Origin of the sequence: Rossellomorea sp. y25, from assembly GCF_038049935.1 — a bacterium.
GTDB lineage: Bacteria > Bacillota > Bacilli > Bacillales > Bacillaceae_B > Rossellomorea.
The window spans coordinates 2,178,794-2,236,464 of record NZ_CP145886.1 but is presented as its reverse complement, the minus strand read 5'-3'; the positions used below and the strand labels follow the sequence as shown (position 1 = coordinate 2,236,464).

The window sequence follows — 57,671 nt, the reverse complement described above, 5'->3', positions numbered from 1 at the left end:
TGAACAGGAAGCTGACATGATTTTGATTCACTTCAAGATTGCTCACGCCTTCAAGCTCGAAGTATGATTGATCTACATCACTTTTTAATTCAAGTTTGAATTTTTTATGGTTGTTTTCTTTTAACGTACTGATCTTTTCGACTTGAACGATTTTTCCTTCTTTAATGATCGCTACTCGATCGCATAGTCGCTGAACTTCACTTAATATATGAGAAGAAAATAGAATGGTGACTCCCTTCTTATTTTCAGCTTGAAGCAGTTCGAAGAATTTTTGCTGCATTAATGGATCCAGTCCTGATGTTGGCTCATCGAGGATAATGAGTTTAGGTTCATGAAGCAACCCTTGAATGATTCCCACTTTCTTTTTGTTTCCAAGTGAGAGATCATCAATCTTCTTCGTTAAATCTAAGTTCAGCACTTCGGCCAATTCTTTAATCCTCTTCGTGCAGTCTTTCTTGTAGAAACTGGCAGAATACTTGAGGAGGTCCATCACCTTCATATTGTCGTAATAGAATACTTCAGATGGTAGATATCCAACTTCCTTCGCAATCTCTGGAGCGAACTCAACACAATCTTTTCCAAATATTTTCGCACTGCCGCTCGTCGGATGAATCAGCGAAAGGAGGGTTCGAATCGTCGTAGATTTCCCTGCCCCGTTAGGACCGATAAAGCCAAAGATTTCCCCTTCTTTTACTTGGAAACTGATATCCGTAATCCCTCTCGACTTTCCATACGTTTTCGTTAATTCATTAATTTCAATCACATTCATGAATCTCATCCTCACTTTCCAACTGTCTATTTGTAAAATGATGCCTTCAATAATTCGATGTAGGAATCAACTTCAGCCAGCACTTCTTCTTGTTTAATTTCTTCTACGGATAGTGTCTTAGCTTTTTGCTGTTGTTGATTGGCAATTCCTTCAAACGTCCAATAAATAATTTGAATCGCTTTTTTCACATCGACGCCTTCTTTGAATTTAGTTGTATCTATGTTCGAAAATAATTTTGCAAAGCTGTTCTCCACCATTTTGGCTTTAATCTGTTCGATATCATCTTTTACTTCCGGTGCTTCTTCGATAAATGCACTAGTAAGAAAATTTATCAGATGTGGGTAAACGGCAAAAAGCTCAAACTTTATCAACGTTACTGCGCGAATCGTAACGAAAATATCGCGCTCGTTCCAGTCAATACGCTCATAAATCTTCTCAGTGAATAAGTCAGCTAGATGTTCATACAGTGAGACATACAAATCCTTTTTGCTATTAAAATAATGAAATAAAATTCCCTTTGATATCTTTGCTTCCTTGACGATCTCGTTTGTTGAGGCATTTTGGTAACTATTCTTCGCAAAAACTTGAGTTGCTGCATTAATGATCCTTTCTTCTTTCTCAGGATCTAAGTTCAATGTTTTAAACAATACTTTCTCATCCTCCTATAAAGGGACAGGCGTTTGACCATATTGGTCAATTTCATTATAGCCATTTTTGACCAATTTGGTCAATGTTATTTTTGTATAATAGTAGCATTTTCAAAAAAGGTCATTTGAAGAATTAGAGAAGCTATTCCTTATTAGTCTCCTCAAATAAAAAAAAAGCTCATGATTTAAGAGCTTTTTGTAATCGTTACGTGCTAATTCTTGATGATTCTCAACTATTTGAGAAAACTTACATTAATCTCGTAATAAACATGGTAGCAATCCCAAAATAGATCATAAGAGACAAGATATCGTTGATTGTTGTAATTAAAGGACCGGAAGCTACAGCAGGGTCAACATTAAACTTGTATAGAATCAGTGGAATAATTGTACCTGCCAACGTTCCAATAACTAGTGTGATGAGTAAGGAGCTCCCTACTACTGCACCCAATATGACATTTCCTTGCCAAACAAATGCAATGATGGATATCATCACCGCGCATGTCACTCCAATGATGATGCCAACCGATAGCTCACGGATGATCAGCTTCAGCACTTGCCCGAAATCTAAGTCATTTGAAACCAGGCCCCTTACGACTACAGCAAGTGATTGAGTTCCGGTATTGCCCGTCATACCAGCAATCATGGGCATAAAGAAAGCGAGTGCCACGACTTGCTCTAGTGTTGCGGAAAACATATTTATAATGCTTCCTGAAACGAGTCCAATGAATAATAACAGAATCAACCAGGGTAATCGACGATAGGCAGCTACTAATGGTTTGGTATTGAAGTCAATTGATTTTCCTGAAGCTGATAACTTTTCTATGTCTTCATTTGCTTCTTGAATGACCACATCGATAATATCGTCAACGGTAATGACACCAGCCAATTTCCCATCTTCCTCAATGACCGGGATCGTAATGAAATCATATCGACTAATCATTTTTGCTACTTCTTCCTGGTCAGTATAGACATCTACTTTTACCACTCTGCTGTACATAATCGTTTCAATTTTATCCTGCAGTTCCCCTAGTAACAAATCTTTGTAAGAAATAACGCCGATTAGTTTCTTTTCTTCATCGATCACATACAGGTAGTTAAGGTATTCAGCCAATTCGGCGAAATCCTTCAGTTTATCAACCGCCTCACGGACTGTATAGTCCTTTGGAATCCATACATAGCGGTTGTTCATTATTCTACCAGCCGTTTCTGGGGGGTAATTCATTAAATTCATAACGACTTGAGATTCCTCTTGATTCATCTCTGACAAGAGTTCTTCAATCTTCTCAGGTTCAAGGTCTGTTAATAAAGTAGCCAGATTATCGTTTTCCATTAAGTCCAGGACTTTGGTTGATTTTTCAATTCCCAGCTTTTGTAACACCACTAATTGATTTTCTTTATCGATTTCCTGAATGAATTCAGTTAATTGCTCTAATGTTAAAAATAATAGGAATTTGTTTTGGTGTTTAGAAGGTACATTTGAGTATTGCTGAGCTATGTCATAAGGCTGCAATTCTTCTATTATTTCGAGAAACGCATTTTTTTTACCGTCTTTGAGGCTTTGGATAATGGCAAGTGTGATTTCATTTTCAGTCATCGACAACGTCATATGTTTACTCCTTGCTATAGAGTTTATTGCTGCTCACCTTAACACCTTTTCATGTTTTTGATTTGGATTAACTTACATTGACCTATTGCAATGAACGACTCCTTTGTTTGTATGCTCTTTTCACTACCAAAATTAGAAATAATAATAATGGAATATATACCTGAAATGGCATATGTACATATAACGGAACAACTTTCAGTCCTATTTGTAGATGCTGTGTAAACCCTTCAGCCATAAAAACCGAGCTTGAAAGAAGGGCTGTACCGGTTAGCACTAAAAAGAATTTTTGCTTCTTGATTCGAAACAATCTCTCAAACCCGTACATTCCTGCAAAAAAGAAAAGGGTGATTTTAAAATAGACACCTATAATGAAAATCCCCAGGGCGATAGGATCTAAACGTTGGATTATTTGGGCAATATTCACTTTTTCTATTGCTTCCATAAGGGGGAATTCTGTGTTTTTTCCTATAGTTGGCCCGAGTACACCTAAGATGACACTCATGGTTACGATGAGTACTGTACCACTAAATATTACTGCAAAAAGCCCTGTCTTCAATACCTTTTCCTTTCGATTTAAGAATGGGAAAATCATTGTAAACACGATTATTTCGCCGAAAGGGAATGTTAAAGTTAAGGGAAATGCTGTTTTTAAAACGGGAATCCAGCCTTGCTCAAGTACAGGCTGAAGATGCTCCAATTGCGGGAGGCGATCGATAAATACGAATATAAAAAACAATGAAGCGAGGATCGTTAAGATAATGAAAAATATATTGCCTGTTCTCGCAATAACCTCGATTCCTAAGTAGTAAGCGTATACCACCAAAAGTACCATGAGTAAATTGATCACCATTAATGGTGTTTGACTAAGTGTGGTTGTGATGAGGAGGTCTCCGAAATCCCGCAATACCCTTCCCGCAATGTAGAAAAAATAAAGAATATACATAAAAGCAATAACTTTTCCAGGGTATTTCCCTACTATCTTTTCCACATATTCGGTTAGTGGAAGATTGGGATACTGTTTAAAAAGGTATTCATACAAAAGGAAAAGAATGATTCCCCCTATCATCGCCAATAGAATCACCAACCATGCATCCTGATTTGCATCAAATCCTAGTCCGACGATGATTGAACTTCCCAATTCAAACAAGAAAATCAATACGAATAACTGGGTTGAATTTATTTTGTATGTTGTGATATGACATCCCTCCCTTACACCCACACAGTAAAAAGATTACAACTACTCAATAACTAAACGTTTCTTTCGCCTTGTTCAATGATGTGTATTACTCTTCTCTTAGTTATAACCTATCTTTTCATGTTTTTTTCTTAAGAATGCAACAATCAATAGAAGCAAAGGTAATAATACGCTAAATGTACTGTCATAAAAAGGCCAGTATTTTGAAATCGTATCATTAAAATAGGCTGCATTTGGAGAAATGACGATTGAAAGTACAGTGATAATCATACCCATAGGATAGAGGAGTACCTTGTATTCCTTTATTCTTACAATTTGGGCTAATGCTACGTTCAAAATATAAAAATAGAACGTAATCTTATAATAAGTGGTTAAAATCCACATGACGGCTAATATCACTTCTATCCTTTCCAAAAAATCACCAATCCTGATTATTTTGGCTAAAGCAAATGTAGGATAAAAAGACCTTTGTGTAAGATCGTATCCCAGAATTAGAATCGTAAAAGCAATGATAATGACTAATACAAGCCCCCCACATAAAGAACCTATGAGAAAGCTTTTTCTGATCTTTTTTTGATGATTTACATAGGGTAATACCATTAAAAACACTACTAACTCCATAAAAGGGAAGGCCACCACTGTAAAGGCACCGTTAATGACGGGTTTTATCCCGCCCTCAAGAATAGGCTGCACATTCTTCAAATCAATTAATGGAACAAGTGCTATAACAAATACTACAAATAGGAGCGTAAAGAAAAAGAAAAAAATTTCTCCTGATCTCGCAATCACTTCGATACCCAGTCGTGCCCCCATGACGATAATGACTACAAATAACAGGTTAACCATTAACACAGGTGTATTAGTCATGATATGTGTTGTTGTAAAATCCCCGATTTCTCTTACATGTGCTGCAACAGAAAGGAGCGGGTAAAAAATAAATAGAATCGAAACAACAATTCCAGGCCACTTTCCAAGGATTTTTTCGTTATATTCCACTAATGTTAAATGAGGATATAGTTTCCCTACCGTACCCAATAAATAGACGACAAGTAAACCAATTAGTAATCCGAGAATCGCTGATATCCAGGCGTCTTGTTTAGCTAATGCAGCTGGTATTGCAGGTAATACCAGAATAGAATCTCCAATGGTAATGAGTGTTACAAGTATAGTAAACTGAGGAAGATCTATTTTTTTGTTATCCAAAAGAATTTACACCTCATTTACTATGAATTTAACATCGACGTGAGCAAATCACTGAAAGGTTTATATACAATGCTGAGTACGTCCAAGGGATTTGGGATACTGATATTTAAACATCTTGCTATGCTTAATCCAACTCCTATAACGAGTAGAACAGAAAATACCCATAGCTCTCTTTTAGCTTTATTTTTTAAAAGGGAAGGTACTTCAGCCATAATAATGAGGATAGCTACAATAACAATTCCCAGCGTTGACCACATTATGGTCACTCCTTCATTTCAGGTAAAAATGAGTTTCCTATCTTACCTAAACGGCGAATTTTTATATCAGCTTTCACATTCACTTCAAGGTCTGTGAAGTGTTTTTCATTCCAATCCTTTTTAAGCTTTTTCCATAATTCAGGGTCAGAACGATGAATGATATCCCCGAATCCGAAAATATCCACTCCGAAATCTTCCTGAACCGTTTTGATTGTTCCTTTAGTAAGTTTTATAAAACTTTCCTCTGCTAGCTTCTCTAACTCATAAATAGTTTTAGGTTTTGTTAAATCAATGGCACATTTCACTTCCCCTATATTTCCTTCTGCCTCGATCGAAACATCAATCTTGGGTATTCCATTTTCTACGTCTCCTTTCACTTTCGTTTTTGACTGTATAACTTCGAAATTCAATTCCCCTTCACTCGGACACTGGACATTAGCCACCGTGTTTTTTACATTATCCATTATGATGTTATACCCTCTGCTCTGTTCCTCGTTTAACCATCCCAACATTCGATCTCTCTTGAATACCGCTATTCCGGAATATTTTAAATAGGCTGCAGGATCAATTTGTTCAATGTTCTGAACATTATCTCCAATAGAAGGATCACCAATAATTTCAATACCTGTCAGTATAGGACTCTTTCCTTCTGTCACCAAGCTCCGGATAAGTTCATGTAAGGTAACGGAAGTTGTTGGTGCCCATGTCTTCTCTGAAGTTTCCAGAGAAGACAGCATATTATTTGAGGGTATTTTCTCAATTGTAGTTAACATAGATAATATATTCTCAGCAGTCGTGTCCTTGGCAATGACGATATAGAAATCCGTCCGATATTCATGGTCCCTTGCATAAAAATCCAACACTTTCCCTATTCCTTCTTTGGCCAGTTCTTCCCCGATGACAAGGATTCGGAGATGAGAATGATAAATCTTTCTCGGACTGACGGTCGTTATTTCCCGCATTGCTTCAAATACGGTTTCTTCTGTCCCTGTAAAGAGGGTTACGGGTATTCCAGAAGTCGCACCTGCTTTTAAAGCAACTTCACTTGGAATAACAATTTGTGTAGATACTTTGTATTTATCATCCTCTTTATCGATTCCTTGTCCTACACTTATGGCCAGTTCATTTAACTCAACCCGGTTCCAACAACCTGTAGTAAAAAGAATCAAAAGACAAATGCAAAGGAGAGTTATTGTTTTCCCAATCATCTAACAACCTCCATCTATCATTTATTGATTATCTGGCGGGGTTGGAGCCGGACTATCTTCGCGATTCACATTTTGCTGATTCATTAAATGTGGACGTGAAACCAATCCCCAGTGAGGGAATCTGAATAGGGAATCCTTTTGATCTTCAACATTGAACGGCCCAAAAGGACTCATATAAGGAACGCCGAACGAACGTAAACTGCATAAATGGAGTATCATTGCTATAAATGCAGCGGTAATCCCGAAAATACCAAATGACGCAGCCAGCCCCATAAATATAAAACGAATCATCCTGATGGAGATACCCATATTGTTAGATGGTACAACGAAACTCGCGATTGCTGTAATAGATACTACAATGACCATTGCAGCGGATACGATTCCCGCTTCTACCGCTGCTGTTCCAATGACCAATGTGCCAACAATCGAGACGGCTTGCCCGATGGCTCTCGGCATTCTTATACCGCCTTCCCGTAATATTTCAAACGTCACTTCCATCATTAGTGCTTCCACAAAAGCAGGAAATGGAACACCTTCACGCTGAGATGCGAGACTAATAAGGAGTGGGGTGGGTATCATTTCATGATGATACGTAGTAACAGCAATAAAAATTGAAGGAGCTAATAAAGCAATAAAAAAGCTAATTAAACGAAGAAAACGTATGAGGGTACTAAAATCCCACCTTTGATAATAGTCTTCAGCAGCTTGGAAAAACTGTGTGAATAATGAAGGCACCACTAAAACAAAGGGAGTACCATTTACCAAGATGGCTACACGTCCTTCTAATAGGCAAGCGGCAACTACGTCTGGGCGTTCTGTGTTATATATTGTAGGGAATGGAGAGAATGTCTTATCTTCAATCAATTCTTCAATATAGCCGCTTTCTAAAATCCCATCGATCTCTATTCGATCAAGACGTTCTCTTACCTCTTCCAGCACTTTGTCATTGACGATCCCTTTAATGTACATAACAGATACCTGCGTTTTTGTGACTTTACCAATCCTTTTAGACTCTACCCAAAGATTATAATCATTGATTTTTCGTCTTATCAAAGCTGTATTCGTCCGTAAAGACTCCGTGAACGCTTCCCTCGGACCTCTAACAACAGTTTCCTGAGTGGCTTCTGATACCTCCCTGTCCTTTCCTCCACTTAAATCAATCGTGACTCCTCTCTTAAATCCATTCATTAATACGATGACGTGCCCAGAAAAGAGTGAAGAATATAATGTCTCAAAGTCATTTAAATCTTGAATATTTCCAACAGCAACAACAGAATCTCTCAAACGATCCACCAAATCCATCTCAGAATGATCATTTATTTCATAATCAAAATCGATCATAAGAGATTCTAAGATAAAATCATTGATTGATTTTGTGTCAACAATTCCATCTGTATAAATGATTCCTGCATCCATACATCTTTCTTTTCCTATTTTAATTTTCCTTATGACTACATCATCACTATTTCCAATTGCTTTTGAGATGGAATGTAGATTTTCTTCTAGGTTTGCATGTAATTGATTCACTTTTGAGGAATCCTCGTTTATTGTGGAGGTCGAATCTATCTTTTCTTCCTTATTAGTTTTTGAACTGCGTCGCATGAATTACACCTGACTTTATGTACAAATTTTCAACATGTTTCGGCAAGAAAAATCTTACATCATTTCTCTTAATAAATCACAAGCACTTTGAAAAAAACAACCATATCTTCATCGCATGAAACTTTCTATTCTTTCCCATTTATCATGCTTATTTATTTCTAATTTATTCGTATGCTCGTACCCTCATTGTAAAATTCAGCATGAGTATAAATATAAAAGGTGGGGCTTCATTATAGAAGCCCCACCTTTATCATCCAACGTTTTAAACTGATAATATTCCTCTAAGCTCATCTTCCGTGATGGAAGAAACGATTTTTTTATCAGGATCGATCACCTCTTGAATGAGGTGTCTCTTTTTTTCTTGCAGCTCATTCATTTTTTCTTCAATGGTGCCGCGGGCGATGAGCTTGATGACTTGCACCTCATTTTTTTGACCCATGCGGTGGGCTCTATCGGCTGCTTGCTCTTCGACAGCAGGATTCCACCATGTATCATAGAGGATGACGGTATCGGCACTTGTTAAGTTAAGTCCCGTACCTCCCGCTTTCAACGAAATAAGGAACAGGTCGCGCTCGCCTTCATTAAATCTGTTGCACATGCCTACCCGCTCTTCAGAAGGAGTTGATCCATTAAGGTAAAAGAAGGTCTGTCCCTTCTCCGAAAGCTCTCTACCGATGAACTCAAGCATTTTAGTAAACTGTGAAAAAATCAATACCCTTCTGCCTGAAAGCCTTGATTCTTCCAAAATCTCCATGAGCTGAATAAATTTAGCCGATGTTCCCTCGTAGCCCTCGACAAATAAACCTGGATGACAGCATATTTGTCGAAGCCGCGTAATACCAGCCAGAATTTTGATTCTGTTTTTCCTCAAAGTATTTTTATCCAAATGCTTAAGTGTATCGTGACGTAGCTTGGCTAAATAAGCAGCGTACAATTCCTTTTGAGGAGGCAGCAGTTCCGCCGATTCCATGATCTCCTGTTTTTCCGGAAGTTCTGACAAGACATCCTCCTTCATCCTGCGCAGGACAAACGGGCGTGTTCTTTTGGCGATATCTTTTTTTGTAAGACGACTATAATCTTTAAGCCCTCGAAATAATCCCGGAAATACTACGTGAAAGATTGACCACAACTCTTCGAGTGAATTCTCAACAGGGGTGCCGGTTAATGCAAAACGGTGATTGGCTATAATCTTCTTTACACTTCTTGCAGTTTGCGTTATTGGATTTTTGAACGCCTGAGCCTCATCATAAAACACCGTGTGAAATTTCTGTTGCTCGTACCACTTGATGTCACTTCGAAGTAACGGATAGGAAGTGATGATCACATCGACATCCTTTAACCCTTTCTGCTTCTTCCTTCGTTCTGATTGATTTCCATCCAGAATCACTGCTTGTATTTCAGGAGCAAACTTCATAAATTCACTTTGCCAGTTATACGTGAGGGACGAAGGACAAACAATCAGAACCGGAAGTTTCAGCGTCCTAATCTCTTCTAACTCCGAAACGATATAAGAAATGCTTTGAATGGTTTTCCCTAACCCCATATCGTCGGCTAATATCCCCCCCAAACCATAAAAGGCCAGCGTTTTCATCCATAGATAGCCGGTTTTTTGATAATCCCTCAAAAGTGTGTTCAAGTTTGGTGGAACGGAAAACTCCATACTGCCGGGGTTCATGATATGTTGTAGGAACTCTTTATATGATTCCCCTAATTTGAACGTGTGGCTCACATCAACTGAATCCAGTAGTTGAAGACTTTGATGCAATGGCAGCTCAAGTCCCTTGATTAAATCATTTTTTTCCGCTTGTGACGTATGAAGAAATCGCTGGATGTCTTGAAACTCATTGGATTCCAGTGACAGAAGAGACCCGTTTCGCATCCGGTAATATTTACGTTTTTCTTCTAATGCCTCAAGGATCTCCATGATCTGTCGGTCAGGAATCCCATCCATTTCAAACTTGAATTCCAGCCAGTTCATTCGTTCTTTCTTCACCTTGACCTGGATTTTCGGACCTTTATTTCCTTTAAAGACACGGTTTCTCACTGCTGTAGTTGCATAGATTTGGACAAGCTTCTGAACCTTCGCCACACCATAGGTTAAAAACTCATATTCTAAATCTTCATTGTGTAAAAAGTAACCGCCTTCTGTTTTTCCAAAAGAGAACTCTTCCATTAATTCAAGGATGGCATCTTCTTTTTCAACATCCCTGATTAACACAGAACTTGAAGGGGGTTCCCTATTTTCCAACGGGTAAATCACTACATTTTCGTAATGAAATTCAAGTCCGGCGAGCAAGCGATTCTTCACCCGGTCAAGATACAGCTTTGCAACAAGCGGTGCACTTTCCAACTTTCTGGAAATGTCGTCCGAGATTGTTACCTCTCCCAATTTCTTTAATCCAATCGCTACTTTCTCTAGAAAGACGCCTATTTGGGTTTGAGGAATGGGAATCGAGTCTGTTCCTGATTCGGTGAGAAGTCGCTTTAATTCGGATAGACGCTTGCAATCCCTGGTGTCCAGTTGGGTCAATGTTCCTTTATGAAGAACGGCTTGATATTCATCCAGGACGACCATATTGTTTAACCCGGTTATGTGTAATCGATAGCTTCCATTCTCAATTTGACCAAATTGGAACTTTAATGGAAGCGGGGTCCTCAATAGTTTGATCCCCTCAACTGTGTCCTGGCTTTGCTCTACTTTGACCCCTGGCGCCTTTATAAGTAATGGTAAAAGCCGCTCCCATGATGATGGTGGTATAAGTAATTGTTCACTATTGTTCATTTCAGACGAAGAGTATATTGTTTCTTCCTGGGACACTTTTATAAGCTGTTGAATCACATCATCGGTTTCGATTGCAAAGCAATGAAGTTGTTGATTGAAAATAAATGATTCTGAAAGATGAAAGGGAACTCCTTCTTTAATGCTCTGAAGAAACTCTCTAACCTGTTGAACCATGATAGAGTGTATCGTTAATTCAATCCCGATCATAGCTCCACCTGTTATTAAGGTTACAGGCTTAATCATTATTTCACATTGCAAAACTTGTCTGTTTTCAAAATGCCTCTGGTGACCAGTGGATCGTATGGGTTCATCGTGAAACAAGGTGAAAAATTCTTCTGTTACTGCCCGTTCTTGGCTATTTCCACTACGTTGCTTATATTGAATGGCGAGTAGGACAGCTGCGATATGTTGACAATCTTTATCGAAAGATGCCAGTTTGGGGCAGCTGCACTTTGCTTGGATTTCTCCATTAGCTCCCCCTGTAACGGTTACGTGGAAATCTTCCTCTCCCATAACGGTCGCTCCACAATAATTTGAACTGAACTCGACTATCTTGACTTTATTAGAACGGTAATAGCCCACTCCCCTTTTGAAAGAAACGGTACCGCATCGTTCTTTTATGAGTTTTTGTTGTATGACCTTCAATTGTCTGGTTCCTTCCTGGAAATGTTTATATGTATGTTCCCTGATTGGATTTCTTCAATATTCTTATGATAACAACAATAGGCAAATTTAGAAACAGTACATCATCGATTGCTATTTTAATAGAAACGTATATTCCCGAGGTGATCTACATAGACTATAAGGGAAGCGATCCGACAGAAAAAAAAACCGAACTATGAGGCCAGTCATAGTCCGGAAAAACTTATAAGGAGCCCTCTACTTTTCAATATGATTCAACAACGAAATGATGAAACTTCCTGCTTGAAATATGAGCATGAAAATAAAGTAGTTCTCCACCGTCCTCACCCCCTTCTAGAGGAACGCTCGAGTAAAATATTTGTCCCCTGTTGATATGTATGTAGGATAGACTCAATTCATGCGTTTTTTTGTTGTGAATTGGGTATACGGTCAGAAGGAGGAACTCCCGGATTATCTTTTTACGGATAATCCGGGATTTTTTTCATTAGTTAGGAGGTTTTTGATGAATTTTTATTGGATGAGTCGTAATCTTGTTGAAATCGACTCTTTTGATGAAGTTTTGTTAGCTGGATTAGTGAATGAGAAAATTTTATCAGCGAAATTTTCATTTTATCAGCGAAATCCAAAATATATCAGCGGAATCTTCATTTTATCAGCGAAACCCAATTTTATACCTAAACCACACCCAAAATACCATCTTTTTAATGAAAGTTATGCTTACATAATATTTTCTATTGCATATGGAGACTTTTTTATGTAAATTAGTCAAGTATGTTTAATAGGAGGTATCATCATGAATCAAATACAAAATACTCAGCGAGTTCAAATAGCATCAGCCGATCCATCTGCTATTGGACTTTTTGGACTAGCTATGGTTACTCTTGTCGCTTCTTCAGCGAAACTTGGATGGACGGATGGAGTTTCATTTGTATTACCATGGGCAATTTTCCTTGGTGGAATTGCACAGCTGATTGCATGCTTTGGAGATGCAAAACATAATAATACATTCGGATTCACTGCATTTGGAGCATTCGGCTTATTTTGGCTTGGAGTAGGAACATCCTGGTTAATTTCATTCGGTGTGTTTGGAGATGCAGCGGCTGCTGCAGTCGATCCACGCCAACTGGGGATTGCATATATCGGCTATCTGATTTTCAGTATTTTCATGACCGTTGGCGCCATGGAAACACATAAGGTCTTGTTCATTATTTTTGTCCTGATTGATTTCCTATTTATCGGGCTTTCGCTGTCTACACTTGGAATTGCACCTGAAGCCATGCATAAATTAGCGGCCATTTCTGAGTTGTTCATTGCATTATTCAGCTTTTACGGCTCTGCTGCAAGTGTGTTGAACACCCACTTTGGGAGAGAAACACTTCCAGTAGGAAAGCCATTCGGGATATTTAAGTAACTGGAAAAAGAGATAGATGAAATGCTCATCTATCTCTTTTTCCATTATTTTTTCAATACGGGAATCAGGATGCCGAAATGAGGCTCCTCTAAATCCCGGTCACTGGGGGTATCTTTCATGCTTGATGGGAAGATCATCGAAATATTCAACATTCGGTTCTCTATAAGGTTGGTATTCGCTCTCTTTGAACCATCGATAAATACGATGATACGTATGGCCCATATCTTCGCTTTTTTATGGTGGGTCCTTTCCCTCCTCAAACCCACTCCACAAAAAAACACCCATCCAGGCGGTCACTTCATCTGGCTAACCCTCTCTCAAAAGCTGCTAAATGATTCTGTGAAGCATCTCTCAATTGTGTAAAAACAAACCTTACATCTTGAGGAAGATTGTAAGTCAGGAATTTATTATACATAGCTATATTATCAATTTCACCCTGTACTCCTGCTGCGTATGCACTCTTAATCGAATCTGGAGTTAAAGTATAAGCTTGAGAATGATCTTCAGGCAATGACACACCATAGCGCTGGAATAGGGTTTGCAAAGCTGTAATATGTCGCAGCTCGGCTTCCTTTATTCTTAAGAAGGTTCGAACATTACCGAAATTCTGTATGATTCGATCGTATCTAGCCTGAGCGAGATATTCGTCCTGCAAGGCATAAACGAGCATTTGAGGAACAGTGAGTGAAGTTGCCTCAAGTGCTCCTTTTGCGCCGTAATTCATCTGCCTCTCCTGTCTCCAGCTTCCTTGGTTCTTGATAAAGTAAAACAAAAACCAAACGGCATGATTCTGTTCATCGGCAGCAGCACGACGGAATGTTTCCTTAATATAGGTATCTTTGGCTCCATCGGCAATCTCTAAATAGAAATCAACCGTTTCTTGCTCGTCTTTTATGGCAAACTCAAGACCTTTTTTGTATGAATCAGGACAACCTTCTTGCAATTGAGGAGTGGGCGGGACTCCTGTTATATTCGTATAGATATCACTGAAAGCTTTGAAATGGCGCATTTCATCATTTCGGATTTCTCGAATGCGATTTTTCTCTTCTTCGGTTGGCGCCAATTTAGCAAGTTTTTTATAACAAGCGATCGCACTATATTCTCCGTTAATTGCCTTTTGTATATCTTTTATCAGTGAATGATTCTCCTGAACCCGCGAGTAACCATCTAAATAAAAAGGTTTGAATTGACGATAAAATTGATAAGGATTCATATAGAAAGACACCTCTCTTTTCGGTCTGTCATTAAGTATCTTATGACTTCAGCCTAAATCGGGTGTCTGGATATTTTCACTTTACCTCTTCTTATGTACTACTTCATACGCCTCCAGAAGATCTTTCACCAAAATATTATTGATCCTCATTCCCTCCGTCTCACAATCTATTAACCTAACATCATTCAGATTGCAACTTTTAAAATGGCTTCCTTTAAGATCACAGCGCTCAAAACGTACAGGTTCACCTTCTTCTCCAAGAGTCGTGTCATGAACATACACGCCCCCTAAAGACACATGGGCGAATTCACTATGTGAAAAATTCAAATCAGCAATCAGGGATTTTTTAAAATTAATATTTTGAAAGCGGGTTTCACTGAGATTGCAATTGCTAAATTGAGCTCCCTTTAGGTTACTGTTGCTGAATGTTAAGTGACTGCCGTTGATTCCATAGAAATCCGTCTCCGTCATATTGCTCTGTTCTACTTGCAGCCGAGAAAGGTTCCCTTGTCTCAATGTATCACCTTGAATGAGAATCTCCCTCGTATCAACTTCTACTGTAGCATCGACTTGGATACATTTCTCATAACAGAATTCATCTTCTGATTCAAAGATTTTCTTGTACCCCATCTTCTCATAAAAGGCATGATTATTCAGCTGCCGACTGGATGTCTCAAGTTCCCACGATATTACCTGTGGAAACTCCTCTTCTATTAATCTTATCGTAGAAGAACCAATTCCTTTCCCCTGGAAATCCGGATCGACAAAAATCCGATCGACTCTCGCACGGTGCTTTCCTGCCAATGTGACAATCACGCCTCCCACAAGCTCTTCTTGATATAGGATTTTGAAATAATCCAATTCACGGATCATATACTTTCCCATCTCTATGGAGTCGTAGCCAGGTGGCTGAATATTGTAATCGACGACATTCTCTGCATATGAAAGCCATCTTTCCTTTTCAGCATTGAACACTTTTCTCTTTATATCTGTAAGGATTTCTGCATCTTCTATTCGTGCTTTTTCTATAGTGATTGTACTCATTTTGTTTCTCCTCTTTATCTCAAATTAATTGGTCATTAGGTAACAGATCTGCATTGTTTTTCAAATAACGGATTGCCCCCTTCATTTCTTCTCTTCGAATTTCAATATATGGAAAATTATAACTTAAATATTGCGATTCATGAAGAGGAGAACGGACAATTATCTCAACTACCTATTGTTAAGGTACGCAATTTAGAATCTGCGTTGAAGTATATTGGCTTTCATTTAACCGAAACCCCGACTCATTGATTTGAAAGTAGATCTTCGCAAACTCTCTTTATTACCATATCAATAAAAGAAGTTTAAGCCCTGCGTTAGAAAACGAGGGCTTCATTTTTATTTTTGACAACATTCTTTTTTCACATTTTCATCTTTTACTTCAACCAACTTCACTTTGCAGCAATCCTTCTGTTCTTTCTGACCCATCAAACTCTTTAACCATTTCATATTGACCACCTCCTTATATAAAGTAAAATAAGAATCCCGACATAGTAGACATCATGAGGACAGAGCCAATAAATGCGAAGACAAGCTTTTTCTTAAAAATGCTATGGAGTAAAGTTACCTCAGGAAGGCTAGCTCCAGCTGATGCAATCATTAGGGCCATTACTGGTCCCAGTGCCATTCCTTTAGCAACGAGAATTTGCGAAATGGGAATCATTGTAGAAAGTCGGATGTATAACGGAATTCCGATAATCGCAGCTATTGGCACAAGCCACCAATTCTCTCCTCCTAAATAGGTTGTAATCCATTCTGTTGGAACAGAACCGTGAATAACCGAACCGATCCCTGCCCCGATAATAAGAAATGGATAGACATTTCTCATAAGTGTGAGTGTTTCTCTTATTGCTTTCTTAATGTCGATACCACTCTCAGGGGCTGAGAAATTTTCTACCATGACATTTTTTAGTTGTCTTTCAAATCCAAATGCACTCAGCGCAAATCCGATGATAATAGAAAAAGAAGTGGTTAAAATCGTATAGGCAATGGCTACTTTCCAACCCAGTAGGTAGGTCATCAAGGTCAATATCGTTAAATCCAGAACAGGTGAGGCAAAAAGAAAAATCATCACAATGGGAAATCGGACTTTGTTTCGCAATAGATTTGCGACAATAGGGATTGTTGAACAGGAGCAAAATGGTGTGACGAACGCAAAACCAACAGCAATCAGAGCACTCAACAGAGGATGGCTTCTATCCATCAATACCTCCATCCTTTTATAGGGAACAAATCCTTGCAGTAGATGAATAACAAAGGAAATTCCGACAAACAGCACAGTTAGTTCAAGGGCAATACTGATGAAATCTTTTAATATAGTCATTTTGACTACCTCCATTTTGTTTAATCAAATTTTTTTGATTAAATATCGAATATTATTTATCAACTTTTTTTGATTAATAAATCGAATTAAAACAATCTCTTTCTCAAAACATCTGCCTTACCCTAAATCAATTTTTCTTGATTAATTAATCATAAAGAGATTGAGCATCTTATTCCTTCCTAAACAAACAGCAAAGTTGTTCTGATAACAAGTGATTCAATTCAGTGTGATTTAATGTATAGTAACTCCACGTGCCACGCGTTTCTTTCAAGATCAACTCAGCTTCCATTAAAACCTTCAGATGGTAGGAAAGTTTGGATTGGGGTAAGTCTAATTTATCCGATAAGTCACATACGCACACTTCTCCCATTTCAGTAATTTGGTGCAGGATAAATAACCTTTTTTGATCTGCAAGTGCCTTGAATTTTTTTTCGTATTTACTGAAGGTTGAATCCAGTGATATATTTTTTAATGGACTTTGTTTATTCATGCTATCTGCTCCTTTTAAATCAAATTTATTTGATATATCCTCACTATATGCAAGAACTTCCATTAAGTCAACTAATAAATCAAATATATTTGATTTATTAAAAAATTTGAAAGTCATCTATTCTTGCTGATTAGACGACTTTCATACGGAGTTACATTATTCTCAGCTTTTTATACTTCCTCTTCCCTACCTGCACAATCATCCCTTCTTCAATCTCTACTTCTAAATGCATATCCAGTACCTTTTCTGAATTGATTCTGATTCCTCCATTTTGAATCATCCGCCGCGCTTCACTCTTTGAAGCTTGCATATTCAGCTCAACAAGTAAGTCGATAATGGACACTCTACTTTCACCTGTCCACTTTATCTCTGGAATATCATCAGGCAGTGCTCCTTTTTGAAATATTTCCTTAAAATTGTTTTCAGCTTGCCCGGCTGCTTCTTCGCCGTGGTACATGGACACGATGGTTTTTCCTAAACGTATTTTGGCATCTTTGGGGTGGAGTGTCCCTTCGAATAATTCCTTCTCTATTTTCGATTTCTCATCTAAAGATAAATCCGTGATCAGGTTGAAGTATTTCATGATCAATACATTAAATTGTTGATCCGTCCCGCCAAGCTCCACATCACTTTCTAATGCGACGGAATCGTATCCTTGCATTAACGGGTAGAAAAACTCATGAAGAGAGACTGGCTTCCCTATTGACAACCGATTAGAAAAATCGTTTCTTTCAATTAATCGAGCAACCGTGATCTTCGATGATAAATGAATCACATCTTCAAGATTCAACGATGACAGCCATTTGGAATTGTAATGAAGCTCTACCTTCTCTTTGTCGAGGACTTTACTAAATTGCTCAAAGTAAGTTTGGGCATTTCTCTTCACCTCTTCATCAGTCAGCTGCTTCCTTGCAACAGACTTGCCAGTTGGATCACCGATTTTACCGGTGAAATCCCCGATAATAAGCTGAATTATATGACCGTTTTCTTGGAACCGCCTTAATTTGTTCAGAACAACCGTATGACCCAGGTGAACATCGGGAGCCGTTGGGTCTAGACCCAGCTTGATTTTCAATGGTACTCCTGTTGCAATTGACTTGACTAGTTTTTGCCTTAATTCTGCTTCTGGAATGATTTCATGCACTCCATTTTTGTAGACGGTTAACTGCCTTCCTACTTCTGCCTGTTGTTCTTGTGAAAGTGAGTCCCATTTGTGTTGCATGATCATTCCTCCTTGAGTTTGAATGAATTAATGTGAGTTTGGTCGAGTTCGCTGATATATCCTGGATTTCGCTGATAAAACGAAAATTCCGCTGATATATTCTGATTACAGACGACTAATTTGTGACTTCGCCGTTATATTTCCGATTTCGCCGTTAAAACGAGAATTTCTACGTTATTTTTCACATGTGGCCATTATCCACTCTCCTCAACTAAAAATCACACCAAAAAACCACGCCCCTAAAAAAAGGGACGTGGTTAACGCGGTACCACCCTAATTGAAGATTTCTCTTCCACTTCATACGGATAACGGACCGGCCGTTCTCTGCTACTAATGGTTCACAGAGAATGTTTAAGGAGGTAATTCGCGCTTATCTTTGTACTGATTCCCACCAGCCATCAGCTCTCTTCACCAGGGAGATAAGTCACTACTCGTTCCTATCATGACATGTAAGATTATGAATTTTCATTTATTTTACAGAATAATGCCATAAAATACAATAATTATTTTTTATTTTTTATCCCTTCACAATACCCATTACAAACCCGTCGTAGCCTTTAGATCCGACGGTTTGAACAACCGTTGAATCAATACGGGGCTCTTTAGACAACATATCAACAAAGTGGCGAACACCTTGAACACTTTCATCTTCACTGTTTTCATCGATTACTCTTCCATCTCGTACCACATTATCTGTAATGATCACAGCTCCAGGTTGAGAAAGCTCGAGTGCCCATTTTAAATAATTTGCATTGTTTTGTTTGTCTGCATCAATAAAAATGAAATCAAATTCACCTTCAATAGTCGGCAACGTATCCAAGGCAGCACCTACCTTAATTTCCACCTTTCGATCCATTCCAGCGTTTTGTATGTTTTTTGCAGCGACTTTTGCATGTTTTTCACTATATTCCAAGGTTACAAGATGGCCGTCCTCTGGCAGTGCACGGGCAAGCCAGATCGTACTATAGCCACCAAGGGTCCCGATTTCCAATATTCGTTTCGCTCCTTTAAGCTGTGCAAGCAATGAGAGAAACTTCCCTTGATTCGGAGAAACATCGATTGCAGGCAGTTCTGCTTCACTATTTGCTTTCAATACCGTGTCCATAAGTGGATCTGATACTTGAAGTTTACTCGTAAAATATTGATCTACTTCTGTCCATGCATTTGTTGATGCCAACATCATCACTCCTTAGTATGTATCATTCATAAATAATAATAGCATAATTTACCATATAAATATTTATATCATGTAACTTTTTATCTCTCAAAACAAAGTTTACCTTAATGAAATCATCCTATTCGGGCATAATAACCAAAACAATTTGTCTTGGAGGGTTCATTCTTGCATACCAATGAACAGGCATTATCCATTTTTGCACTTGGTGGAATCAATGAAATCGGAAAAAATATGTATGTCATACATCATCGTGATGATATTGTCATCATTGATTGTGGAGGTAAGTTTCCTGATGAAAGTCTTTTGGGAATCGACTTAATCATTCCTGATGTCTCTTATTTGGAGAAAAACAAAGATAAAATTCGTGGGTTAATCGTCACGCATGGCCACGAGGACCACATAGGCGGCATTCCTTATCTTCTAAAAAAAATGAACATGCCTATTTATGCTACACATTTCACCCTGGGACTGATCGAACTAAAATTAGAAGAGCATAGGCTGATAAGAGATACAAAACTTGTAACCATCGACTCAAATTCAAACCTGAATTTCGGAACAATCGATGTTTCGTTCTTCAAGGTCAGTCACAGTATTCCGGATTGTTTAGGTATCGTATTTCATACACCGGAAGGAAATGTCGTACATACTGGAGACTTTAAGTTCGACTTAACCCCTGCCAATCATCAATACTCAGACATTCATAAAATGGCGAGGATCGGTGATGAAGGAGTGTTAGTTTTGCTTTCTGAAAGCACGAATGCGGAGCGCAGCGGCTTGACCCCTTCTGAACAAATGGTGGGGAACCACATGGATGAAGCGTTCTTGAAAGCCACTGGAAAGATCTTCGTCTCAACCTTTGCTTCCAATGTCAACCGGGTCCAGCAGGTAGTAGATGCTTCCATCAAGACAAACAGAAAGCTGGCATTATTAGGAAGAAGCATGATCAATGTGGTTTCAGTAGCCATGGAACGCGGGTATTTATCGGTGCCTGACGGGATGCTGATAGATGCCCGTGAAATTGATGCATTACCTCCCGAAAAGGTAGCGATTTTATGTACAGGAAGTCAAGGTGAGCCTATGGCCGCACTTGGTCGCCTATCGACTGGAAGCTTCCGGGACGTATACGTTTATCCAGGTGATACGATCATTCTGGCTGCTTCACCTATACCTGGAAATGAAAAGGACGTATCTCGAATTCTGGATAATTTGTTTCAACTTGGTGCCAACGTAATTTACGGAAGTGGAAGCACAACAGGCATGCATGTATCAGGACACGGGTATCAAGAAGACTTAAAACTCATGCTCACATTAATGAAGCCGACCTATTTCATTCCTATACATGGTGAATACCGAATGCTGCATCATCATCGAATACTCGCTGAATCGGTAGGAGTAGAAGCAGGAAATACTTTTATAATAAAAAACGGTGAAGTCGTCGATATTCAGAATTCCACTGCCCGCCAAACCCGTGCCATTCCTGCAGGGGATACCTTTGTAGATGGCTTAAGCGTCGGAGATATCGGATCCATAGTTTTACGGGATCGAAAACAACTTTCTGAAGATGGAATGCTTATCATTGTCATTACCCTTAGTAAATCGGAACACACGATTATTTCTGGACCTGATACCATTTCAAGGGGATTCGTGTTTGTACGAAACTCAGAAGACCTCTTAAAGGACGTAAACCATCTCGTCAGGAAAGTAGTAGATGAATTGTCTGCAGAAAATATTCGGGACTGGAAAGAAATGAAACAGGCAATCAAAAAAGACGTAGGTCAATACCTATTCAAACATTTGAAGAGGAAACCAATGATTTTGCCAATCATTATTGAGGTGTAGTTGGAACTGCCGGGTGCTTATTTGCCTGGCAGTTTTTAATAAAAAAAGCACCCAACAAAAGTCAGGTGCTATCCGATCGATTATTTCGCTGCCTTGTTTCCTTCATAAATCTTCACATCTAAAGGAGCCGCTAAATACTCCGGTGCTCTCCCAACAAATGAAGAGAAATGCTCACTCGCATTGTGAGTCTCAACGGCAGCAGCATCCCTCCACACCTCTACCATTGTATAGACACTTTCTCTTTCAGTATCTTTCATCAAGTCATATGAAATGTTTCCCTCTTCTGCTCTCGATGCTGCTACAAGTGGGCGAATCTCTTCTAAAAATGCTTGTTCTTTGGTTGGATTAATTTGAAATTCTGCATGAATAATAATCATATACTTTCTCCTCTTTTCTTATTTTTATTTCCATTCTGTGATGGACTCTACTGGCAGGCGAACAGATTTGTAGCCTGCATCTGCCGCTTTTCCGATTGAAATCAGCATGACTGGATAGTAACGGTCTTTGTCCATACCGTATGCTTCAGCAATTTGATCTTTTTCATATCCACCAATCGGATTTGTATCAAATCCGTGAGCACGTGCAGAAAGCATGAGCTGCATGGATACTAAACCTGCGTCGATGAGGTTCATTTCCCTGAACTGTTCAGTTGTCATCATTTGTAGTAATCCTTTAATAGATGGTAGCTGTCTGTCTCTTACTTCTGCAGGCATATACCCTTCTTCTACTGCTTTATTGTAAATCTCATCCGCATAGTCAAGGCTGTTCATATCTACAAATACCGCAATCACTGCAGATGAAGTTTGGACTTGCGTCTGATTGAATTTCGCAAGTGGTGCAAGTTTTTCTTTCCCTTCTGGACTATCGATGACTACAAAACGCCATGGCTGCAAGTTTACAGATGATGGTGCAAGAGTGGCTTCGGTTAGTATCTCTGTCATTTCTTCTTTACTGATTTTCACAGACGGGTCATAATTACGGATGGAACGGCGCCCTGTGATGATTTGGTTAAAATCATTGATTTTTGTTTGATTCATGATGCATTCTCCTTTATGAGTAAAATTTAGTATTCAATATCCTGAACATTATCCTGAATACGATTAAGCATGTCGGATAAAACCGAACGTTCTTCTTTTGTAAAGCTTTTAAAAACTTTAGAGATAAAGATCTCTTTCTCTTCACGATAAGCTTCTATTTTCTGACGGCCTTCCTCTGTCAGCCGGACAAATGTAAACCTGTTATCATCAGGATTTTTACGGCGGGAGACCATCCCTTTTCCTTCAAGCTGCTTTAAGTGTCTCGTCACGGCTGCACTATCAATATTCACTTCTCTTTGTAGAGCCGTTTGACTGATTTCTTCCACTTCAAACAACTTGTGCAAAAGATCCAAACGAGACTGACTAATTCCGGTACAACGCTCAAACTTAGGACTCATTTGCTTATATATATCATTTAATTGAACGATTATCTTCTCTTCTTCACGACACGAGTTGGACAAAGCATCCTCCTCCTCCACTTTAATTGAGGGGTCAATCATTGACCTGTCAATTAATATAATACATAAGGTTTTATAAGTCAAACATATAGTTCTTGGGAGAAAACCCTAATGATTTTGAAGGAATCCTACATACAAATGCGGAAAGTCTGAAATGAGTTAAAACAGGAGATTTTTTCTGAATGAAAAAGGAAAAGGCAAGGTAATGAGGGAATCTCCTCTCTTACCTTGCCGTCTATATGCACTATAAAAACACTAATTATGTCATTTGTGTGAATTTACCATACGGAATTTCACAGAAAAAGACTTACTCCTTTGGTTGGTCTAACGCTTGGTAGGCAGCCTGGTATTTTCCACCTTCTGCAACCTCTGAATGATACAATGCTTTAAGAGCAAATGTACGCTCTAAATTCATCTCATCCATCAATACTTTCAGGCGCGCTTGCAATTCTTTATTATCTTTGATTAACAGTTTCATTTGTGATTTCATATATTTCATAAGGCTTTAACTCCCCTTTTCTAGTTGAACAATTCATCAAGTATAACATTGCTTATCACAGTACTAAAGGGATTTCTTAAGGAATACCCTGTTCACATCCTTCACTTCACACCCATTGGCAAGAAATGTCCGGATCATCGGAGCGTTATTTTTACTCGTCCCCCCAATATATTTTTTTGCATGAAACACACTAGCTAACAGACTAAGTGCCAGTTTATGTAGAATCTTGCTCTTTCCCTTGCTTCTTTCATCAGGAATCAATCCGAAATAAAACAGCCTTCCCTCATCTACCGTGCCCGGTTCTATATGTGGTATCATGACGCCAATTGGCTGATCACCTTCATAAATCGCAATACAGGAATCCTTATAGCTGTCACCCAGTTCGATTGCGACACTTTTCATTTGTTCTGGCATAGTTAAACGAGATGGAGCATTAAGAGAGCCCTCCATAGAATGCATCCAAATATGAGCAAACTCTTTTTCTGAAATCATATGTAAATTTTTCAATGTAAAAGAGTGTTTGATTTCCGACTTCTCAAGCTTTTTATGCACAGTCACAAATTCATCAACCAGGTCATATCCATTTCCCTCTAGATACTCATCCACTTCTCGGGAGAATGTTTGATTCACAAGAATCTTCAAGTTAGATAGGGAATGATAGGGCGGTGTCTGATCCAGGTAACTGACGAGTTCTTTCAGTTCTACAGTGGTCAAATCATTCGTATTCTCAATGGTCGCATAGTCGTTACCTTGAATGATTTTTACTTTTTCGATGAATGGCTTTTGATGTTTATTCAATGTATAGTCCTCCTTTTCTATCTGCTACATATTCATCATCTGAAAATAAAATCACTCGACACCGGTATTTTTCCGACTTCCCTTGCCCACACGGATAATTGACCAATATGATGGATCTCATGGGTCACTACATGCTGCATAACTTTTTTGTATGTAAGTAGGTATGTTTTACCTGACCTTGATGTCATATTGAGTTCTTTCTTTCCATAGGCGGGAGTCCATAATGACAGAAAGTTTTCCGTTTGCTGCCTGGTCGTTCCTGAAAACTCAATGACTTCGTCAAGTGTCGAAATAGTATGTAAATCCTTTTTCATCACGGGTTTCCCTTGTAATTGATTCATCCAAATTTGCTCACAGTCCGCTACATGAAAGAGATTCTTCAGGATGCTCCCCATCCCGCCTATACGCTCTTTCGTCAGTTCATCCGGATCAATTTCCCTGCACCAATCAAACCATTCTTCCCGTATTTGCCAATTATAAGAAAAAAGTTCTAACATGCCCTCAACCTCTCCTTTGTATTTTAAGAATTCTTAAAGCCGTACTTCCTTATTCAGTGAACAATCCAACCACAATGATTCCTATGGCATTCAATGCAAAAAAAGTCCCGTATATCATCATGACCATGCCTGTTACAAAACCAGAAGGATCAAATGGACTTACGGATAAACCAGTCAGGATAAAAACCACGGGTGTGAGAAGTAAACATACGACTCCATACCAAATTCTCTTCTTTTTATTCTTCCCTGCCAGCTTCATAACCATAAAGTTGGTGAAAGCTAAAATCGCCATAATGATCATGAAGAACAGAAATAAGACGCCCCAATCAGACAAAAAACCCCTCCTTATTTCCTCTTAATATACGCATCCAAATGGCCCCCCCAACTTAAAAGGGGCTTGCCTCTATTCATAGATGATCCCCTCAATTTCAGCTTAGAAAGATTTAAGTGAAAGGAAAAATAAGATGCCATTGATTACTCCCAGACTTAACAAAGTGATCAGTAAAAACGTTCTTCCCCACATTTTTTTAAAATATAAATATAACAATCCAAAAATATGAATCCTACCGTGATCAGACATAAAAAGAATTCTCCCATCATTTTCCCATCTACATGAATGCCCTCCACACGAACCCATTCAAATTTATGATTGAGATCCAGATGGATAGAGAAGAACATGAATCCCCACCCAACGAAATTAAAAATTCCCAATAAACGAATGAGCGAGTACATACTCATCTCCTTTTTTGGATGATTATCTACAATCGATTCATATTCCAAAATGTTTTTTTGTACTCGCAATCCCATAAAAAAATCCTTTCTGCCTGTTCTTTTCTAGTAATACGAAAAAACAAACAGAAAGGTTTCAAATTATTCCAAATATATTATTAACTGGTAAAAACCCTATCTCCCAGATGTTTCCCCAAATAAATACCACTTGCAGCTGCCTGCGATAAGGAATGGGTTTCCCCCGAGCAGTCACCAATAAGATACAGATTTGACACATCTGTTTCAAAGTTCTTATCCGTCGGTAATTTCGGTTCATAATACTTCGCATCCAACCCGTATAGAAGCGTATCATGGTGTATCGGTTCCCCAATAAGGCTTTCCAAAGAAGCAAAAAATTCCTTAAGCGCAATACTATATAATTCCGGAACCTCTTCCCTAAGATTCCCACATTCCGCTTTGAGGGACGGATCTACCAGATTCCCCTCTAGCGATTCTGTATTCCTATGTAATTTGAAATCTTCCAATCTCTGAACGACAATCCGCTCTTTTCCTTGATTGATCCCTCCTATAGTGCTCACTGCATAGTCCATTGCCTCACCATGGGAATGAAAATAACGCGGAACGAACAAACTGAAGTTCAAATTTGCACTTGGTATATCTTCTTCACGGGCATTTTGTCCATCAGGCATCACTACGCCATGCTGGTGCTTCCGTATGATCCTCCCTCGCGGATTCATACAATAGGTCGTCGCGCTGAATGAATGCCTTTCGATTTTCAGCTTCGTTTCAAACGTATCTTCTAATATCGATTGAAGCTGATCACCTTTCATTTCCACCCGAACCCCCATATCCAGACGTGTCTTTCCTGGAAAAAGTCCAAGTGATGCTGCTTGTTTTTTCATCCACGTGCTGCCGCTCATTCCTGTACCGATCACTAATTTCTCTGTCGTAAAGTCAACGCTATTAGCTTTCAAGTGAAAGCCCGCATCATGTTTTGAAATTGTCTCAACTCGTGTTTCAAAACTAAACGTAATGTGATTTTTGAGCACTTCATACATTCTTTGAAAAATATCACTCGCTAAACGTGTTCCTAAATGACGGACCTCAGTTGAAAGAACCTTCACGTCCACCATACTGGCTCGTTTTGAAAGCGTATCATTTTTCGTGCTATAGGACGGGATGATGTCACCGCCAAACTCACAGAGAATATCGTCTACTTCCTTCATCAAATCAAGTGTGGTTTGGTCTCCGATTTTCCTGCCGAGCTCTCCTCCGAAATCATTCGTGTAATTAAATTTCCCCTCTGATTTTCCAAGACCCGCAAACCCAATGTATTTACTGCACAATCCTTCACACGTACACACGCGCCCATCATCTAAACCGCATGTACGTTCACTCAGCTTTTTGCCGAGATCAATCATGTGGATGGAGATATGTTCATTGTGCTTCATCAAGGTGTAAGCGAGAAACACACTGCTCACTCCTGCTCCGATGATCGTGATGTCATAATGATTCGATTGCATCCTCTGCTCCCCTTTCTTAGTTGTAATCGTGCTTATGCCACTTTATATTAAAACGGTTAAAATCGATCTTTTTTAATTTCTCATTCAATTGACTTTCAGTGATTCTATCTGAATTCTCCCCACCAATGTGGTTTCCATTTCCATCGTACCATAAAACAGAGTTGTGGGAGGTCCGTCCCTCTATTTATCTTTCAAACTGTGATGAAGGTATGGAATGGAAGCAAGTGTCGAGATGGCTCCAGCTAGAACGATGGTCAGATCTGTACCTATTTCTTTAGCCAATATTCCTGCTAGGAATGCAGCGAGGGGCATGGATACCCAAGTCATGAGGCGGCTTGTAGCCTGCACCCTTCCCAATAAGTGATCTGGTGTCAGCGTTTGCCGGATTGTGATGATACAAGGACTCATCATTGAAGCACAAAAGGTCCCTATTGCGTTCATGGTCACAAGCCAGAAATAGGTTTCTGCCAGCCCGAAATAGAGAATCGAAAGTCCTCCAATGACAGAGGCCGTAAATAATATGCTCCGATAAGAAAACCGCTTCCGAAAAAGGTTTGACGTAACCGCGCCAAGAATGGCACCTACTCCACCCATTGATAATAACCCACCAATCATGACCGTATTTAAACTGATGGAATCTTTTAAGTGAAATACCAGTAATGTGAGAAACAATGTAGTTCCGAACACAGAAGATACCATGGCTAGATTGGTGTACAAGATTGGCTTGGTCTTTACAACGAATTCAAATCCCTCCCTGATCTCTCCCCATATGGAATGCCTTGATAAATCTCTCTCATTTATCTTCATCCGGAGACTCGCAATGGCAAGAAAAGATACCAGGAAGCTGACGCTGTTCACTACCAGGGCATATCCTGGATTCAAAAAGGATATAATCAGCCCTCCCAAACCTGGTGCCAGAAAGACCGCTAAATTAAATATCCCGGAATTTAGTGAATTCACAGCTTGAAGGTCTTCTCTTCTCACCAGGCTTGGGACTGAAGCAAATTGAGATGTATTGTATATTTGGCTTAAACATCCGATACCAAACACAATGGGATATACCATCCACATCTCCAGTACCTTCAAGATAAATAGAACCCCAATCATCCCGACAAGTAAACATCTTCCTAGATCGCATAAAAGCAGGAGGTGCTTCCGGTTGAATTTATCGGACATGATACCGGCGAAGGGCTGCAATAGAATCGGCAGACGCTCAAGTGCCGCCACAATACCCATACTCACAGGTGATCCAGTGAGGGATAATACCATTAGAGGAATTGCGATTAAATAGATTTGATCTCCGAAAAATGAAATCAGATTCCCACCCATGAATCGGAAAACAGGATAGTTTTTCTTTAAGGGCGGGAAATCTTCCACTTGATTTAGTCTGACCGCACGCTCACCCATATCATTTCCCCCTTTTAATCCTCGGCTAAATACTGCATTAATTCATTCGATAAAGATTGAACCGCATTCTCCTTCAGGCGATACTTCCCATCCAGAGTTTCGACCAGCCTTGCGGACCTGAGTATTTTCAAATGATGATGGACCGTCGACTTCCCCATGTTCAGCTCATTCGTGATTTCCTGAAGTGTACGATCTGACCCCTTCAGCAATTTCACCATTCTGAGGCGCGCTTCATCCCCAAGGGCTTTATGCTTTTGGACCAGAAAATAGCTTGGCATATCCTTATCATCCGGATAAATGCTTTCATTGGCTACGGGGTAATAAAACACCTTGACTCCTTCAACATCTCCTTCTACGTTCCAAGGACGATAAATCGATTGGGGGATCAACAAAACTGTATGCACTCTTGGCTCGGGCAAATAAGTGATACCTCCCGTTGCCCATTCTACTAACGCTTCGGACTTTAGATTTCCACTCATCTTTTCCTTGGATTGTTTATCCCTTTCCAGTATTTGAGATAGTGTCTCTTTATGAGGAATGATCACTTCTTTATACCACCCGGTCATGACACTCTTCAGGTGGTTCCTAAGGTCATGAACATTTGTGGTGCAGATGAATTCAATATAATCCGGAAAAAACGGGTTATCCTCTGTCTGCTTTTTCAATCTGTTTCTTGATGACTCATCTCCTTCTGAAGCATGCGTTCGAAGTTCTTGAAATTTCATCCCTATGTATGGAATGCAGATGAATCTTAGTCTTTTATCTTCCAACCCATCCAGAAACATGATAAATTCAGATAAATCCCGAAACTCTTTTTGATGCAACAAGAGAAGTAGGGATTTCCAGGTATTATTCTTTTCAACGTATTTCAAATCCCCTATCAACGGTTCAGATAAAGATCTCATTAACTTGTCCCATGACTCTTTTGGTTTTTCTAACGTATCGATAAGCCTTGTATTTGTGATGGCAGCAATCCCCAAAGCGCATTCCCAAAGAAGAGAAGCCTCAATTCTTACTTCGTATGTCTCTCTTTTTCGGCTGGTCGTATGGAATACATCCAAATTGGAACACCTCATTCCCAAAAATTTCTTCCTACCATTTATTCTATATTTATAGAACGATAAATTCAACATATATTGAATATTTTCTGGAAAAGTAGCATATTTTTAATAAAACATTGTTTCTTCGGTGCTTATTGGATAAAATGACTCAAATCTTATGTGATTATTAGCTGTTGTTACCAAATATGGCTTTTCGTACTGGCATTCATTAATATTAAAGTCGTTCGATAGAAGAATTGCGTCGTTTTCTTTCTTAATTGCGTCAAAATTAATTTTATTGCGTCTATTAAACGGAAATTGCGTCAGGATCGAGTGGAATTGCGCCAAAATAGTGGTTAATTGCGTGTTTTAACAAAATATGGAATAGAATCTCATATTCAGTCTCAACAATCAAAAAAACACACAAATTCCACTCAGGAATTCATGTGCTTCATTTAAAAAAGTATTAAGATTTCACTTTGTCTTTTTTAATTTGCTTACTTCTTAATTGACCGCAAGCTGCATCAATGTCCGTTCCTTGTTCCACTCGGACCCCACAGTTGATTCCATGTTCAAGTAATGTACCGTAGAATTCGACAATCGCTTCTTTCGTACTTCTTTGATATTGGTTGTGTTCGTCAACCGGGTTATAAGGTATCAAGTTCACATAAGAAAGGTGACGCTTGTTTTTCAGCAGTTTGGCCAGCTGAATGGCTTCTTCTTTATGATCATTCACATCACTTAACAAGATATACTCAAAGGTAATGCGTCGATTTGTTTTTTCTAAATAGTAATCAATAGCTGGCATTAATTTCTCTAACGGGTATGCACGGTTGATCTTCATAATCTTCGTACGCAATTCATTGTTTGGTGCGTGCAAGGAAACGGCCAGGTTGATTTGAATGTTTTCGTCGGCAAATTTGTAAATCTTATCTGCCAGACCACTTGTTGATACGGTGATATGACGCGCTCCGATGGAAAGACCTTTTTGGTCATTCACCACCCGGAAGAAGTCCATCATGTTATCGTAGTTATCGAATGGTTCACCAATTCCCATTACAACGATATGACTGACTCGTTCTCCATTTCCTGCTTCATCCAAGTGATGTTGGACGTTCATGATTTGTTCAACAATTTCACCGCTTGATAGGTCCCGGTTCTTCTTGAGTAGTCCACTCGCACAGAATGTACAACCGATGTTGCATCCGACTTGAGTCGTCACACATACACTCAGTCCGTAATTGAAACGCATAAGAACTGTTTCTATTAGGTTACCATCCTCAAGTTTGAACAAGAATTTGATTGTGCCGTCCTTAGATTCCTGTTTAACCTCTTGAGTGAGTGTATGAAGATAGAAGTGATCGTCGAGCAACTGTACACAGTCAGCGTTCAGATTCTTCATATCGGTAAAGTTTGTCACTCTCTTTTTATATAACCAATCCCATACCTGAGCCGCACGGAACTTCTTTTGACCGTGCTCGACCAGCCATGTTGTCAGTTGATCTAATGTTAATCCGTATATGGATTTCTTTTCCATTTAAAACCCTCATTTCGAAACTCTACAATTTTCTACTTATCTATACTACTTAAAGTATGGCAATGTTTCAAGGGATTTATAAGTGTTGAGAAGAATTGGAATTCCGTAATATAGTATAAATACAATGAAAAAATACGCCGAGACTCTGCCCAGCGCATCCTTCTAATGATTGATCCTTTGAATGAAATCATCCAATTTCTCTTTGTCTTTGAGCTTTTCATTACACTCATCACTATCCTGGCAGATGTAATTTCCTTTCTTCACAAAGGTTCCTTGAGATGACGTTTTCGATTCAGACATATAAAACCCGATGCTTCCGAAGCTATTGCAAATCGTACAAATTCCTTTTTTGCTGCTGCTTTTGAAGGTACCTTTGAATCCATTTAATTTACCTTCATACTCAGCAACGATATATTTTCGCTCCTGTCCGTAATCATTCCAGCCTAAATAGGAGAGATCCCTGAAATCGATATTTGCCCAATCAGGTGTCTTTAGCTTTTTCACTTTCGGGAATAACTTTTTCAATGAGGCATCAGAAACAGATGGAAATGGAATGACATAAGGCTTTAATCCAATTAATAAATCCTCCGCGTGGTCAGTATCACTGATATCCCCGATTGGATCAAGTATGTCCTGTTGAGCTTGAGACAACCCATCAAACAAATTTGTCACCTTATCTTTCACAAGTCCTTTCAACGCTTGAAGTACACCTAGATCATTCACTGTTGAATATCCATTGATCAGCACCTGAGTCTGATACGCAATGAAATTATATTGATCATTTCGAATAAATGGTTCCATATTAATCGCTCCTAGAAACATTTGTCTCATCATCTTAAATGGTATGTTCAAGATGAGTCAAGGAGCACGGGTATTCCGTGCAACCTCATTAATAATATATAACGATTCATGGCAGAAAGATATGTTGAGTTTGGTTCAGAATCAAACAATACATAAAAAAGCACTGACATAAACATCAGCGCTTTTTGTACACGATTTTCTTAATTGTTTCTGGTGAAAGATAATGATGAGCGGCTAATTCTTGAATCGTCTTTCCATTCAAAAAATCCTCTTGGATCTTAACATTTCGTTCATCAATTGCTTTTCTACTACCAGAACGGCTGCCCCATTTTCGGTATTTCACCTTAGGTTTAGGTATATAAAGGGTTTCCCCCTGTACATATTTCTGGATTTCAACAAGAAGGGATTGTGGTAAAACACTCTCCGCTTTTACATATTTCATTTCAGTCAGCCCCTTATTTTCTGATAAATAAAGTAAATAAGGTGCAAAGCCGACTTACTAGAAATGTACTTTAAGGGCGATCAGTCAGCGTCCACCCCATGCAAAGTATCGCCTTTCTAATAATAGGCTTTGCATGAGACGCTTGGGACTCTGGCAAGATTGTTCTCATTACCATGTCACCACCTCCTTTAAGGTCTCCTTCATTTTATTCTATTATAAAACAAATGCGGTTGAATCACATTATGATAAACAGCCTTACTTTGACTCCTCCCTAAAAACACAACATATGGTATAATCTTCTAAATATCTTAAAGGAGTTGTTCCCATGTTTTCATTCACAGTAGATCAAGAAATCTCGATCGAGCTATTTCAACAGCATCACAAAGAGGAGTTATACGAACTGATTGATTCAAACCGGGATCATCTTCGCAAGTGGCTTCTATGGGTTGATAAACGCCGGTCTCCTCAGGATTTAGAACCGATCATCCCCCTTTGGATTCGGAATTACGCGGATAATAACGGATTCGATGCCGGGATACGTTATCGAGGGGAATTAGTCGGCATGATCGGGCTGCATTATATTGATTGGAAAAGCAAGAGCACCAGTATTGGTTACCTTCTTTCGGAAGAAGCACAAGGAAAAGGGATCATTACCCGAGCCGTGTCCTCTCTATTAAACTATCTATTTATTGAAATGGGCCTCAACAAGGTAGAAATCCAATGTGCCATCAACAATAAGAAAAGCATCGACATCCCGAAACGATTAGGATTTACGAAAGAAGGAATCTCTAGAGATGGACAATGGCTATATGATCATTATGAGGATCTTGTAACGTATAGTTTATTAAGGAGAGATTGGGTTAAGTCTTAAGGAGCCAATCTTTCCGAGGGCGATACTCCTCATTGAAATCGCCCTTCTATTATCTTCACACACAACCTAGGGTAAGACTAAATTGCCTCACCCATATTCAAAGCTTTATATGAATGGATCGATTCCTACCCTGCCGTATTAAATAAAAATAATTTCTTCCGTCCCTCTGTATTCTCTTGGAGAAAGCCCTACATATTTTTTAAACGTACCACTAAAATAATTAGGTGTATTGAAACCAAGCTCTTCAGCAATATACTCAATTGTATGGTTGGTATGACGCAAAAGCCACACAGCACGCTGAAGACGAACAAAGGTGACATATTCAACAAAATTCCGTCCTGTTTCTTGTTTAAAAATCCTGCTGAAATACGGTACACTAAAATTAATCTGTTCAGCTACTTGTTTTATTGAAAGATTATCTGTACAACAATGAGCTATATAGTCCGTACATTTTTGAATCTGCTGGTCCTTTGTGATTTCTTCATAATAACGAAGGGTTAGTCTCTCATATGGTGACGTACGCCGTGCTTTATATGCTTCCCTGTATGAATGATGAAGGAGAAGTGGTTCTCGATAGATGGATCCTACACCAATATAAAGATGGATCCCATACTCCCTTTCTAATTCCCCAATCGCATCAAGTATTCTGGCTTCCCCTTGTTTCCAGTGTTTTAAGGATCCGTACTTTGAAGGAATCCGAATGAGCATTAGTAAGTGTTTACGATATGATAGAAAAGAAACCCCTTCTTCCTGAAAGCGCTTTCTTAAATGACCTTGAATAACCATAGATGCTTGCCACTCATGCTCTTCTTTCCAGGATGTGCATCTAGTGAACCCCTGAATAAAACACACCACATTTGGCAGCCCATCCATTGGAAAGAGAGGTCGGGATTGAATCAATTCCTCCTCAGAATTTATTTCCCCAGAAAGTAATCTTCGTAAAAATGCTTCTTGAAAAGGAAACATGTGGTTCCCTTTCTTTGGTTCCGGATGATGACCCATGACATTATCACTAGTCAATATATGACCCTCACTTGAAATACCCCCTATAACTTGCTTTAACATTCGAATGAATTTATGTTTTTTTACAGCCTTGACTAGTAAACTGCTTAATTTTAACTCCATTGCAAGGGGTGAAGTATATAATAATGATGGTTCCAGTAAAGGAATGATTTTACATTCTTTATGACGTTTTTGAAATCGATGTATTTTTACCCAATCAAGCCATGTGCTTACTTCAAAAATTGCTATATGTATATGAGACGGTTTCACTTCCTCCTCCACCAGTGCAATGCTTCCCATAAATTCTTCGGTAATCCAGTCTTCCAGCTTTTCATATTCCATTTGATCTTTTACGACTAGCTTCATTGAATACACTTTGGCTTATATCCTGCCTTTCTATGATACATAATGATGTCTTATTCTAGTTTCAATTATAGAATAAAAATTAGATTATATTAAATATTTGTATATTTCTGATAATTTATTGTAAGGTATATATTCTTCTTATATCGTAAAATCAATTTTATACTATCTTATTGGTAAAGGAGGACAGTAATCAGTTATCAATAATCAGCAAAAGCACAAACCTTAAGGAGGGGTCTTTAATGGCTGGAGAGTATTCAGAATATGACTATGTTGCTGCAGACACTATAGATGTCAGCGAACTTGAACCACTCGATCCGGAAACAAGAAAAATCATGAAGGGTGAATTCAGTACTGGAATTAAACTTACGCTATTTTATTATGTTTTTATCTTATCAATCCCGATATTGAATTGGTATGCAGATGGTTTTATGTTCTCACGTATGTGGGGTGGTATGACGTATAGCTGGTTTTTCACAAGTATCGTGGCCATGGCGATGGCTTTCATCATTGCCTATGTACATACTACTCTTTATGAGAAACGTTTAAAGAATCATCGCCACATTCCCACTCACTCCAGCACATCTTCTGAGGAAAGGAGAATCAATTGATGGGTGTTTTACTAGAACCAAAATTCCTATTAACGCTCCTCTTAATGGGGACGATTGTTTATATCACCTATTTATCAAAAAGAAATGCTACCGCTTCTGATTATTTTGTTGGTGGTAGAAGCTTTGGCTGGTTTACTAACGGTTCAGCTATAGGTGGAGACTATTTAAGCGCAGCCACATTTCTTGGTATTGCCGGTTTAACCTATCAGCTTGGGTATGATGGAGCTTATTATGCATTTTGCTTTTCTATCGGTTTGACTCTTTTGGCTATTTTCGTAGCAGGTCCACTTCGTCGATTCGGCGCCTATACAGTGGCAGACTTTTTAGCGTATCGTTTTCACAGCAAACGTGCACGCCTCGCAGCTGTTGCTGTGGTTTTAGCCATTTCAGGCTTCTATGCAGCCCCACAGTTACTTGGTGCTGCGCAAATTTTAAGTATGTTCTTTGGGACAAGCTATGAATTTGGTATCATTTTCACTTGTTCTGTCATGATTTTTTACGTTGGAATCGGTGGTATGAAGGGTACTACACTTAACCAGGCTCTCGAACTATGGATTCGTCTTGGTGCCTTTCTTCTTATGGTTGGTGCTGCTATCTATGGTGGACTCCATTACCAGGAAATCCTGGCTTCGATTAATGAATTTAAAGGGGTTATTTCAGGAACTGCTGGTTTTACTACTGATGGAAAGGATATACCTTTTGATGGTGCTGCTTGGACAGGTACCGGTAATTACTTTCCATCATTCTGGCAAACCATATCAATGACCATCGGACTTTCACTCGGTACGATTGGACTTCCGCATATTTTGCTTCGTTTCTACACAAACCCTAGTGCTAAAGCAGCTCGTAAGTCCGCTCTTATGGCAATAGGTATTGCAAGTGTATTCTTTTTCTTTGCCGTATATCTCGGAGTGGTCGGGCGCTCGATTTTTCTAAGCGGAGACACAGATCCAGGTGTTATGAAAGACCTTTTAGCCGGAGGAAACAATATGGTTGTTCCTTCTACTGCCCAGGCCCTTGGTGGGGAGTGGCTGCTTGGTCTTGTTATTGCAGGGGCATTTGCTGCCGTCTTTTCAAACCTTTCTGGTTTATTCATTGCAAGCTCCGGTGCATTGGCGCATGATTTATATGCAACATTCTTCCGAAAAAACATTACAGAGAAAGAACGTGTTTTAGCCGGAAAGGTTTCGATTATCATTCTTGGTATTCTATACGGTGCTCTTGGTCTAATGGTAAAAGAAGCTTCCATCGGCCATCTGGTGGCATTGGCATTTACTGTTGCAGCGAGTACGTTTACACCAATCTTCATCCTGGGTATATGGTGGAGGGGTATGACAGAGAAAGGTGCAATTGCCGGTCTTGTTATAGGTCTAATTGCTTCTATGTACATGATTTTCTTTAAAACTACCCTACCTGAATTTCTACAGTTTAATGTACCCGGATTAATAACGGTGCCGGTTGGATTCCTTTCTGTGTATATCGTTTCAAAGATCGATCGCAGAGTACCTGGAGATGTAAACGAATTCATGAAAAAAGTTCATTCTAAAGAATCCGAAGCTGCTTAAATATAAGTAGTTGATAAAAAGACGGTTACAATAGATGAAGCATGGTCTTAATGAAGACCATGCTTCATCTATTTATATTTTCCCATAAACACACGTATCCGTTAACCGTTCCCCATCTACCGAAAGATCCTCATTTCGCAGAATCCCTTCCAGCATATAACCAAGCCTTTCAGGAACCGCCCTGCTCCTCGCATTTGTGGATTCACATCTGATCTTTACTCTCTTTCCCTTTAATTCGGTTAAAGCAAAATCGGTCAATTTCCCAACCGCTTCCACCATGTAACCATGCCCACTCAATCTTGTATCAATCCAATAACCGATTTCGAATTTAGGTACACTCCAATCGATGTTATGAAAGCCTGTTGAACCGACAAATTCCTTTGTATCTTTTCGGAAGATGAGATACCTCAGACTTTCCCTTGTTAAAAATTTCGCGTGAGCTTCACGGGTGTTTGTTTCCGTATCTTCCACTGAAGGCTCATTTTGTGCAAATCCTAACCAAGGTTTCAACTCAGATAGAGAAGCCTTGATGGCTGCATTCACTGCTCTGCCGTCACCTGGCTGAGGCATTCGTAGTTCTAATCTTTCCGTTTCTAACACTGGTTGAACTTCAAGTAATACAGGGTTCATATAAAACACTCCTTTTATCAAAATAAAAAACTCTCATTCTCAAGAAATAATTCTTGAGGACGAGAGTATATCTTTCGCGGTACCACCTCAGTTCGTTGACATGTCACCATACCAACATTTTCGGATATACGTATACCCTATCTCTATAACGGGAGATCCCGATGTATTCACTGAGTAAAATAGCTTCATACATAACTCCAAGTCTTTTACCATAATGATCATGATGGCCCTTTTTCAGCTAATAGAGCTCTCTGTTCATCAATTTCTTCATTATGATTCTCTCTTCATCGTCTAATTGGAAAATTTTTAAATTAATGAAATTATAAGGTGATGACATCTTATTGTCAATATACCTGGTATACTATTACTCTAGTCTTTCCAGCCTATACTAAAAATTAATAATACTTTATAATAAAGGAAAATCATACACCTGGAGGAGAAAAATGACTCACCACACAATTACTACATCAATTGGTAATCAATTGATTGAGAGAAAACATGAAGTCGCCAATACCATTTTCTCAGATCTTATAGCTTCTTATCCAACACATTACATAGAAGCAAGAAGAACTGAAAGCCTTCCTTACTTTGAGCAGCTTATCGAACTTATAGGTGAAGGCTTGTTAAGGGGAGAAAATAACTTAGATAAATCAAGTCAGTGGGGAAAAGAAGTTGGAAGACTTGCTTCAGGACAAGGGGTGCCTTTGCAGATGTCCATAAGTAAATCTTCATTATATAAAAAAGTTATTTTAGAAGATATCGTTTTGAACAATGAAGCAGCAATATCTAAAGAAACCTTACTTCAAATCACGAATGATATCGATCACACATTCACCACAATGATTTCTGCTTTCTGTGAAGCTTATAGTGAGTATGCGGAAGAGCAGCTGAAAATATCCGAAGAGAAGTATTTGTCCCTATCCACTCCAGTCGTTCCCATCTTCTCCGACTTGGCAGTATTGCCTCTCATTGGTCAAGTGGATGAAGTACGTGGAGAAATGATGGCAGAGCATGTCCTTCTGGAGTGCAAAAAGCTTTCCATTCATAAACTTATCATCGATTTATCCGGTGTGTATGAAGTGAATCCTTTGTTTCAACAAGGTATCATGAAGTTGATTGATAGTCTTAAATTACTTGGAATCGAGCCGATTTTATCGGGAATGCGCCCAGAAATGAGTATCGAATTTGTCCAGATGGGTATAAATATTTCAAATATGAAAATCTATCAATCATTAAATAAAGCAGTAGAAGCTCATTAAAAATGATCATGCATGAAAGAAAGGACTTCATTCACCGAAGTCCTTTTCATATTAATGATGTTGCCCTCCGCCCCCTCCTTCTTGATGACTATCCTCCTCCATCTATTTTCATTAAAAAACAGGTCCGTTCCTCAATAATTTTAAAATTGATGTTGGGAAAATACGTGACTGTTTTCCTATGGGCATTTTTGTTTTTAAGGGAGTATTGAGGAAAGTTTTCTTGATTCCAGGTGTTTTTTGTATTTGCTTTGATTCACTTTCCTTATATTTACAAATACTGAATTTTCGCCCTATTCTTTTTTTTTGAAGGGTTTGCTAGAATCCTAGTTAGCAAGAATCATATACATAGTTTTCTTTCACACATTCTTAACAATTCTTGTGAAATTTCATAAAAGGGGGTATTTTCGCAAGCAGGCGTTTTGACACTCAATTCATTTGTCGTTGAACCACATTCATTCAAAAAAGAAAAACGGAGGAATGCTATTATGAAGTTTAAAAAAATTGCTGCTTTATCTTTAGCTGCATCACTTGCTCTAGTCCCTAGCTTCGGAGGAAGTGCCTTTGCACAAGATCAAAACCCTCTCGAGAAAGCTCCTCAGAAGACATCTGTCAATAAAAGCCTTGAAAAAGGCAGTTATGTAAAAGGTGAAGTTATTGTTAAATTCAAAGATGGTGTGACCAAGTCTGAAAAAGGAAATACCCTTAAAAAAGTGAATGCATCTGCAGTAAAGGAAAAAGATACTTCGAAAAAGCCATTTGAGGTATTAAAAGTAGGAAATGTTGAAGCAACTGTAAAAGCATTAAGCAAAAACCCAAATGTAGAATACGCAGAACCGAACTATACCTTCTCGGCTACCTGGACCCCAAATGATTATTACTACCAAGGCTATCAATACGGACCCCAAAACACGTATACACCTAGTGCATGGGATCTTGCACGCGGGAGCAGCGGACAGGAAATCGCCGTTCTTGATACAGGTGTAGATTACAATCACCCTGATTTAGATGGTAAGACGATTCGTGGTTATGATTTCGTCGACAATGATTATTATCCAATGGATTTAAACGGACATGGTACACATGTAGCTGGTACGGCTGCTGCTGAAACGAACAACGGAACCGGGGTTGCCGGTATGGCCCCTAATACAAAGATACTTGCCGTTCGTGTATTAGACGCTAACGGAAGTGGATCGCTTGATGATATCGCGGCAGGTATTCGCTACGCTGCAGATCAAGGCGCAGAAGTTCTGAACCTTTCCCTGGGTTGTGACTGTAATACTACAACGTTAAAAAGTGCAGTTGATTATGCTTGGAACAAAGGATCCGTCGTCATTGCCGCTGCTGGAAATGACGGAGTATCAACAACGTTTGAGCCAGCTTCTTATCCTAACGCAATTGCTGTAGGAGCAGTTGATTCCAGAGACCGTAAAGCTTCTTTCTCAAACTATGGAACATGGGTGGATGTAACCGCACCTGGAGTTGACATTGCTTCTACCGTACCTAACAATGGCTACTCATACATGTCAGGTACATCGATGGCTTCCCCTCACGTTGCAGGTTTAGCAGGATTACTTGCAGGGCAAGGACGAAACAATGTTCAGATCCGTCAAGCGATTGAACAAACGGCTGATCCGATCAGCGGTACAGGTTCTTACTTCCAGCACGGAAGAATTAACTCTTATGATGCTGTAAGATACTAATAAGTAGTAAAGCACCCCTAAACCTATTGGTTGAGGGGTGTTTTACAATTATTGAATCTACTTCCCCAACAAAATTAAAGAAGTCAAATGCTATGAGACTTGAAAGTTAACAAGATTGATAATCTCCTGGATGGCCTGGACTAAACCCCTCACCTTTTATAACCCGACCGACTATATGAAATATGCCCCAAATTTAAATAAAAGTATTTTATCTTATAAAAAGTTTCGTTTTTATGAAAATTTTCCTGAATAGGACCATTAGTTGTCTACTCTACACCCTCAAAAAGTCCTGCATTTTCTCAATACCGTCTTCTTCTTACCTATGATACTCTATTTTTGACAGAATTTTTAGAAAAAAAGAGGAGGAATCGGTTTGAGAAAGAATAAAATCATTAGCATGGGGTTATCCGTCGGTCTACTGTCTGGAATGATGGCAACTGGGAGTTTAGCTGCACCATCGGAAAATGCTCTCTTTCAAATGAATAAAAAAGAAGGAACACCGGAATTTGTTTCGGGACTATTATCTGCTCCATCCGGAAAAAAGGCAGAGACCATCGTTCTTTCCTTTTTAGAGAAGAACAAGGCAAAATTCAAGCTTTCTGATGAGAAATCGGACGAGCAGTTCAAGGTGTTGACTGTTGAAAATGATGAACTTGGAAATAGAGTCGTTCGCATTCAGCAAACTTACCATGGGGTACCTGTTTGGGGGTCCACACAGTCAGCAGTCGTAAAGGAAGATGGTACACTTCAAGCTTTTTCCGGTACTGTCGTAGCTGACCTGGATCAAAAGATCACCTCATCAAATAGGAAAGTGAACGCGAAAAAAGCCTTAACGATCGCTAAGAAAGATCTTGGAATCGATCCAAAATTAGAGAAAGAGGCTAAACCGGAACTGGTCGTCTACACAGATGGTGATTCTGCTTCCTTTGCATATTTCGTAAACCTGAATTATTTAGAACCGTCTCCTGGTAACTGGAACTATTTTATTGATGCGAAATCTGGAAAGATATTAAATAAATACAATGACATGCATGAAGTAAGCGGAACAAATCAAGTAGGAACCGGCAAGGGCGTAATAGGTGACACAAAACCGTTGAACACAACCCTTTCAAGTGGCAAGTACTATTTGCAGGATAATACCCGGGGCAATGGTGTGTATACATACAACATGAACAACCGTACCTTCTTCCCTCAATTCTTCTTACCGGGCACTTTGTGGTCAGATAGCGATAATATACTAAATGCTTCATATGATGCTCCTGCTGTTGATGCTCATTATTTCGCAGGTGTCACGTATGACTTCTATAAGGATAACTACAATCGTAATTCCTATGATAATCAAGGCGCACGCCTGGTCTCTTCAGTTCACTACAGCAGCGGCTACAATAACGCCTTCTGGAACGGATCTCAAATGGTGTATGGTGACGGGGATGGCACAACATTTGCCCCACTTTCAGGAGGCATCGACGTTGTGGCCCATGAATTAACTCATGCGGTGACAGACTTTACTTCTGACCTTGTGTATCAGAACGAATCGGGAGCCTTAAACGAAGCGATTTCAGATATTTTTGGAACATTGGTAGAATACGAGAATGGATCGAATCCGGATTTCGAGATTGGGGAAGATATTTATACACCTGGCACATCCGGTGATGCCCTCCGCTCCATGAGCAACCCTGCTAAATATGGTGACCCTGACCACTACTCTAAACGTTATACCGGTACAGGGGATAATGGAGGTGTTCATACAAACAGTGGAATTATCAACAAGCAGGCTTACCTATTAAGTGAAGGTGGTAATCATTATGGAATAATCGTTCCCGGAATTGGCCGTGAAAAGCTTGGGGATATTTATTACCGTATGAATACAGTGTACCTGACAGCTTCCTCAACCTTCAGCCAGGCAAGAGCTGCAGCTGTCCAGTCTGCAACCGATTTATATGGAAGCACGTCTGCAGAAGTAAATGCTGTGAAGCTATCATTTGATGCAGTAGGAATTAACTAAAGAGTTTGCCAGACCAGCAGGGATTTTGTCCTTTGCTGGTTTTCTTCGTTGGAAATTGTTCATTCATCATCAAAAAAAGCCTGTTACTAAGTACAAAAAGCACCCAGAACAGGCTTATTCTATTTAGGAAGACCTTAACAACAGCCGCTATTTCCTATTGGGCAGGTCATTAAAGAATGCCATGAGGTCAGTCCCTCTATTTCTGTTCACTTCCCAGTCTCAGCGAATGTTTTGATGCGATCGCTGATTTCATCACGAACGCGTTGGAAGAATGCCCATTTCTCTTCATCCGTTCCTTCCGCTTTTGCCGGGTCATCAAAGCCCCAGTGCTCACGCTTGACATGAGGAGGGGTCATTGGACATTTATCAGCTGCATCACCACAAAGAGTGACGACTAAATCCGCATTGTTCAAAATTTCAGGATCGATAATGTCAGAAGTTTGGTTTGAAATATCAATTCCCGCTTCTTTCATTGCTTTTACTGCATTAGGATTTAATCCGTGCGCTTCAATACCTGCACTTTTCACATCCCACTCTTCTCCTAAATGATGCTTTGCCCAACCTTCTGCCATTTGGCTGCGGCATGAGTTACCTGTACATAAGAAGTATAGTGTTTTTTTAGACATAATAATCGAGCTCCTTTTGTTGTAAGTTTTAAGATATGATCATTAACCAGATATATAAACCAATAAGGGTAATGAGTAATGTTGGTACGGTTAAAATAATTCCTGTTTTAAAATATTGCCCCCATGAGATTTTTACGCCTTTTAATGATAAAACGTGTAACCATAAGAGGGTTGCCAGTGAACCGATCGGGGTAATTTTCGGACCAAGATCAGAACCGATGACATTGGAATAAATAAGGGACTCACGAATAACTCCTGTAGTGTCTGTATCCATAATCGCAATCGCATCGATCATAACGGTCGGCATATTGTTCATGACCGATGACAGTATCGCTGCAATGAAGCCCATGGAAATCGTAGCGACGAAAAGTCCTTGATCAGCTGCAACTTGGATAACGTCCGTTAACACATTCGTCAGTCCTACATTGCGCAAACCATACACTACCACGTACATTCCAATCGAGAAGAATACAATCGCCCATGGAGCACCTTTAATGACATCTTTCGTGTTGACGGCTGAGCTTCTCCTAGCCATTAGTAAGAAGAAAAACGACACAATACCTGCGATGATCGATACTGGAATGTGCAGTGATTCACTGATAAAGTAACCAACAAGCAAGATACCAAGCACAATCCAGGATAGCTTAAACATACGCTGATCTTTAATCGCTTCAACCGGTTTTTTTAGCTGGCTGGAATCATAATTTTTTGGAATGCTTTTTCTAAAGAACAGATACAGCACCAGGATGCTTGCAATCAATGAGAAGAAGTTTGGAATGATCATTCTTGATGCATATTCCACAAACCCGATATCAAAGAAATCGGCCGACACGATGTTCACAAGGTTGCTGACGACAAGCGGCAATGAAGTCGTGTCGGCAATGAATCCACTTGCCATGATAAATGGAAACACCATTTTTTCTTCAAAATTCAAGTTTCTCACCATTGCCAAAACAATCGGAGTCAATATCAACGCAGCTCCATCATTCGCAAAAAATGCTGCGACAACCGCTCCTAATAGGGAAACGTACACAAACATTTTGACGCCATTCCCTTTTGCTGCCCTCGCCATATGTAAAGCAGACCATTCAAAGAATCCAATTTCATCTAAAATTAAAGAGATAATGATAATAGCAATGAATGCTAAAGTAGCATTCCATACTATTCCTGTCACAGCCATAACATCCTGGAAGTCGACAACCCCTACAATTAAGGCTAGAACCGCTCCTCCACAGGCAGACCAGCCAATGGACAATCCTTTTGGCTGCCAAATCACAAGTATCAATGTGGCGATAAAAATCATGGTAGCTAAAAATACTGAAAACATGGGAAACCCTCCTCCTAATGACAAGAAATGCGTAATCCTTGCTTTTCTAAAGTTGTTAATCGATCATCCTGATTAGGCAAGTGTTCTAACAAGCTTTGAACAAACGGATACGCTTCACTTTCTTTGTTAAGAGAGTAAAAGACCCATTGACCCCTTCTTAATTCCTTCACAAGTCCTGCATCTTTCAATTTACGAACATGCTGTGAGATGGCAGGCTGACTCATTTTGAATATCTCGACAAATTCACACACGCAGCAGTCATTGGACTCTAATAGTTTCACCATAGTAAGACGGGTTTTATCCCCTAGAAGCTTTAACATTGTTGCCGCCCTTTCTATTTCTAGCATTGATGTAAGCATGTAAACACCTCCTCAAGTGCCAATATTATTAGCATATTATTATTTACTTATATTAAGGACAATAAGAACCATTTAAAAGGTTCATATATAAGTTGTTTCTTATATAATAAAATGCTTATATGCTTATTTCAAGTGAAAGTTTAGTAAAGTAGAAAAACTCTTAATCAAAATGACCAAGAGTTTTTCTAAATATCCCACTAATGATTAACCACTTTACCTAGTCCACCCGGCTTGTTATGCACAGCCAGTTTTTCTATTAGCCTATTACTTTCAGCATTTAAACCTGTTACATTTGCCCTTACACCATTTTGATGATATTTAATGACGATTTTATCAATTGCCCCTACCGCTGAGTCATCCCATAAGTGTGCATGAGTTAAATCTAGAGTTACTTCTTTTACATCTTCATTGAAGTTGAAGCTTTCAACAAATTCTGTTACAGAAGCAAAGAACAATTGTCCTGAAACACGATAGACTTTTTTATGCTTATCATCGGATATCATGCTCGTAATCTTCACTTTTGAAATTTTTGATGCAAAGAAGATGGCACTCAAGATAATTCCCACTAGAACTCCTTTTGATAAATCATGTGTCAATAGGACAGTTATTACGGTCGCTAACATTACAACCGTATCGGTTATTGGTGTTTTATGAATATTCTTTAAAGAAGACCAGTCAAATGTCCCAAATGACACCATAAACATTACCCCAACAAGGGCAGCCATTGGAATTTGAACTAAGAAATCATTCAGGACGATAATAAGGATCATTAAGAAAACTCCCGCAACAAAAGCAGACAATCTCCCTCGCCCGCCTGATTTTACATTGATGACGGATTGTCCGATCATCGCACAGCCTGCCATACCACCAAAGAAACCTGACACAATGTTGGCAATACCTTGCCCTCTTGCCTCCTTATTTTTATTACTCGTTGTATCAGTCATGTCATCTACAATAGACGCAGTTAAGAGTGACTCGACCAATCCAACAATCGCGATCGATAAAGAATAAGGAAAGATGATTTGCAGAGTTTCAAATGTAAATGGGATGTCAGGAATCAAGAATATGGGCAATGTTTGAGTTAGTTCACCCATGTCTCCCACGGTACGAACCCCACTTCCTGTTACAACAGCAAAAATCGTAACCGCGATAATGGCCACCAATGCTGAAGGCACAGCTTTTGTGAAACGTGGAAGGATGTAAATGACTCCAAGTGCTGCTGCAACCATTGCATACATGATCCATGATTCACCAACAAAATGAGGTAATTGTGCCGAGAAAATAAGGATTGCCAAAGCGTTGACGAATCCTATCATAACGGAGCGTGGTACAAATTTCATTAAACGCCCTAGCTTCAGGACACCCATGACAATTTGAATCACACCCGTCAGGATCGTAGCAGCAAGTAAATACTGGAGACCATGATCAGCTACCAGAGTCGTCATAAGCAAGGCTGTAGCACCCGTTGCAGCTGAAATCATTCCTGGACGTCCACCCACAAATGCAATGACTACTGCGATACAGAAGGAAGCGTACAATCCTATCATCGGGTCTACTCCTGCAATAATTGAGAAGGCAATCGCTTCCGGGATCAATGCCATCGCAACGACGATACCGGACAGTACATCTCCTCTAACATTTCCAAACCATTCATATTTAATTTTTTTACTTAAACTCATAATGCACCTCTTCCTAATTATCTATGACTTTCAACTCTCATGAAAGTCGGGGCCGTTTAACACAAAGGACATTATATAATGGATCATTTGATTTGTGAAATGATAATGAAAGCGCAATCATACAGTTTTATCTTCCTATTACTCTGGATTTCATCCATAATCTGATCCAGTTCAAATACGTGTAAAATATATCTTAGATATCTATAAAGGAAATTGAATAAAAATATAGAACTTAATACGAAACGCTTTCATCGGATGGAGGAAATGCAATGTTCAAACACATTCTTCTCGCAACAGACGGGTCTGAACACTCTTTAAGAGCAGGAGAAAAAGCGATCGCTCTCGCAAGATGCCATGAAGGCTCTAAAATAGCTATTGTTTATGTAGTAGACGGGAAGCAATCAAAGGAAGATGTTCTTAACCATTGGGGACTGGATGCAACAGACAAACGGAAGCAGAAACTGCAATTGATAGAACAAAAAGCCAAACGTGAAGGCATCGACTATGAGATTATCTTTTTACACGGAGAACCAGGTCCAGCCATTGTTGAGCATGCGAACAAAAACAACTTCGATGCAGTAGTGATTGGAAGCCGTGGATTAAATGTATTTCAAGAAATGGTCTTGGGAAGTGTAAGCCATAAAGTCGCTAAAAGGGCTAAATGTCCCGTGATGATCGTGAAATAGAAAAAGACTTCCTAATAGGAAGTCTTTTTCTATTTATTTATATTTTTATTCACTTTCACTACGATTATATGAGCTTTCAGGAAGCGTATCCCAGAAAGAAGTATCCGCATTTTCAATTGACCCGTCAGCAATGGCTTTTGCCGTAGCTTCTAAACTAATAACAGCTTGCTTGATAAGGTAACCATTACTCTTTTGACCCAGAACATAATCATCGCGGTAATGATCAGCCATTCCCCTCATTTCAAAAAGAAGGGTTGCAATCCCATATTCTACCGCCAGTCCGTTGCGGCTAATCGTCGGTGCTGTGCCACCGATGTATTTTGATAACGTACCGAATCCACGGCTTTCCACCGTGTTATAAAGGACTGTACCAAGCTGTTTTGATTTCTCCACTACTTCAGGATCCACTTCATCATTTGTAGGATAAAGGATAGATCCTGATACGAGTTCATCTGTATCTCCAAGCGTTGTTTCGGCTCCTTGATGATGAAGATCGATCATATAATCAGGCTTGTATTTTTGAAGAACGTTTTTATGAAGAGCTTGTGTTTCCGGTTGTTTCCGGTCCACATGATCACGATTTAAATCGACTTCGTTCGCATTGTAGCGGGTGTGAGTTCCCGATACATAATCCTCCAAGGAGAAATTAACGTCCCCTTCTGCTCCATCCACATTTAATCGCGGAGCAACCAATATATTTACGTTCTCAAGCATTTCTTTTACTTCTTTTGAGTTCGAAGTAAGATGCTTGATGAACTGAAGGGCACCTTCAGTCGTCAATGTTTCGTTCCCATGCTGCTGAGTTAAGTAAAGGATTGTAGGGTTGTTATCATTGGTTCCAAATTTCGCAAGATAAAGATCTCGTCCTTTGACGGATTGACCATACACTTCTAATGATAGAGCATTTGATCTCTGATCTAATTGTTGAAGCATGCTCACCATTTCTTCATAATTATGAAGTCGCTCGTTTTTGATCGTCTCGTTCCCATTATATCCTGGACCATTTGCAAGTGCAGATGCGCCCGGTGCAGAGAAAGCGATTCCTGATGCTACTAACACACCCGAAAGTGCACCAACCATTAATTTCTTTTTCATTATGTATTCCTCCTTTTATTTCGACTCCCTAATTTATTTAGAGATTAATGGATTGAAACCCTTTTCCATTTGCAAAAATGAAACATTAGAACTGAAATACGGAACTGCGTGTGGATAAAAGTTCCTATTACTTTTCTGAAATTGTTGACTTTTGTCAAACTAATGGAGGGAGACTATTTGTTCAGTCCCGCTTTTCCATTAAAAAAGAAGCTAATGGAACATCAGCTTCTCACCTAAAGTATTTCAACCTATCCTACTGTCCATAAACGGCCCCTGAAGCATCAACGTAAATGGTTTTAATGAAGGTTCTTTGGAACGTATTTTTGTCACCGCTTCCTTTTACATCAATGGTCACATTATAAACTCCTTCTCCAAGTTTCGGAAGTTTTAATGAGTCGTTCTTTGTTTTCACCTTACTCTTCTTCAACTTACCATCCTTATAATATTCAATAGTCATGACTGGTCTAAGGTTTAGCTTACTTTCCTTGGCTTTCAAGCTGATTTCATCCTGTGCTAAATGGATACTCAAAGCATCATTCATCACGCTTTCAAAAGACACATGTAAGAGATATTTTTCTGCTGAAGACGACGATGCGTCAACCGTCCATTCCCCTGGTGCCGGATCTTTAACAGTAACAGTATGATGATACGCACCGTTAAAGTATTCACTTTCATCCTTTTTTACCTTGAAGATTGAATTTGCTTTTTGACCAGGATCTTTAAGGATTAATTGTGATGAAGAGCTATTGCTTATCCAATCAAATGTTACGGACTTAGCCCCCTGTTCAACTAAGACCTTTTCTAGTTTCTTTCCACTATATTCGCCTCCCCTAATATAAGAGGCAGCGCTTTCTGCACCTTTTCTCTCCACAACACTTTGAGCGTTAAAGCCTGACGTTTTGGTCGCTTCATTCAAATAATCTTTGAACAAATTAAAGGTAGAGGAACCTTCTTTGATAGTGAAGTGATCCCAGCCCCCAACTCTCAATTCTGTGCCATAGGGAAGTCTCGAACTATTTACTGTAACGGCACCATCGTTGCTTCCATAAGCACTAAGATACAATCCACCCCAATAAAGAGAGCTTCCGAAGCTTCCCCATTTTGTCCCGCCAAACGTATAGATCGGATTTCTATTTACATTAGGACGATGATCCGTTTCAGAGCGAAAATAACTCATATATCCTGTTTGCAGTGAATAGGTGGCGTCATTCTTACTTCCCAGAATACCTGTCAACCATCCTGCCCAACTGCTATAAGCAAGATCTGCCAGTTGAGAACCATAATGTGGCGTGGAAAGGGTGATCACCCTTGAGACATACGGATAGGCGCCATAGTGTACAAGTGCTGATTGCGTATCGATGCCCCCTTTACTGTGGGCCACAACTACTACCTTTTCACCGTAATAATCGTATATGTTGCGTATTTTCTGGGCCAGGAGGGCACCGTTATCCCACATATTCTTTGTTGGATACAGATCGATAAAAGCGGTTTCATAACCATTTTGAAAGGCTGTGTCATACATATTATTTCCATTCCACCATGTGTTAGAAGAGCTATTTAATCCGTGAACAAAGAGGATTGGATGCTTGGAAGGGGCCACATACGAGGGAGTTGTACCTACATACCACTGTCCGGGAACTCCAGAAGGATCATCACCCCCGAATGAACCTGCCTGGCTCCAGGACGGCAGCAATAAAAATAGTGCAAAAACGCTCATACAAATCTTTTTAATCATACACTCTCTCCTTTTCCATTGAAATAAACCTGTAAAGTATATCGACGGAATCTAGAAGATATAACTGATGTAACAGAATTCGGGAAGAAAGAACTAAAATATGTTCACGAGTCTGTTTTTTCACATAAACAATCATGATTAAGATCCTGAATCTTAGTCATTTCTATATCACGCTATTTCCTTCCAATAGCTTTCACCAATATTTGAATCATAATAGTAATTCGTATGTCCACGTAACCAACTTCTTCTCTAAATCCCCCCCACTCTATGAAAATCCCTGTTAAAATGATGGTATTACAATAAATTGCGAGGAATGTGTTATGCCTGATTGGTCCTATCACAGAATATTCAAACCCGTTTTATCCAAACTCCCTGCTCATATGTCGAGAGAGTTTATACATAGAGGAATGAGTACAATCGCTTCTCTCCCCCTTGGTCCTCACATTATCAATTTTTTGGGACGAGAAGAGTGCCCCCCTCAACTTAAAATACAATTTAATGGGATAGAGTTTGCCAATCCTGTTGGTCTATCCGGTAAAATTGACCCGTTACTAACCGGTACATCTGCATTTACCCATTTGGGATTTGGCTTTATTGAGGTTGGTCCGGTAACGATACAGCCAACAGAATCGTACCATCCCATTACGAATCATAATGAGCAGCGTATTCAGTTTTCGGATCCCCCCGAATCCATTGGATTAAAGAAGACTATAGAGAAATTAAGGAAGATTAGAAAAAGACAGCCATTCATCTTACGCTTGTCGGGGACACCTCAAGAAATAACCATTATGATGGAACAATTAGATGTATTGGCAGATGGTTATATTGTCGAAGGTGATGAAATTCACCCTACAATACAAAGTAACAAACCGATTTTCATCTCAAATCCAACTTTAGATCTTCTCTATAAATTGAGCGTTGAAGATATTTCAGGAATCGTTGTGGAAGAAGATGAATTCAAGACTCTCCTCTCAACTATTCGTACGTATAAAAAGGCAATCCCAACTCTCTCAATCATCACTTCAGGTGGAGTTCATGAACCAGGTCAGGCGCTATCTCTACTGGATGCAGGGGCAAGCCTCCTTCTTCTTTCAGATGGATATGTCTTTTCAGGTCCGGGCTTGACCAAACGCATTAACGAAGCATTGCTGGATGATTTGAACGATCAGATCCCCCCTCAAAAGGGATGGAAATCTTACTGGTATTTTGGTTTATTTATTTTTATAGGAGGACTCTTAGCCTTCCTATTTAGTTTAACTTCAGTGATTCTGCCCTATGATGAACATTATTTGGGGATGAAGAGGGAATCGATTGCTGGATTCAACGACCGGATTGTAAAATTTATGGCTCATGATCGGATGACGTTAGCAGGTACAATGATTTCTGGAGGGATAGTGTATATGCAGCTCTCCTTCCATGGTGTTAAAAGAGGTCTCCTATGGGCCAAACGATCAATAGACATTGCTGCCATTACAGGATTTCTGGGAATTTTCCTATTTATAGGGTATGGCTATTTTGACTGGCTTCACCTTTTATTTTGGTTCGTTTTGCTACCTTTTTACGTATATGGCTGGATTCATACAAGGGGGATAAATGGAACTCCCTCATCCCGAAATCGAAGAAATCATAATATATGGATGCAATCCCTGTATGGTCAGCTTGCATTTGTCGTACTTGGATTTTCTTTTGTTCTTGGTGGTCTTGTCATTTCTTACTTTGGGGTTACTTCTGTTTTTGTTCCCACGGATCTTCTTTACCTCTGTATGCCACCGGAGATTCTTCATGAGTTCAATCAGAACCTCATTCCCGTTATTGCACATGATCGAGCGGGATTCGGCAGTGCTTTACTAAGTGTGGGATTACTAGTCTTAACTCTCTCACTTTGGGGCTTTCAGCAAGGAAATAAGTGGGTTTGGCAGACCCTTCTGATAGGGGGGCTTCCTGCCTTTATTTCGGGCATATATATTCATTTTGCTATCGGGTACACCTCGTTTACCCATCTTCTGCCCGCCTACTTTGCCATTGGCTTATTTTTGATTGGCTTAGTCAAGACCTATTCATTTTTTTATCATGATAGAGATATTGGTGAACGTTAGCTGTATCCATTGCGGATATGGCTTTTTATATTCGTAAATACCTTTTGTTAAGAGTTTGTAAATTTGCCGTCAAACCTTTGAATCAGCACGCTTTTTATGTTACAGTCTTTGTGTAGAATTTTGATATCGACTTTCGATATTGAATTTCGATTTGAATAGTAGGAGGTGTTTACTTGGAAGACAAAGTATTACGGAAACTCTTTCTAGGGTTTATCCAGATCCATATACTCCATCATGCCAAAGAAGAGCCTATTTATGGGACGTGGATGTTAGAAGAATTAAGAGAACATGGATATAGCATAAGCTCCGGTACACTGTACCCTATTCTTCACTCAATGGAGACTGACGGACTACTAACAAAAGAAGAGAAAAACGTGGAGGGAAAGATCAGGAAGTATTATTCCACTACAGATAGAGGCAATAAAGTACTCAGTGAAGCACGAGATAAAGCTTATGAGCTATTTAAAGAAATTAAAGACTAACAAAGAAGGTGAAATGATAATGAAAACATCTAGAAGTTTAAAGACCCTGATTGAAATACTGATTATTTCAACAAGACTGGGCCTTACTTCATTTGGTGGGCCGGTTGCCCACTTAGGATACTTTCATGAAGAATATGTTCGCAGACGAAAATGGATGGATGAAAAAAGTTACGCAGATCTGGTCGCTCTTTGCCAATTTCTCCCGGGTCCTGCTAGCTCTCAAGTTGGAATGGGCATTGGTATCATGCGGGCAGGAGTGCTTGGAGGAATTGTTTCATTTTTAGGCTTTACACTCCCTTCTGTCATTGCATTGATTCTATTCGCCATCATTCTTCGAGAATTGGATGTGGCAGATGCCGGGTGGATACACGGGTTAAAGATTGTCGCAGTTGCAGTCGTTGCTCATGCTATTTTAGGAATGGCAAAAAAGTTGACGCCTGATTTAAAACGAAAAGCGATTGCATTGTTTACTTTAGTGGTTATTTTATTATGGCAGACAGCGTTTTCACAAATCGGGGTCATTCTTCTTTCAGCTTTCATTGGATTTTTACTCTTTAAACAACATAAACCCGACGAAGAAGCCGGAATTGACTTCCCGATTACTCGTAGATTCGCAGTGATTTGTTTAGTTATATTCTTCGGATTACTATTTCTTCTTCCGTTCTTAAGGGAATTGACCTCCCTTGAATGGATCGCTTTATTCGATAGCTTCTATCGTTCCGGGTCATTGGTTTTTGGTGGAGGTCATGTTGTCTTGCCTCTGCTTGAACGGGAGTTTGTTCCTACCGGATGGTTAACGGAAGAAGCGTTTTTGGCAGGGTATGGTGCAGCCCAGGCGGTTCCAGGTCCTCTCTTCACCTTTGCAGCTTATATTGGTGCTGTAATTAATGGATGGAAAGGCGGAATACTTGCTACTTTCGCTATTTTTCTACCGGCTTTCCTACTCATTTTAGGGACTCTCCCATTCTGGGATTCTCTCCGTAGGAATCCTAAGATAAAAGGAGCTCTTATGGGAGTGAACGCTGCTGTTGTTGGAATCCTGATTGCAGCCTTCTACCATCCGATATGGACTTCCTCCATTCTTGCTCCCCAAGACTTTGCCTTTGCTGCGGTTTTGTTTAGCATGCTGGTCTTTTGGAAACTTCCACCTTGGATCGTCGTGGTGACAGGAGCAGTGGGTGGACTCGTTATGGGTTTTATATAATTCATTAAGTTGATTTTGTAAGGGACCTGGTCCTAGCATTTTGATATTATGGTTTTAAGGAAACGGTTTTGCACAGTGGTAAATAAAAAATGATCCAGGCAATGAATGCCTGGATCATTTTTTTATCTCTTAATAAATCGATACGTCAGATATGCGATATACAGTGGTGTGGCGATGTAAATCAAATAGGGAAACTCCTCATAAGTCCCTTTGTAAATGACGAATAGTAATGCTCCAATGAAGAGCGTCACGATTGTTCCGTATTTAGGTAAAGGCACTTCCTTGAGACTGGGGATTCGTATACGGCTCACCATGAGAAAACACATTGCTGTGAAAATGACCGTTGTCACGATATTTGGAATAAAGTTTCCAAAAAGGGTGAGAATCGCAAGGATTCCACCTGCTGCCGTAATCGGGACACCTACGAAATAATGAAGAGAAGATTTCGGCGGACTGGTATTAAATCTCGCCAGTCGATAAGCACCGAATAATGGAAATAACCCTGCTACGATAAACCCTAATAATCCAAATTGAAAGAAATATGTATAATACACAAGAAAGGAAGGTGCGACTCCAAACGTGACAATATCAGCTAATGAATCTAATTCCTTTCCTAGTACACTATCAGCTTGCAGCATTCTCGCCAATCTGCCGTCCATACTATCTAGCATCATGCCAATGATAATTAGTATTGCTGCGTTTTTAAATTGTCCGCTTGCGGCAAACCCAATTGATAAGAAACCGCAATACAGATTTCCCAACGTGACCATATTGGGTATTTTTTTCGTTAGTTTCATCTTTTATCCTCGCTCTGCCAAAAATTCTGTTACTACTAGCATATCATGTTCCTCAAAATCATAAAGGATTGTCTTAAAAAATTGATTAAAACTTTTTATAAAAGTACTTTTTTCCATTTACAATCTTGCTAATTAAGCCATACTATAAAATGAGTAACAAAGTAAACGATTACTGGTGATGATTTCATGATTAGAAAAAAGCTTAGAGAATTCAAATGCCTTACTTTAAAACTTTTACGTCTAAAAGATAATGCTCACAGTATTGCATTAGGATTCACGGTCGGTTTATTAGTGAATTTTGTTCCTTCCTTTGGTATAGGTCCAGTCATATCAACGGCGTGTGCAAAGATTTTTAAAGGAAATCCATTCGCTGGATTAGTAGGTGGAGTCTCCTTGATTTGGGCGTTCCCTTTATTTTTCTATCTGAATTTTCTTGTAGGCCATCTATTCTACCCTATTAATGTAGTCGTTCCTTCTGTTGAAACTGTTGACTCCGCAAGTGAAGCAGTAGGCTATGGTCTGCAAATTGGGAAGGCGTTCTTTATTGGGATGTTCATTAATATTCCTTTATTTGGTACCTTTACCTATTTGGTCATGAATTCCATCGTTAGAAGATACCGTGAGTCTATGCTTACATTCGTTCAGAAGAAATGGGATTTATAATTATTTCAATTCTCTCTTTAACAACCAGTAACAGTAAAGATCGTAGTACTCTCCCATGAAATAATGCTTTTCCCTGAATATTCCCTATTTTTCAAATCTGAGCTTCTCAAGTAAACCGATGGAGGAATGATTTTTCGGTGCTCCATAAGCGTGAATTCGATTAAGTCGTAAAGAAAGCCATGTTTTAAACATTTTCCAACGGCTTTACTCATATACCCTGCCCCCCAGAAATTCCTCAGCCAAATCGTACCCGATTTCAGCAATATGATTATAGTGATCCCATAAATGAAATCCCACGGTTCCCACTATAACCTCCATCCACTTTTCTTATGATCCCCCAGCGATTATGGTTTTTGTTTTCATCATCATATGTATTCCACTCTATATAGTTCTTGGTTGCTCTATAAAACAACTCCTCGTCATAGGGATACTTACATACGTTTCATTAGAATACAAATCCAAGATAAAAGGTGCATCTTTTAAGTGAAGTTCATTTAAAGATAAACGGCTTGTTTCCAAATCAGGAAAATGTCTCACTCTAATCCTTCTTTTATATAAAATGATGAAACTCTTTCAGGTTTATATTCGTATATTCTTGTATAAAGATTCTATCTTAACATTACCACACTATATACTAATCCACCTCGTGTTTTGTTATAATTTAACTATTAAGTAACGAAAACGATTAGGAGAAAAAGGAGGATTGTCATGACTGGAACCATTGCTGTTATCATGATCTTTTCAATACCCATCCTCGGAATCATAACGGATCATTTCCAAAAACAATCCAAGCTAAAACAAAAAATGATAGAAGACCAACTCGAACTGGAAAAACTGAAACACGAAAATTTTGTGATTGAAACGCAGAAAATGAGACTCGAATTAGAACAAATGAAACTTCAGGACCCGAAGGAAAAAACGCAAATTCTATAAATTAAAAACGCCAGTATTTCCTGGCGTTTTTATCTATCTGGCATTATTGATTCAAGGCCACTTGAGTTATATTATTTATACTCCTTAAAAATGCCGCTTGACTTTAACGCTTAAAAGCGTTTAAGATATAAAGCATCTTGATCATACATATTTGTGAAGAGCTGTGATGGATTTGAAGTAGTGATCTCCTCCCTGTTATAGAGAGCTAGTGGTGCTGGGAACTAGTACATAGGAAAATCATGAATTACGTTTCTTGAGCTTCTTGTTCTGTAGTGGAACAAGACGGTTATTGTCCGTTATCAATTCGAGTGGTAGGCAATTTGCTTACAACAAGGGTGGTACCGCGATCTTTTTCGTCCCTGCTGATTTATTCAGCAGGGATTTTTTGTATGTATCCACTTTCGCGCATAAAAGCGTTTAAGCGCTAAATAACATCTTGAAATAAGGAGAATTTAATATGAACCAAACCATTCCAAGTCATTTACGCCAATTTGTAGCTGAACAGCATTATCATTCATACACTCCTATCGATCACGCCGTGTGGCGTTATGTGATGAGACAGAATCATCACTTTCTTGAAGATACCGCACATGAAGCTTTCACTGAAGGATTAAAAGCCTCCGGTATTAACATAGACGAAATTCCTAAGGTAAGTGATATGAACAGGCACTTAGGGAAAATTGGCTGGGGGGCTGCAATTGTAGACGGTTTGATCCCTGGCACAGCGTTCTTTGATTTCCAAGCTCACGGTATTCTTCCGATAGCTACAGATATTCGTCAAAAATCGAATATCGAATACACCCCTGCTCCTGATATATTGCATGAAGCAGCCGGACACGCTCCCATTCTGTTTGATGAAACCTATTCCCGATTTGTAAAGATAATCGGCAATATAGGAGCAAACGCTTTTGCCTCTGAAGAAGAACACGAAGCATTTGAAGCAACCAGGCATTTATCCATTGTAATGGAGGATCCAAGCTCCACTGAGAAAGAAATTGAAGAAGCAAAGCAGATGTTAATTAAAAAGCAAGAGGCCGTTTCCGGTCTATCTGAAGCAGAACAAATTTCACGAATCTTTTGGTGGACAGTGGAATTCGGTTTAATTGGTAATTTTCATCAACCGAAGATCTTCGGTGCAGGACTGCTTTCATCGGTTGGAGAAAGCAAGCACTGTTTATCAAGTGAAGTGATCAAAAGGCCATTCACCATCGAAGATGCCATCCATACTAGCTATGATGTTACCTCCATGCAAACTCAATTATTTGTTTGTGAAAGTTTCGAACAACTCATTGAAGAAGTCGAGAAATTCGGAGAGACCATGGCTTTCCGTAAAGGTGGAACAGAAGCTATAGAGAAAGCGATTCATTCTAATCAACTTGCTCATATCGAATACAATTCAGGATTACAAGTCACCGGTATCTTCAAAGAAGTCATAAAAAATGAGCATGGTGAAGCTATCTACGTCAAAACCGCAGGACCTACTTCACTTTCCATCCAAAACGAGCAACTGGATCATCACGGGACAGATCATCATGCTGATGGCTTCGGTGCACCTATTGGTATCCTTCAGGATGGTACCATTCTTGA

55 protein-coding genes and 2 other annotated features (2 of these 57 running past the window's edge) are annotated in these 57,671 nt (G+C 39.3%); of the genes, 16 read left to right on the top strand and 39 right to left on the bottom strand.

Translation table 11 applies throughout. The features are described 5' to 3' along the window. From AAEM60_RS11095 to AAEM60_RS11055, 9 genes are all read right to left on the bottom strand, one after another. Positions 1-769, bottom strand: partial view of an ABC transporter ATP-binding protein gene (locus AAEM60_RS11095; RefSeq protein ID WP_299741238.1) — the 5' portion only. The gene continues 116 nt to the left of window position 1, outside the view; 769 of the gene's 885 nt are visible here — the first part of the coding sequence; it begins with the start codon at positions 767-769; its stop codon lies off the left edge, out of view. A gap of 26 nt (positions 770-795) precedes the next feature. Continuing rightward, positions 796-1,416 carry a TetR/AcrR family transcriptional regulator gene (locus AAEM60_RS11090; protein WP_341357925.1) on the bottom strand — a complete coding sequence of 207 codons (621 nt, stop codon included), beginning with the start codon at positions 1,414-1,416 and terminating at the stop codon, positions 796-798. A 247-nt stretch (positions 1,417-1,663) separates the two neighbouring features. Further along, complete coding sequence (gene mgtE, locus AAEM60_RS11085; RefSeq protein ID WP_299741236.1) at positions 1,664-3,022, bottom strand: magnesium transporter; 1,359 nt, start codon at positions 3,020-3,022, stop codon at positions 1,664-1,666. Positions 3,023-3,104: 82 nt separating this feature from the next. Beyond that, a complete protein-coding gene (locus AAEM60_RS11080) occupies positions 3,105-4,241 on the bottom strand; it encodes an endospore germination permease (RefSeq protein WP_341357924.1) in 1,137 nt (378 codons plus the stop codon). A gap of 75 nt (positions 4,242-4,316) precedes the next feature. After that, positions 4,317-5,420 (bottom strand): endospore germination permease, encoded by a 1,104-nt coding sequence (locus AAEM60_RS11075; RefSeq protein ID WP_299741234.1) that lies wholly within the window; start codon positions 5,418-5,420, stop codon positions 4,317-4,319. Positions 5,421-5,440: 20 nt separating this feature from the next. Continuing rightward, on the bottom strand, positions 5,441-5,677 hold the full coding sequence (locus AAEM60_RS11070; protein ID WP_299741233.1) for a hypothetical protein: 237 nt from the start codon (positions 5,675-5,677) through the stop codon (positions 5,441-5,443). 5 nt (positions 5,678-5,682) lie between these two features. Beyond that, positions 5,683-6,885: a Ger(x)C family spore germination protein gene (locus AAEM60_RS11065; protein WP_341357923.1), complete on the bottom strand. Its 1,203-nt coding sequence runs from the start codon at positions 6,883-6,885 to the stop codon at positions 5,683-5,685. 21 nt (positions 6,886-6,906) lie between these two features. Beyond that, complete coding sequence (locus AAEM60_RS11060; RefSeq protein ID WP_341357922.1) at positions 6,907-8,412, bottom strand: spore germination protein; 1,506 nt, start codon at positions 8,410-8,412, stop codon at positions 6,907-6,909. A 337-nt stretch (positions 8,413-8,749) separates the two neighbouring features. After that, positions 8,750-11,914: a DEAD/DEAH box helicase gene (locus AAEM60_RS11055; RefSeq protein ID WP_341357921.1), complete on the bottom strand. Its 3,165-nt coding sequence runs from the start codon at positions 11,912-11,914 to the stop codon at positions 8,750-8,752. Between the two features lie 499 nt (positions 11,915-12,413). On the opposite strand from AAEM60_RS11055, the gene AAEM60_RS11050 reads away from it, so the two are divergent. Together AAEM60_RS11050 and AAEM60_RS11045 are read left to right on the top strand one after the other, a co-directional pair. Continuing rightward, positions 12,414-12,671 carry a hypothetical protein gene (locus tag AAEM60_RS11050; protein ID WP_341357920.1) on the top strand — a complete coding sequence of 86 codons (258 nt, stop codon included), beginning with the start codon at positions 12,414-12,416 and terminating at the stop codon, positions 12,669-12,671. Between the two features lie 33 nt (positions 12,672-12,704). Beyond that, positions 12,705-13,322 (top strand): acetate uptake transporter, encoded by a 618-nt coding sequence (locus tag AAEM60_RS11045; RefSeq protein WP_299741228.1) that lies wholly within the window; start codon positions 12,705-12,707, stop codon positions 13,320-13,322. A gap of 44 nt (positions 13,323-13,366) precedes the next feature. Here AAEM60_RS11045 and AAEM60_RS11040 read toward each other — a convergent pair whose 3' ends face one another. The 7 genes from AAEM60_RS11040 to AAEM60_RS11010 all read right to left on the bottom strand — a co-directional run bounded on the left by AAEM60_RS11040 (position 13,367) and on the right by AAEM60_RS11010 (position 19,795). After that, on the bottom strand, positions 13,367-13,582 hold the full coding sequence (locus tag AAEM60_RS11040; RefSeq protein ID WP_299741227.1) for a hypothetical protein: 216 nt from the start codon (positions 13,580-13,582) through the stop codon (positions 13,367-13,369). Between the two features lie 38 nt (positions 13,583-13,620). After that, positions 13,621-14,535 carry a ferritin family protein gene (locus tag AAEM60_RS11035; protein ID WP_299741226.1) on the bottom strand — a complete coding sequence of 305 codons (915 nt, stop codon included), beginning with the start codon at positions 14,533-14,535 and terminating at the stop codon, positions 13,621-13,623. Positions 14,536-14,616: 81 nt separating this feature from the next. After that, positions 14,617-15,579 carry a GNAT family N-acetyltransferase gene (locus AAEM60_RS11030; protein WP_341357919.1) on the bottom strand — a complete coding sequence of 321 codons (963 nt, stop codon included), beginning with the start codon at positions 15,577-15,579 and terminating at the stop codon, positions 14,617-14,619. Between the two features lie 460 nt (positions 15,580-16,039). Next, positions 16,040-16,900 (bottom strand): permease, encoded by an 861-nt coding sequence (locus AAEM60_RS11025; protein ID WP_299741224.1) that lies wholly within the window; start codon positions 16,898-16,900, stop codon positions 16,040-16,042. A 169-nt stretch (positions 16,901-17,069) separates the two neighbouring features. Then, positions 17,070-17,390 (bottom strand): metalloregulator ArsR/SmtB family transcription factor, encoded by a 321-nt coding sequence (locus AAEM60_RS11020; RefSeq protein WP_299741223.1) that lies wholly within the window; start codon positions 17,388-17,390, stop codon positions 17,070-17,072. Positions 17,391-17,541: 151 nt separating this feature from the next. Then, entirely contained in the window at positions 17,542-18,612 is a 1,071-nt protein-coding gene (gene tyrS, locus AAEM60_RS11015) for a tyrosine--tRNA ligase (protein WP_341357918.1), read from the bottom strand. Positions 18,613-18,856: 244 nt separating this feature from the next. Then, positions 18,857-19,065 (bottom strand) — a binding site (T-box leader). Between the two features lie 64 nt (positions 19,066-19,129). Further along, complete coding sequence (locus AAEM60_RS11010) at positions 19,130-19,795, bottom strand: O-methyltransferase (RefSeq protein WP_341357917.1); 666 nt, start codon at positions 19,793-19,795, stop codon at positions 19,130-19,132. Positions 19,796-19,954: 159 nt separating this feature from the next. Here AAEM60_RS11010 and AAEM60_RS11005 point away from each other — a divergent pair, with 159 nt between their 5' ends. Next, on the top strand, positions 19,955-21,628 hold the full coding sequence (locus AAEM60_RS11005; protein ID WP_299741221.1) for a ribonuclease J: 1,674 nt from the start codon (positions 19,955-19,957) through the stop codon (positions 21,626-21,628). Positions 21,629-21,708: 80 nt separating this feature from the next. Here the strand turns inward: AAEM60_RS11005 and AAEM60_RS11000 are convergent, their stop codons facing one another. The 13 genes from AAEM60_RS11000 to AAEM60_RS10940 form a co-directional block, all read right to left on the bottom strand. Next, positions 21,709-22,005: a putative quinol monooxygenase gene (locus AAEM60_RS11000; RefSeq protein WP_341357916.1), complete on the bottom strand. Its 297-nt coding sequence runs from the start codon at positions 22,003-22,005 to the stop codon at positions 21,709-21,711. 24 nt (positions 22,006-22,029) lie between these two features. Next, positions 22,030-22,665: a nitroreductase family protein gene (locus AAEM60_RS10995; protein WP_299741219.1), complete on the bottom strand. Its 636-nt coding sequence runs from the start codon at positions 22,663-22,665 to the stop codon at positions 22,030-22,032. Between the two features lie 26 nt (positions 22,666-22,691). After that, entirely contained in the window at positions 22,692-23,126 is a 435-nt protein-coding gene (locus tag AAEM60_RS10990) for a MarR family transcriptional regulator (protein WP_299741218.1), read from the bottom strand. Between the two features lie 304 nt (positions 23,127-23,430). Continuing rightward, positions 23,431-23,622: a hypothetical protein gene (locus AAEM60_RS10985; protein ID WP_148993760.1), complete on the bottom strand. Its 192-nt coding sequence runs from the start codon at positions 23,620-23,622 to the stop codon at positions 23,431-23,433. 63 nt (positions 23,623-23,685) lie between these two features. Continuing rightward, positions 23,686-24,420 (bottom strand): hypothetical protein, encoded by a 735-nt coding sequence (locus AAEM60_RS10980; protein WP_299741217.1) that lies wholly within the window; start codon positions 24,418-24,420, stop codon positions 23,686-23,688. Between the two features lie 35 nt (positions 24,421-24,455). Next, positions 24,456-24,917 (bottom strand): DinB family protein, encoded by a 462-nt coding sequence (locus AAEM60_RS10975; RefSeq protein ID WP_299741216.1) that lies wholly within the window; start codon positions 24,915-24,917, stop codon positions 24,456-24,458. A 49-nt stretch (positions 24,918-24,966) separates the two neighbouring features. After that, positions 24,967-25,251: a hypothetical protein gene (locus AAEM60_RS10970; RefSeq protein ID WP_341357915.1), complete on the bottom strand. Its 285-nt coding sequence runs from the start codon at positions 25,249-25,251 to the stop codon at positions 24,967-24,969. A gap of 553 nt (positions 25,252-25,804) precedes the next feature. Then, positions 25,805-27,169 carry an NAD(FAD)-utilizing dehydrogenase gene (locus AAEM60_RS10965; RefSeq protein ID WP_341357914.1) on the bottom strand — a complete coding sequence of 455 codons (1,365 nt, stop codon included), beginning with the start codon at positions 27,167-27,169 and terminating at the stop codon, positions 25,805-25,807. Positions 27,170-27,349: 180 nt separating this feature from the next. Further along, positions 27,350-28,576: an MFS transporter gene (locus tag AAEM60_RS10960; protein ID WP_299741213.1), complete on the bottom strand. Its 1,227-nt coding sequence runs from the start codon at positions 28,574-28,576 to the stop codon at positions 27,350-27,352. A 14-nt stretch (positions 28,577-28,590) separates the two neighbouring features. Next, complete coding sequence (locus AAEM60_RS10955) at positions 28,591-29,637, bottom strand: metalloregulator ArsR/SmtB family transcription factor (protein WP_299741212.1); 1,047 nt, start codon at positions 29,635-29,637, stop codon at positions 28,591-28,593. Between the two features lie 445 nt (positions 29,638-30,082). Beyond that, on the bottom strand, positions 30,083-31,153 hold the full coding sequence (gene rlmN, locus AAEM60_RS10950; RefSeq protein ID WP_299741211.1) for a 23S rRNA (adenine(2503)-C(2))-methyltransferase RlmN: 1,071 nt from the start codon (positions 31,151-31,153) through the stop codon (positions 30,083-30,085). A 162-nt stretch (positions 31,154-31,315) separates the two neighbouring features. Beyond that, positions 31,316-31,954 (bottom strand): FusB/FusC family EF-G-binding protein, encoded by a 639-nt coding sequence (locus AAEM60_RS10945; RefSeq protein WP_341357913.1) that lies wholly within the window; start codon positions 31,952-31,954, stop codon positions 31,316-31,318. Positions 31,955-32,129: 175 nt separating this feature from the next. Continuing rightward, positions 32,130-32,396, bottom strand: a complete 267-nt coding sequence (locus AAEM60_RS10940; RefSeq protein ID WP_299741209.1) for a CD3324 family protein — start codon at positions 32,394-32,396, stop codon at positions 32,130-32,132. A gap of 325 nt (positions 32,397-32,721) precedes the next feature. On the opposite strand from AAEM60_RS10940, the gene AAEM60_RS10935 reads away from it, so the two are divergent. Next, positions 32,722-33,267: a GNAT family protein gene (locus tag AAEM60_RS10935; protein ID WP_299741208.1), complete on the top strand. Its 546-nt coding sequence runs from the start codon at positions 32,722-32,724 to the stop codon at positions 33,265-33,267. Between the two features lie 138 nt (positions 33,268-33,405). Here AAEM60_RS10935 and AAEM60_RS10930 read toward each other — a convergent pair whose 3' ends face one another. After that, the gene (locus AAEM60_RS10930; protein WP_341357912.1) at positions 33,406-34,635 is read right to left on the bottom strand and encodes a helix-turn-helix domain-containing protein; all 1,230 of its coding nucleotides are present in this window, start codon (positions 34,633-34,635) and stop codon (positions 33,406-33,408) included. Positions 34,636-34,874: 239 nt separating this feature from the next. Here AAEM60_RS10930 and AAEM60_RS10925 point away from each other — a divergent pair, with 239 nt between their 5' ends. Together AAEM60_RS10925 and AAEM60_RS10920 are read left to right on the top strand one after the other, a co-directional pair. Continuing rightward, positions 34,875-35,243 (top strand): hypothetical protein, encoded by a 369-nt coding sequence (locus AAEM60_RS10925; RefSeq protein ID WP_299741206.1) that lies wholly within the window; start codon positions 34,875-34,877, stop codon positions 35,241-35,243. Beyond that, entirely contained in the window at positions 35,240-36,808 is a 1,569-nt protein-coding gene (locus AAEM60_RS10920; RefSeq protein WP_341357911.1) for a cation acetate symporter, read from the top strand. The genes AAEM60_RS10925 and AAEM60_RS10920 overlap by 4 nt, the downstream gene beginning before the upstream one ends. A gap of 72 nt (positions 36,809-36,880) precedes the next feature. On the opposite strand, the gene AAEM60_RS10915 is transcribed toward AAEM60_RS10920, so the two are convergent. Then, the gene (locus tag AAEM60_RS10915) at positions 36,881-37,438 is read right to left on the bottom strand and encodes a GNAT family N-acetyltransferase (protein WP_341357910.1); all 558 of its coding nucleotides are present in this window, start codon (positions 37,436-37,438) and stop codon (positions 36,881-36,883) included. Between the two features lie 443 nt (positions 37,439-37,881). Here AAEM60_RS10915 and AAEM60_RS10910 point away from each other — a divergent pair, with 443 nt between their 5' ends. The 3 genes from AAEM60_RS10910 to AAEM60_RS10900 all read left to right on the top strand — a co-directional run bounded on the left by AAEM60_RS10910 (position 37,882) and on the right by AAEM60_RS10900 (position 42,402). Next, a complete protein-coding gene (locus tag AAEM60_RS10910) occupies positions 37,882-38,697 on the top strand; it encodes an STAS domain-containing protein (protein WP_341357909.1) in 816 nt (271 codons plus the stop codon). Positions 38,698-39,182: 485 nt separating this feature from the next. After that, a complete protein-coding gene (locus AAEM60_RS10905; protein ID WP_299741202.1) occupies positions 39,183-40,397 on the top strand; it encodes a S8 family peptidase in 1,215 nt (404 codons plus the stop codon). Between the two features lie 397 nt (positions 40,398-40,794). After that, on the top strand, positions 40,795-42,402 hold the full coding sequence (locus tag AAEM60_RS10900; RefSeq protein WP_299741299.1) for a M4 family metallopeptidase: 1,608 nt from the start codon (positions 40,795-40,797) through the stop codon (positions 42,400-42,402). Positions 42,403-42,608: 206 nt separating this feature from the next. Here AAEM60_RS10900 and arsC read toward each other — a convergent pair whose 3' ends face one another. The 4 genes from arsC to AAEM60_RS10880 form a co-directional block, all read right to left on the bottom strand. Then, entirely contained in the window at positions 42,609-43,028 is a 420-nt protein-coding gene (gene arsC / locus AAEM60_RS10895) for an arsenate reductase (thioredoxin) (protein ID WP_341357908.1), read from the bottom strand. 28 nt (positions 43,029-43,056) lie between these two features. After that, the gene (locus tag AAEM60_RS10890) at positions 43,057-44,355 is read right to left on the bottom strand and encodes an arsenic transporter (RefSeq protein WP_299741200.1); all 1,299 of its coding nucleotides are present in this window, start codon (positions 44,353-44,355) and stop codon (positions 43,057-43,059) included. 14 nt (positions 44,356-44,369) lie between these two features. Then, a complete protein-coding gene (locus AAEM60_RS10885; protein ID WP_341357907.1) occupies positions 44,370-44,714 on the bottom strand; it encodes a metalloregulator ArsR/SmtB family transcription factor in 345 nt (114 codons plus the stop codon). A gap of 197 nt (positions 44,715-44,911) precedes the next feature. After that, positions 44,912-46,393 (bottom strand): SulP family inorganic anion transporter, encoded by a 1,482-nt coding sequence (locus AAEM60_RS10880; RefSeq protein ID WP_299741198.1) that lies wholly within the window; start codon positions 46,391-46,393, stop codon positions 44,912-44,914. A gap of 269 nt (positions 46,394-46,662) precedes the next feature. On the opposite strand from AAEM60_RS10880, the gene AAEM60_RS10875 reads away from it, so the two are divergent. Next, entirely contained in the window at positions 46,663-47,079 is a 417-nt protein-coding gene (locus tag AAEM60_RS10875; protein ID WP_299741197.1) for a universal stress protein, read from the top strand. A gap of 45 nt (positions 47,080-47,124) precedes the next feature. On the opposite strand, the gene AAEM60_RS10870 is transcribed toward AAEM60_RS10875, so the two are convergent. Continuing rightward, positions 47,125-48,174 (bottom strand): M14 family metallopeptidase, encoded by a 1,050-nt coding sequence (locus AAEM60_RS10870; protein WP_299741196.1) that lies wholly within the window; start codon positions 48,172-48,174, stop codon positions 47,125-47,127. A gap of 253 nt (positions 48,175-48,427) precedes the next feature. Continuing rightward, entirely contained in the window at positions 48,428-49,909 is a 1,482-nt protein-coding gene (locus AAEM60_RS10865) for a hypothetical protein (RefSeq protein WP_341357906.1), read from the bottom strand. A 320-nt stretch (positions 49,910-50,229) separates the two neighbouring features. Here AAEM60_RS10865 and AAEM60_RS10860 point away from each other — a divergent pair, with 320 nt between their 5' ends. The 3 genes from AAEM60_RS10860 (at position 50,230) to AAEM60_RS10850 (ending at position 53,691) form a co-directional block, all read left to right on the top strand. After that, a complete protein-coding gene (locus AAEM60_RS10860; RefSeq protein ID WP_299741194.1) occupies positions 50,230-52,005 on the top strand; it encodes a dihydroorotate dehydrogenase in 1,776 nt (591 codons plus the stop codon). 173 nt (positions 52,006-52,178) lie between these two features. After that, entirely contained in the window at positions 52,179-52,487 is a 309-nt protein-coding gene (locus tag AAEM60_RS10855) for a PadR family transcriptional regulator (protein ID WP_299741193.1), read from the top strand. Between the two features lie 13 nt (positions 52,488-52,500). After that, on the top strand, positions 52,501-53,691 hold the full coding sequence (locus AAEM60_RS10850; protein ID WP_299741192.1) for a chromate transporter: 1,191 nt from the start codon (positions 52,501-52,503) through the stop codon (positions 53,689-53,691). A gap of 122 nt (positions 53,692-53,813) precedes the next feature. Here AAEM60_RS10850 and pssA read toward each other — a convergent pair whose 3' ends face one another. Next, positions 53,814-54,488 carry a CDP-diacylglycerol--serine O-phosphatidyltransferase gene (gene pssA, locus AAEM60_RS10845; RefSeq protein WP_299741191.1) on the bottom strand — a complete coding sequence of 225 codons (675 nt, stop codon included), beginning with the start codon at positions 54,486-54,488 and terminating at the stop codon, positions 53,814-53,816. 186 nt (positions 54,489-54,674) lie between these two features. Between pssA and AAEM60_RS10840 the strand changes: the two genes are divergently transcribed. Then, entirely contained in the window at positions 54,675-55,151 is a 477-nt protein-coding gene (locus AAEM60_RS10840) for a DUF2062 domain-containing protein (RefSeq protein WP_341357905.1), read from the top strand. A 17-nt stretch (positions 55,152-55,168) separates the two neighbouring features. Here AAEM60_RS10840 and AAEM60_RS10835 read toward each other — a convergent pair whose 3' ends face one another. Further along, a complete protein-coding gene (locus tag AAEM60_RS10835) occupies positions 55,169-55,363 on the bottom strand; it encodes a hypothetical protein (RefSeq protein WP_299741189.1) in 195 nt (64 codons plus the stop codon). A gap of 496 nt (positions 55,364-55,859) precedes the next feature. On the opposite strand from AAEM60_RS10835, the gene AAEM60_RS10830 reads away from it, so the two are divergent. Next, positions 55,860-56,084 (top strand): hypothetical protein, encoded by a 225-nt coding sequence (locus tag AAEM60_RS10830; protein WP_299741187.1) that lies wholly within the window; start codon positions 55,860-55,862, stop codon positions 56,082-56,084. A gap of 154 nt (positions 56,085-56,238) precedes the next feature. Next, positions 56,239-56,448 (top strand) — a binding site (T-box leader). Positions 56,449-56,541: 93 nt separating this feature from the next. Continuing rightward, positions 56,542-57,671, top strand: the 5' portion of a protein-coding gene (locus AAEM60_RS10825; RefSeq protein ID WP_341357904.1) for an aromatic amino acid hydroxylase. 598 nt of this gene lie beyond the right edge of the window; the window shows 1,130 of its 1,728 coding nt (coding positions 1-1,130); the start codon lies at positions 56,542-56,544; its stop codon lies beyond the right edge, outside the window.

Coding starts and splice junctions, on each gene's coding strand:
- AAEM60_RS10865 (WP_341357906.1), bottom strand. CDS start 49,909: ATGATTAAAAAGATTTGTATGAGCGTTTTTGCACTATTTTTATTGCTG.
- AAEM60_RS10995 (WP_299741219.1), bottom strand. CDS start 22,665: ATGAATCAAACAAAAATCAATGATTTTAACCAAATCATCACAGGGCGC.
- AAEM60_RS10925 (WP_299741206.1), top strand. CDS start 34,875: ATGGCTGGAGAGTATTCAGAATATGACTATGTTGCTGCAGACACTATA.
- AAEM60_RS11065 (WP_341357923.1), bottom strand. CDS start 6,885: ATGATTGGGAAAACAATAACTCTCCTTTGCATTTGTCTTTTGATTCTT.
- AAEM60_RS10935 (WP_299741208.1), top strand. CDS start 32,722: ATGTTTTCATTCACAGTAGATCAAGAAATCTCGATCGAGCTATTTCAA.
- AAEM60_RS10915 (WP_341357910.1), bottom strand. CDS start 37,438: ATGAACCCTGTATTACTTGAAGTTCAACCAGTGTTAGAAACGGAAAGA.
- AAEM60_RS10885 (WP_341357907.1), bottom strand. CDS start 44,714: ATGCTTACATCAATGCTAGAAATAGAAAGGGCGGCAACAATGTTAAAG.
- AAEM60_RS10880 (WP_299741198.1), bottom strand. CDS start 46,393: ATGAGTTTAAGTAAAAAAATTAAATATGAATGGTTTGGAAATGTTAGA.
- AAEM60_RS10930 (WP_341357912.1), bottom strand. CDS start 34,635: ATGAAGCTAGTCGTAAAAGATCAAATGGAATATGAAAAGCTGGAAGAC.
- AAEM60_RS11045 (WP_299741228.1), top strand. CDS start 12,705: ATGAATCAAATACAAAATACTCAGCGAGTTCAAATAGCATCAGCCGAT.
- AAEM60_RS11020 (WP_299741223.1), bottom strand. CDS start 17,390: ATGAATAAACAAAGTCCATTAAAAAATATATCACTGGATTCAACCTTC.
- tyrS (WP_341357918.1), bottom strand. CDS start 18,612: ATGCAACACAAATGGGACTCACTTTCACAAGAACAACAGGCAGAAGTA.
- AAEM60_RS11010 (WP_341357917.1), bottom strand. CDS start 19,795: ATGATGTTGGCATCAACAAATGCATGGACAGAAGTAGATCAATATTTT.
- AAEM60_RS10890 (WP_299741200.1), bottom strand. CDS start 44,355: ATGTTTTCAGTATTTTTAGCTACCATGATTTTTATCGCCACATTGATA.
- AAEM60_RS10985 (WP_148993760.1), bottom strand. CDS start 23,622: ATGAAATATATGAAATCACAAATGAAACTGTTAATCAAAGATAATAAA.
- AAEM60_RS11035 (WP_299741226.1), bottom strand. CDS start 14,535: ATGAATCCTTATCAATTTTATCGTCAATTCAAACCTTTTTATTTAGAT.
- AAEM60_RS11000 (WP_341357916.1), bottom strand. CDS start 22,005: ATGATTATTATTCATGCAGAATTTCAAATTAATCCAACCAAAGAACAA.
- AAEM60_RS11050 (WP_341357920.1), top strand. CDS start 12,414: ATGAATTTTTATTGGATGAGTCGTAATCTTGTTGAAATCGACTCTTTT.
- mgtE (WP_299741236.1), bottom strand. CDS start 3,022: ATGACGTTGTCGATGACTGAAAATGAAATCACACTTGCCATTATCCAA.
- AAEM60_RS10875 (WP_299741197.1), top strand. CDS start 46,663: ATGTTCAAACACATTCTTCTCGCAACAGACGGGTCTGAACACTCTTTA.
- AAEM60_RS10900 (WP_299741299.1), top strand. CDS start 40,795: ATGGGGTTATCCGTCGGTCTACTGTCTGGAATGATGGCAACTGGGAGT.
- AAEM60_RS10960 (WP_299741213.1), bottom strand. CDS start 28,576: ATGGGTGAGCGTGCGGTCAGACTAAATCAAGTGGAAGATTTCCCGCCC.
- AAEM60_RS11030 (WP_341357919.1), bottom strand. CDS start 15,579: ATGAGTACAATCACTATAGAAAAAGCACGAATAGAAGATGCAGAAATC.
- rlmN (WP_299741211.1), bottom strand. CDS start 31,153: ATGGAAAAGAAATCCATATACGGATTAACATTAGATCAACTGACAACA.
- AAEM60_RS10945 (WP_341357913.1), bottom strand. CDS start 31,954: ATGGAACCATTTATTCGAAATGATCAATATAATTTCATTGCGTATCAG.
- AAEM60_RS11070 (WP_299741233.1), bottom strand. CDS start 5,677: ATGTGGTCAACGCTGGGAATTGTTATTGTAGCTATCCTCATTATTATG.
- AAEM60_RS10940 (WP_299741209.1), bottom strand. CDS start 32,396: ATGAAATATGTAAAAGCGGAGAGTGTTTTACCACAATCCCTTCTTGTT.
- AAEM60_RS10860 (WP_299741194.1), top strand. CDS start 50,230: ATGCCTGATTGGTCCTATCACAGAATATTCAAACCCGTTTTATCCAAA.
- AAEM60_RS10830 (WP_299741187.1), top strand. CDS start 55,860: ATGACTGGAACCATTGCTGTTATCATGATCTTTTCAATACCCATCCTC.
- AAEM60_RS10840 (WP_341357905.1), top strand. CDS start 54,675: ATGATTAGAAAAAAGCTTAGAGAATTCAAATGCCTTACTTTAAAACTT.
- AAEM60_RS10850 (WP_299741192.1), top strand. CDS start 52,501: ATGATAATGAAAACATCTAGAAGTTTAAAGACCCTGATTGAAATACTG.
- pssA (WP_299741191.1), bottom strand. CDS start 54,488: ATGAAACTAACGAAAAAAATACCCAATATGGTCACGTTGGGAAATCTG.
- AAEM60_RS11025 (WP_299741224.1), bottom strand. CDS start 16,900: ATGACTATATTAAAAGATTTCATCAGTATTGCCCTTGAACTAACTGTG.
- AAEM60_RS10870 (WP_299741196.1), bottom strand. CDS start 48,174: ATGAAAAAGAAATTAATGGTTGGTGCACTTTCGGGTGTGTTAGTAGCA.
- AAEM60_RS10835 (WP_299741189.1), bottom strand. CDS start 55,363: ATGAGTAAAGCCGTTGGAAAATGTTTAAAACATGGCTTTCTTTACGAC.
- AAEM60_RS10910 (WP_341357909.1), top strand. CDS start 37,882: ATGACTCACCACACAATTACTACATCAATTGGTAATCAATTGATTGAG.
- arsC (WP_341357908.1), bottom strand. CDS start 43,028: ATGTCTAAAAAAACACTATACTTCTTATGTACAGGTAACTCATGCCGC.
- AAEM60_RS10975 (WP_299741216.1), bottom strand. CDS start 24,917: ATGTTAGAACTTTTTTCTTATAATTGGCAAATACGGGAAGAATGGTTT.
- AAEM60_RS10905 (WP_299741202.1), top strand. CDS start 39,183: ATGAAGTTTAAAAAAATTGCTGCTTTATCTTTAGCTGCATCACTTGCT.
- AAEM60_RS10965 (WP_341357914.1), bottom strand. CDS start 27,169: ATGCAATCGAATCATTATGACATCACGATCATCGGAGCAGGAGTGAGC.